Raw genomic sequence first — 57,237 nt, 5'->3', positions numbered from 1 at the left:
CTTTGCCCACACACCGACCGGTTTCGTACCGGCCCAGGACAAGCAATACCTGGTGGCCTTCGCCCAGTTGCCGGACGCCGCCAGCCTGGACCGCACCGAAAACGTGATCAAGCGCATGTCCGACATCGCCTTGAAACAGCCCGGCGTGGAAAGCGCCATCGCCTTCCCGGGCCTGTCGATCAATGGGTTCACCAACAGCCCGAACAGCGGCATCGTGTTCGTGACGTTGAAACCGTTCGGCGAGCGTAAAGACCCAAGCATGTCCGCCGGGGCGATTGCCGGGGCGCTGAACGGCAAGTACGCCGATATCCAGGAAGCCTACATGGCGATCTTCCCACCGCCGCCGGTACAGGGCCTGGGCACTATCGGCGGGTTCCGCCTGCAGGTCGAAGACCGTGGCAACCTGGGCTACGAGGAACTGTACAAAGAAGTACAGAACGTCATCGCCAAGAGCCACAACGTGCCGGAACTGTTTGGCCTGTTCACCAGCTACACGGTCAACGTGCCCCAGGTCGATGCTGCTATCGACCGGGAAAAAGCCAAGACCCACGGCGTGGCGATCAGCGACATCTTCGACACCCTGCAGATCTACCTGGGCTCGTTGTATGCCAACGACTTCAACCGCTTTGGCCGGACCTATCAGGTCAACGTGCAGGCTGAACAGCAGTTCCGCCTGGACCAGGATCAGATCGGCCAATTGAAAGTGCGCAACAACAAGGGCGAGATGATCCCGCTGGCGACCTTTATCAAGGTCAGCGACACCTCGGGGCCGGACCGCGTGATGCACTACAACGGCTTTATCACCGCCGAGATCAACGGCAACGCTGCACCCGGCTACAGCTCGGGCCAGGCAGAGGCAGCGATCGAAAAACTGCTCAAAGAGGAACTGCCCAACGGCATGACCTACGAGTGGACCGACCTGACGTACCAGCAAATCCTCTCGGGCAACACCGCGCTGTTCGTGTTCCCGCTCTGCGTACTGCTGGCGTTTCTGGTACTGGCCGCCCAGTACGAAAGCTGGAGCCTGCCACTGGCGGTGATCCTGATCGTACCGATGACCCTGCTGTCGGCTATTACCGGGGTGATTCTGTCCGGTGGCGACAACAACATCTTTACCCAGATCGGCTTGATCGTACTGGTGGGATTGGCCTGTAAGAACGCGATTCTGATCGTCGAGTTCGCCAAGGATAAACAGGAAGAAGGCCTCGACCCGCTGGCTGCGGTGCTGGAAGCCTGCCGCCTGCGTCTGCGGCCGATCCTGATGACCTCGTTCGCCTTCATCATGGGCGTGGTGCCCCTGGTGTTCTCCAGCGGCGCCGGTGCCGAGATGCGTCATGCCATGGGTGTGGCGGTGTTCTCCGGGATGATCGGGGTGACCTTCTTCGGCCTGTTGCTGACGCCGGTGTTCTACGTGTTGATCCGCCGTTATGTGGAGCGCAGCGAAGCACGCAAAGCGGCCAAGGCCTTGCAGCTGGAGACACAGCAATGAGTGTGAAAGTGTTCCTGCCGAGCCTGCTGGTACTGGCGCTCGCCGCCTGTGCCGTCGGCCCGGACTATAAAGCCCAGCAGTTGGAGGCGGCCAATATCACGGCCGCCACCGATGCCAAGCAGTACGACCACGCCAAGTTCGAAGGCATCTGGTGGCAACAGTTCGAGGACCCGATCCTTAACCAGTTGGTGACCCAATCGCTAAGCGGCAACCGGGATTTGCGAGTAGCGTTTGCCCGCCTGCGGGCTGCCCGGGCGATTCGCGATGACGCCAGCAATGACGCGATGCCGACCATCACCAGCCGTGCCAGCAGCGATTTGGCCAAGGGCCAGATCCCAGGCCAGACCACCCGCCGGGTCAATAGCGAACGCTATGACCTGGGCCTGGACATGGCTTGGGAACTGGACCTGTTTGGCCGCATTCAGCGCAACCTGGAAGCCAGTGACGCTGACCAGCAGGCCGCCGAAGCCGACCTCTATCAACTGCAGGTCAGCATGATTGCCGAACTGGTGGACGCCTACGGCCAACTGCGCGGGGCGCAACTGCGGGAAAAAATCGCCCTGGCCAACCTGAAGAACCAGCAGGATTCGCGCACCATCACCGAAAGCCTGCGTGACGCCGGCGTCGGTGATCAACTGGACGTGGTGCGTGCCGATGCGCGCCTGGCAGCGGTCGAAGCCAGCGTGCCGCAATTGCAGGCCGAGCAGGTGCGCGAGCGCAATCGCATCGCCACCCTCCTCGGCCAGCGCCCGGACAAACTCAGCGTGGACCTGAGCCCGGCCAACCTGCCGGCGATTGCCAAGGCCTTGCCGATTGGTGACCCGGGGCAGTTGCTGCAACGGCGCCCGGACATTCTCAGTGCCGAACGCAAACTGGCGGCCGCCACCGCGCGAATCGGCGTGGCCAAGGCCGACCTGTTTCCACGGGTCAGCCTCAGTGGTTTCCTCGGGTTTACCGCTGGCCGTGGCTCGCAGATCGGCTCATCCGCCGCCAATGCCTGGGCCCTGGGCCCGAGCATCACCTGGGCCGCCTTTGACCTGGGCAGCGTACGCGCCCGCTTGCGCGGTGCGGATGCCGAAGCCGATGGCGCCCTGGCCACCTACGAGCAGCAAGTGCTGCTGGCGTTGGAAGAGTCAGAGAACGCCTTCAGCGACTACGGCAAGCGCCAGCAGCGCCTGGTGTCGCTGATCCGCCAGAGCGAATCGAGCCGTGCCGCGGCCGACCTGGCGCAGATTCGCTACCGCGAAGGCACCGCCGACTTCCTCGTGCTGCTCGACGCCCAGCGTGAACGCCTGGCGGCCGAAGACGCCCAGACCCTGGCCGAAGTGGACCTGTATCGCGGCATCGTGGCGATCTACAAGGCATTGGGTGGCGGCTGGCAGCCGGAGACGGTGGTCGCCAGCGCAAAATGATTTAAAGAGCTCCTTTGGTTGGTCGCATCCAACCAATTTTTGCCCCGTGGTCCATTCGGTCACGGGGCTTTTTTTGCCTGCGTGAAACCGGTCAAACCCTTTGCTTAAAGACGGTCACAAAGATCAAAGGTAGGAGCTGCGCTGATCCAACTCAGCTGGATTCCGTGAGGATCAAGCTGCGGTAATGCCCGGGATTGGAGCCCGACCATTTGCGAAAGGCCTTGTAGAACGAGCTCACATCGGCAAAACCCAGGCGGCTGGCGATCTCGGCGAAGCTGATATCGGCCTCGGCCAGCCACACCACTGCCAGCTCCTTGCGCACGCTGTCCTTGAGCCCCTGGTACGTCTGCCCTTCTTCGGCCAAGCGCCGGCGCAGCGTCGAGGCGGACATACACAACTCATGGGCCAGACTGTCGGTTTCCGGCCACTGTTGGGCCGGGCGCTGGCGCAGGTCGTGTTTGATGCGCATCGCCAGGCTGTCCGGGTCGCGGTATTTGACCAGGATGTTGGCGGGCGCCTGGGCCAGGAAGCGCTTGAGTTCCTCGGGGCTGCGCTTGACCGGCAGGTCGAGGCAGTCTGCCGAAAAGATCATGCGCGTACGGGTGCGATCAAAACGCAGGTTGTCGGAAAACATCACCTGGTAATCATCACAAAACGCCGGCTGCGCACTGCGCAATTCGATGGCCAGGATCGGGATGCGTCGGCCGGCCAGCCAGCAGGCGACGCCGTGGACGATCATCCAGTAGCAAAAGTAGGTAAACGCGCGCCGTGGTTCCGGCTCAGGTTCCAGCAGCACGATTTCCGCCAGGCTTTGCTGACGCACCAGCTGCGCGGGAAGGTGTTCAAGCATCAACGACAGGAAGCCCAGGCCGGTTTCCAGGGCCTCGCCCAGGGTGGGCTGGGCCATGGAGGCACGACACAAAAACCCCAGGCTGCCCGACTTCAACTTGCGCGGGTCCATGCCAAAGAACTCATCATCCCGGCGCCGCGCCAGCAAGCGCCAGAGCCGCGCGTATGCCAGCGCCGGAACCCGGGCGGCGGGCTGCTCCAGCAACGCGGGGTTGATCCCGACCTTGCTCAGGGCCTCCCACGTCGCCGCACCGGGGGCGCAACTCTGCAACAGGGCTTCACGAACCAGGTGGATGGAGATTGTGTCTTTTTCCGACATGGGCCAGGGCTCAATCTTGTAGGTCGGCCATTGTAGGAGCGTGTTGGCTTGTAAGGAACACATACCCCACGCAGCAACGACATAGAGGGCTGTTCAGGCCGCGTTCAGAAAACGTCAAGATCCTCTGTTTAGTAATGAGTATCATTATGTTACAGCTTAGCACCCTAACTAATTACGTTGCGGTGCCCGATGCTCGTCCCCTTTCTCATCATGCTGCGCGAAGGCATTGAAGCCGCATTGATCGTTGGCATCATCGCCAGCTACCTGCAACAGACCGGCCGTGGCCAATGGATGCCAGCGGTATGGATCGGCGTATTTCTCGCAGCCGCCCTGGCCCTGCTGGTCGGCGGTGGCCTGGAGTTGGTCAGCGCCGAGTTCCCGCAAAAACAGCAAGAGCTGTTCGAAGGCATTGTCGGCCTGGTCGCCGTGGGGATTCTCAGCTCCATGGTGTTCTGGATGCGCAAGGTCGCACGCTCGATCAAGCACTCCCTGCACCAGTCCCTGGATCACGCGTTGGCCGGCTCGCGCAACCAGGTGCTTGCCCTGATCGCCATGGTGTTTTTCGCCGTGGCCCGTGAAGGCCTGGAGACGGTGTTCTTCTTGCTGGCGGTGTTCCAGCAGAGCGAAGGCCCGGCCGCGCCCATCGGCGCCCTGCTCGGCCTGGTGCTGGCGATCATCGTCGGGCTCCTGATCTACAGCGGCAGCATGCGCCTGAACCTCGGTGCGTTCTTTCGCTGGACCGGGCTGTTCATCCTGGTGGTAGCCGCCGGGATCCTCGCCAACTCGGTGCAGGCCCTGCATGAAGCCGGGGTGTGGAACCACCTGCAAGGCGTGCTGTTCGATTTCAGCGCAACCCTGCCGATGGATGGCCCGCTGGGTTCGGTGCTGGCCGGCATGTTCGGCTACCAGGACGCACCGACCGTCAGCACCCTGGGCGCCTACCTGATTTACCTGGTGCTGGCGCTGGCGATGTTCTTTATGCCCGCCGCGCCAGCCACCTCTTCTTCCGTCTCCAGCCAGTAAGGTCGTCCCTTGCCAAACCCAGCCCCTGCCTCACCACCCCGCGCGTTGCGTTGGGCGGTCACCGGTTCGGTGATCGTGATGATCGCCGCCGGCGGCCTGTTCTACTACGCCGCGCAATTGGCCGCCGCCAAGCGCCAGGTCAATCACAACGAAATCGCCGTGATCATCCACGCCCACGCCTGCGAACCCAACGCCCTGACCGTACCGGCGGGCCGTGCGAGTTTTCGCATCATCAACCGTTCGGATCGCGCGGTGGAGTGGGAAATCCTTGACGGCGTGCTGGTGGTCGAAGAGCGCGAAAACATTGCGCCGGGCTTGAGCCAGGTGATCAACGCCAACCTGCTGCCGGGCGACTACGCCATCACCTGCGGCCTGTTGAGCAACCCACGCGGCACCCTGCATGTAACCCCGACGGCCGAGTCTGACGCCCAGGCCAAAGCCAAGCCCTCGATGGTGGCCTTTATCGGCCCGCTGTCGGAATTTCGCGTGTACCTGAGCAGCCAGGGTGGCGCTTTGATCAAGGCCGTCAGCGCCCTTGAACAAGCGATTGCCGCCGGCGACCTGGCCCAGGCCCAGGCCCTGTACCTGCCGGCTCGCGAGGCTTACCAACGACTGGCCCCGGCGGCCCAGCGCCTGGCCGAGCTGGACAACGCGATCAATGCCCGCGCCGATTACTTCGAGAGCCGTGAACAAGACCCGGCCTTCAGCGGCTTCCATCGCCTGGAGTACGGCCTGTTCGAGCAGCACACTCTCGGCGACCTGACACCGATTGCCCAGCGCCTGCTGGCCGATGTCACCACCCTCAAGCAACAGTTGTTGGCGCAGTCGCTGCCGCCCGAGCAACTGGTAAGCATCCTGGTGCGCAACCTCAACAGCCTGGCCGACGTGCGCGCCGCCAGTGGCGAAGAGGAGCGCTACAGCCACCTCGACCTCAACGGTTTTGCCGCCAACCTGACGGTGACGCGCAAGGTGGTGGACCTGATGCGGCCGCTGTTGACCAAGTCCGCCGCCGACCTGCTGCCGGGAATTGATAGCGCGATCAACGCCTTCGCCGCGCAACTCGACGACTTGCAGGTCGATGGCCATTACCGCAGCTACAACCGCGTTACCGCCGCTCAGCGCCAGCTGATCGCCGACAAGGCCAAGGCTCTGGCCGCCGCACTCGATGGAATCGACCCAGCCCTTGGCCTCTCCGGCCTTAAGTGAAGACGACCAAACACATGAGTGATTCACCACAGTTCAACGCCCAACGCCGCCGTGTGTTGCTCGGGATGGCCGCCACCGGCGCCGCGATTGCCGGCAGCAGCCTCAGTTGCCCGGCAATGGCAGCCGGCGCAGCCCAGGTCACCACCGCGCCCAGCAGCGAAAAAACCCAGGACCACCAGGCCTTCCACGGCAAGCACCAGAGCGGCATCGTCACCCCGCGCCCGGCCTGCGGCATGCTGGTAGCGTTCGACGTCCTGGCCAGCGACCGCGAAGACCTGGAGCGCCTGTTTCGCACCCTCAACCAGCGCATCCGTTTTTTGATGACCGGCGGCAGCGTGCCGCAAGTCGACCCGAAACTGCCGCCCAGCGACTCCGGGATCCTCGGCCCGGTGGTCAGCCCGGATAACCTGACCATCACCGTATCGGTGGGTGAATCGCTGTTCGACGAGCGTTTCGGCCTGGCCGCCGCCAAACCCAAACGCCTGATCCGCATGGTCGGCTTCCCCAACGACGCCCTGGAACCGGCGCAGTGCCACGGTGATTTGAGCCTGCAGTTCAGCTCCAACACCCCCGACACCAATATCCACGCCCTGCGCGATATCGTGAAAAACCTGCCGGACCTGCTGCTGGTGCGCTGGAAACAGGAAGGCAGCGTACCGCCCCAGGCCCCTGCCCGTGCCGGGCAACCGGCGCAGAGCGCACGCAACTTCCTGGGCTTTCGCGATGGCTCGGCCAACCCCGACTCCAACGACACCAAAACCATGGACCAACTGGTCTGGGTCCAGCCCGGCAGTGATGAGCCCGCGTGGGCCGCCCATGGCAGCTACCAGGCGGTACGGATCATCCGCAATTTCGTCGAACGCTGGGACCGCACGCCCTTGCAGGAGCAGGAAAGCATCATCGGCCGGATCAAGACCAGCGGCGCGCCCATGGACGGTCACAGCGAAGCCCAGGTGCCCGACTACAGCAAGGATCCGGCCGGCAAACTGACCAAGCTCGATGCCCATATCCGCCTGGCCAACCCGCGCACGGCCGCGACCCAGGCCAACCTGATCCTGCGTCGGCCATTCAACTACTCCAACGGCGTCAACAAGAACGGCCAGCTGGACATGGGCCTGTTGTTTATCTGCTATCAGGCGGACCTGGAGAAAGGCTTTATCAGCGTACAAACCCGGCTCAATGGCGAGCCCCTGGAGGAATACCTCAAGCCAGTGGGCGGCGGGTATTTCTTCACCTTGCCGGGCGCCACCGGACCGCAGGATTTCATCGGCCGAACCTTGCTGCACAGCACTGCCAAGACCTAACCCCCCCCCACAGCGGAAACCGCCCCATGAACATGTCATCTCTTGCGTTGTTACTGAGCCTTTCTCCGCTCGCGGCCTTTGCCGCGCCGGCGCCCCTGGATCTGGTGGGCCCGGTGTCGGACTACAAGATCTATGTCACCGACAAGATCGAGGAACTGGTGACCCAGACCCAGGCCTTCACCGACGCGGTGAAAAAAGGTGACCTGGCCACCGCGAAAAAACTCTACGCGCCCACCCGCGTTTACTACGAATCCATCGAACCCATCGCCGAGCTGTTCAGCGACCTCGATGCATCGATCGACTCACGGGTCGACGACCACGAAAAAGGTGTGAAAGCCGAAGACTTCACCGGCTTCCACCGCATTGAATACAGCCTGTTTGCCGAAAACACTACCCAGGGCCTGGGCGCCCTTGCCGACGGCTTGAACACGGACGTCAAGGATCTGCAAACCCGCGTTGCCGGTCTGACCTTCCCGCCGGAAAAAGTCGTCGGCGGCGCTGCCGCGTTGCTCGAAGAAGTGGCCGCCACGAAGATTTCCGGTGAAGAAGACCGCTACAGCCACACCGACCTGTATGACTTCCAGGGCAATATCGACGGAGCGAAAAAAATCGTCGACCTGTTCCGTGGGCAGATCGAACAGCAGGACAAGGCGTTTTTGGCCAAGGTCGACAAGAACTTCGCCACGGTGAACACCATCCTGGCCAAATACAAAACTGCCGATGGCGGCTTTGAAACCTACGACAAGGTCAAGGAAAGCGACCGCAAGGCCCTGGTGGGCCCGGTCAACACCCTGGCCGAAGACCTGTCGACCCTGCGTGGCAAACTGGGTTTGAACTGACACCTCAACGCTAGCGGCTCTGAGCCTGACCCACCGACATCGCGGGCAAGCCTGCTCCCACAGGGGTCTCAGCGAGCAGAAAATGTTCGCCACACCACAAATCAAATGTGGGAGCTGGCTTGCCTGCGATGGCGGTGATTCAATCACCGCCCAGAGTGACTGAAGCACCGCCATCGCAAGCAAGCCCACTCCCACAGCTGTAGATCCCTATCATCCGGGTTAATCGCGCTGTGCGTTTAACCGTCTTACCTATAACGTTCCATAGATTCCCACTCACGGAAGATTTCCCATGCCTCATTCGGCCACCCGCCTTGATGCCGCTCCGCCCACTCCCTTCAACCTGCGCCCCCTGCTGCTGGCTAATATGGCCTGCACCATGGCGATGATGGCGTTTGTCTCGCTGATCGGCCCCATCGCGCGGGTGCTGGGGCTGGCGACCTGGCAGGCCGGCGCGGCGGTGACGGTGTCCGGTGTGATCTGGATGCTTTTGGCGCGGCCCTGGGGCCAGGCCAGTGATCGCCTGGGTCGGCGGCGCGTGCTGTTGCTGGGCACCGGGGGCTTCACCCTGGCCTATTGGGCCCTGTGCGGGTTTATCGACGCCTCCCTGCAACTGCTGCCCTCGGCGATGCTGGCATTTATCGGGCTGGTGCTGGGGCGCGGGTTGATCGGGGTGTTTTACGCGGCGATCCCAGTGGGGGGCTATGCGCTGATCGCGGACAATATCGAGCCGGCCCATCGCGCCAAGGCCATGGCCTCGCTGGGGGCGGCCAACGCCTGTGGCCTGGTGTTGGGCCCGGCGATTGCCGCGCTGCTGGCCCGCCACAGCCTGAGCCTGCCGTTTTATGTGATGGCGCTGCTGCCGATGCTCGGGTTTCTGGTGTTGCTGATGAAGCTGCCGCGCCAGGAATTGCACCTCAAACAACCGCCCAAGGCCGTCAACCTCTCGGACCCACGCTTGCGCCGGCCATTGGTGGTGGCCTTTGCGGCGATGCTCTGCGTGTCGATTGCCCAGATCACGGTGGGCTTTTTTGCCCTGGATCGCCTACAGATGAACCCCGCCGACGCCGCACAAACCGCCGGGATCGCCCTGACCATGGTCGGCCTGGCCTTGATCTGCTCGCAATTGCTGGTGCGCAAGCTGGAATGGCCACCCCTGCGGCTGATCCGCGTCGGCGCGCTTGTTTCGGCCCTGGGGTTTGCGGGGAGCATGTTCGCCGATACGGCGTGGATCCTCTGGCTGTGTTTCTTCGTCTCGGCGGCCGGCATGGGCTGGATCTTCCCATCGTTCGCCGCCCTGGCGGCCAACGCGGTGGACGCCTCGGAACAAGGCGCCACTGCCGGATCGGTGGGGGCGGCGCAAGGGTTGGGCGTGGTGGTCGGGCCGCTGGCCGGGACCCTGATCTATGCCGTTGAACCGCGGCTACCCTACCTGGTCGCCGCTGCCCTGCTGTTGCTTATTGCACTCTGGCCGGCACCGCGCCACTAGAGGATCCGGTAAAGCAAGCGCTCGACTCGGACGCGACTGACCCGGCGCAGGAACTTGCCGACGGCTTCGGGGTAATCCACCAGTGTCTGCAACTGCTGGTAGCCCTGGATCCGCGTGGCGTGCTGGAAAATGTCCTCCAGCTCGCGGCGCCGTGGCGCCAGCCACTGGCCCTGGGGATCGTCGATCAGCAAGGCGTTTTCCAGGTCCAGGCGGAAGGCCCGGGGGTTGAGGTTATTGCCGGTGAGCAAGGTATAGCGTTCGTCGACCCACATGCCCTTGAGGTGATAGGTGTTATCCCCGTCGCGCCACAGGTGCAGGTTGAGTTGGCCACTGTCGATCATGCGCTGGTGGCGCTTGGCAAAGCGGCGCAGGCTGATTTCGTAGAGATACGGCAGCGCGGCGATGATTTTGAAAGGCTCGCTGGGCGGGATGTAGAAGTCGTTGGCGGTCTTGTCGCCGACGATGATGTCGATCTTCACCCCACGGGCCAGGGCCCGGTTGATTTCCCGGGTCACCGGCAGTGGCAGGTTGAAATACGGGGTGCAGATGGTCAACTGCTGCTGGGCACTGGCGATCAGCTCGCAGATCACCCGGCTCAGCGGGTTGTTCTTGCCCACTCCCAACAACGGGCTGACCGACAACCCGCCAATCCCAGCCTGGCCGGCCGTGGTGTCATAGGTCGCGTGCTTGAGCCGGCTGCGCAGGTCGCCGATGTCATTGCGCAGGCTGCGGGTGGTGGGCAGGTTGGGCAGGTCCAGGCGGTGTACCGCCTTGGCCGCCACCAGGCCGTGTTCCACCAGGTGCTGCATGGAGTCGGCCAATGGCTTGTTGTGGATCAGGTGATAGCGGTCGAAGCGGTATTTATCGAACTTGTGCAGATACACATTGTTCAGGCTGGCGCCGCTGTACAGCACGCTGTCGTCGATCACGAAGCCCTTCAGATGCAGCACGCCAAACAGCTCGCGGGTCTGCACCGCCACCCCATACACCGGCACATGTGTCGGATGTGACTGAGTCATTGCCTGGTACCAGGCGCTGTTGCCCGGCTGCTTGCCCGCACCGATCAACCCGCGCTGGGCACGCAGCCAATCCACCATCACCACAATATCCAGTTCGGGCCGTGCGGCCTTGGCGGCGTGCAGCGCGTCAAACACCTCCTGGCCCGCTTCGTCCTGTTGCAGGTACAACGCGACGATGTAGATGCGGTGTTGGGCCTGGGCGATTTGCTCCAGCAGGCAGCGGCGAAACTCGGCAGCGCCGGACAGCACCTCAATCGCGTCGGTGGCCAGGGGGAAACCGCGCAACTTGGGCAACAGGGAACGTTTGAATAACGACGGCATAGGGCTCGCAATGATCGAATCCGAAGAGCCCGAGAGCTTACACCATGGGGGTCCTCAGGTCTGCCCACTGGCCACTGAAAATAATTGATTGACCAAGAAGAACGATCGTTCTACTGTTTGCAGCATGAACAATATGACCAGCAGTGAAACCCGCGACATTATTCTGGACGTCACCGAAAAGTTGATCTATCGGCACGGCATTGCGGCCACCGGTATGGATCTGTTGGTGAAAACCGCCGGCGTCTCCAGGAAAAGTATCTACCGCTACTTTGCCAATAAGGACGAACTGGTGATCGCCGCCCTGCAGCGGCGCGATGAGCGCTGGTTGCAGTGGCTGCGCAGCGAGGTCGAGCAATACGCCGGCAGCGGCGCCCGCTTGCTCGGCGTGTTCAGCGCTCTGAAGACCTGGTTCGGCTCTGCGGACTTTCGCGGCTGCGCCTTTATCAACACCAGCGGCGAAACCGGTAACCCGCAAGACCCGGTACGTTTACTGGCCAAGGCACACAAACAGAAACTGTTCGAGTATTTGCTTGAACTGTGCGAGGCACATGGCACCCCGGCCCCGGAGCAGCAGGCCGCGCAACTGCTGATCCTGGTCGATGGCGCCATTACCATCGCCCTGATCATGGGCGATGTCACCGCCGCTGATAATGCGCAATGCATGGCGCAGAACTTATTGGCACTTTGAAAGTTGTACGGGTTTAACAACTAACGATCCAAAGGAGCAGTCAAATGACCGCCAATGCACACGTGCGTCCGCCCTTACCGCCCTTTACCGAGCAATCGGCCATTGAAAAGATCCGTCTCGCCGAAGACGGCTGGAACTCCCGTGACCCGCAACGCGTGTCGCTGGCCTACACCCTGGACACCCAGTGGCGGAACCGCGCCGAATTCGCCCATAACCGCGAGCAGGCCAAGGACTTCCTGACGCGCAAATGGGCCAGGGAACTGGACTACCGCTTGATCAAGGAGTTGTGGGCGTTTACCGGCAACCGCATCGCGGTGCGTTATGCCTATGAATGGCACGACGATTCCGGCAACTGGTTCCGCTCCTACGGCAACGAGAATTGGGAGTTCGACCAGGACGGTCTGATGTCCAATCGGCATGCGTGCATCAATGACATGCCGATCAAGGAAAGCGAACGCAAGTTCCACTGGCCGCTGGGACGGCGCCCGGATGATCATCCGGGGCTGTCCGAACTGGGGCTGTAACCTTGTAGGAGCCGGGGGGCGTCCAGTCCTTGCCGGCTCCTGCAATGCCCGTCAATCCTGCTTCAACCCCACCTGATACAACACGCCATCCTCCTCATCCGTGAGTACATACAGGAAACCATCCGGGCCCTGGCGTACATCGCGGATGCGCGCCTTCAGTTCGCCCAACAGGCGCTCTTCGTGGACCACCTTGTCGCCCTCGAACTGTAGGCGAATCAGTTCCTGGCTGGCCAGAGCGCCGATAAACAGGTTGTGCTGCCAGGCTTTGAAGCGGTCAGCGTCGTAGAACGCCATGCCGCTGATGGCCGGTGATTTTTCCCACACATGATGGGGGCCGACCGTGCCTTCGGCTGTCTTGCCACGGGCCTCGGGAATCGGCAGCAAGGAATAGTTGATGCCGTGGGTCGCCAGGGGCCAGCCATAGTTCTTGCCACGTTCGATGATATTGATTTCATCGCCGCCACGCGGGCCGTGTTCGTTTTCCCAGAGGGTGCCAGTCCACGGGTTCAGCGCCGCGCCCTGTGGGTTGCGCTGGCCATAGGACCAAATCTCCGGCCGCGCTCCCGGCTGGCCGACAAACGGGTTGTCATCCGGCACGCGACCATCCGGGTAGATGCGCACCACCTTGCCTTGCAGCTTGTCCAGGTCCTGAGCCGTGGGCCGATCATTATTCTCGCCCAGGGTCACAAACAGGTAGCCGTCTCGGTCAAACACCAGGCGCGAGCCAAAGTGATTACCGGTAGAGAGCTTGGGCTCCTGGCGCAGGATCACCTGGAAGTCCTTGAGGTCGCTCAAGTCATCGCTCAAGCGACCACGGCCTACCGCCGTGCCGGCCGTACCGCCCTTGCCGCCACCTTCGGCGTAGGACAGGTAGACCAGGCGGTCTTCCTTGAAATCCGGTGACAACACCACATCCAGCAAACCGCCCTGCCCTTTGGCCCAGACCTGCGGCACACCACTCAACGGCGCCGATAATTTGCCATCACTGCTCACATAGCGCAGCGCGCCCGGCCGCTCGGTGACCAGGAAACCTTGCTTGTCGGGCAAAAACGCCACCGCCCAGGGATGGTCCAGGCCGTTGACAATCGGGGTCGCGGTGAGGCTGCCTTGCTCGCTGGGGAACTGTCGGGTCTCGGCGGCCAACGCGGGCAGCGCGCTTGCCAGGGCGGCAGCGCAGCAGGTCGCTAAAAGGGTTTTGCGTAGAAACATACGTGGGGTTCCTTGCGTTCAGGGCCGGCGATTGCCATTGGCATCTTGTGTCGGGGCTGAAGGTTGGGTGGCAGGGCGTGTGGGCGCTGCATCACGTTGCGGATAGCGATTGCCGATACCGCCGTTTTCCAGGGTCGGCGGCCGCGGTACCGGCGCGGTGTAGGTACCGCGGGCGGCGGGCGTATTGGGCTGGGTGCCCTGCATGCTATTGGGATTGGCCCGCTTGATTGGGCTGTTATACGGGTTGTTATTGCCGGGCAGGTTTTGCGCCTGCAACCCGCCACTCAAGGCAAGGCCCAGGGCCAGTACTGCAAGGCTGCGTGTACGGCTGTTCATGACAAAACCTCTATAGGGCGAGGAATACCTGCATTCGATAACACGCTACGCCCTGGGTTCGGATTTGGTAACTAAATACTTTCCAGGCAGGTGTAACACGGCTTTTCGAATGCCCCTGTGCCCACCGGCCGACAGCCGAAACTTTTGCCAGCGGCTGCAGGTCACCTGAAGACCATTCCCCATCAGGAAGCACGGCCATGCCACGGGCAATATGGAAAGGCGCAATCAGCTTCGGCTTGGTACACATCCCCGTGTCGCTGGTCTCGGCCACCTCGGCCCAGGGCGTGGATTTCGACTGGCTGGACAACCGCAGCATGGACCCCGTGGGCTATAAGCGCATCAACAAGACCACCGGCAAGGAGGACACCAAGGACAACATCGTTGGCCATTGCGCTGTTCATGACACAGCAACTGCCGGAGCGTTTTACCGCCACCAGCGGCCCCAAAAACCGCATCGGCAAGATCTTTATCGACTACCTGCGCAATGGCCGCGGTGCCAGCACCGTCGCCGCCTATTCGGTACGTGCCCGCCCGGGGCTGCCGGTTTCCGTGCCCATCAGCCGAGATGAACTCGACAGCCTGCGCAGCGCCCAGCAATGGAATGTGACGAATTTGCAGGCGCGCTTAAACAGCCTGAAAGCCGATCCCTGGGCGGGTTATGCCAACCGCCAGCGGCTCAGCAAGAAGATGTGGCAGAAGCTGGGGGCCCAGCCGCCTGAATAGAGCCCCCCCGGTGGCAAGGGGGCTGATGCTCAGATCAGGATAAAAATCACTGCCAAACCGGCAAAGATCGCCCACTTTTCCAGGTAATAGCGGGTGCGGTTACGCTTTTTCAGCTCCTTGCCCCGCAAGCGGATCTTGTACAGGCGGGTGAAGGCGCGGTTCAAGCCACCGGTCTTGTCCCCGGCATCATTGGGTGAGCCGGCGGCCGCCATGACGTTGCGGCTGAACCAGCGATTGAATGCAGCCGCCCAACGATATTTCATCGGCCGCTCGATATCGCAGAACAGAATGATGCGGTTTTGCGCCGTGGTGTTTTCGGCGTAGTGGATGTAGGTCTCATCGAACATCACCGCCTCGCCGTCACGCCAGTAATAATTCTCACCGTCCACGTTGATGTAGCAGCCTGGATCGTTAGGCGTATCCAGCCCCAGGTGGTAGCGATAGGAGCCAGCATAAGGATCGCGGTGGCGGACCAGCCTGGAACCTGGCGGCAGTTCGGCAAACATCGCCGCTTTGATCGAGCCGATACTTTGCACCAGCTCGGTAGTGCGCGGGCACAGCTTCATGGCCGAGGGGTGACTGTCGCCGTACCACTTGAGGTAGAAACGCTTCCAGCCCGATTTGAAAAACGAGTTGAAGCCCACGTCGTTGTATTGGTCGGAGCGCTTGATCTCGCCGGCGCGCATCAGGTTCTGGCCTTCCTCGCGGATCTCCTGCCAATGCTCCTGGAGCGGGCTCAGGTCGGGGAAGTCACTGGGGGCAAGGTACGGCCGGCCGGGCAGCTTGGAGAACAGGTAAAGGAAGCAATTGACCGGGGCGAGGAAGGTGGAGTGGTCGCTTAATTGACGGCCCAGCTTATGTCGCACCCGGCCACGCAGATGGACATACGCAATGGACGCAACGTACAGAGCAACAATAATGAGTTTCACGGGAATTCGTCACATATCAGAAGAGTACAGGCTGCTCCGCCAGGCCCTACTGGGCTGGGGATGGAAAATGCAGCACCTGAAATCACAATTCATTAACAGACCCACGACCGTCTTGGAGACAATTCGGATAGTGGCCAATGGCAGTTATTTTAGCCATAGTTTGTAACCAAAGGTTAACTAAGAATTGTGAAAAGGTGTCTTCCGACTGTATAGCCGCGCCACCTCGAACGGGCGGTGGCGGGAGTGCCGGGCTGCGACGCAGCCCGGGAAAGGTCCGGTGTGACTCAGCCCAATGGCGAGTCATCCTTGCGTTCACGCCGGGTAAAACGGTCATCGTCCAGGCCTGAATAGGCCACAGTCTGGCGCCGCGTCAGGACCAGATGGCGAACCAGCGCAACGAACATCCCCAGCAGCAAGCCGACGGCCAGGCTCAATGCAACCACCAGGACTTTTTTCGGTTTGATCGGGCTCAGTGGCTCTTGCGCGCGCCGGTCAATCGTTACCAGTTTCAACGCACTCATATCAATATTCAGGCCACGCAGGCGTGCCACTTCAGCACGCAAGGGCTCGACGTCCTGCAGGAAAATATCTTCATTGCCCCGCCGCTTCATGACTTCGACTTGGCGATTGACCTCCAGCAGTTGCAGCTCCTTGCCGATTTCCGCAACACGGCTATTGGTGAAGTCGTCATTGGTACGCTGCTGCAGAGCCGTGCGCTCGGCTTCCAGGGCATCGGTGCCGAGGAAGTACAGGGGAATCTGCTGGTTATTGACCTCGGTACGCATCACCTGACTGGAGCCACTACGCCCGGCATCGGCCATGGACGAAGGTGTGGTCGGGTTCTTGATGCCCATGGACTTGGCAATCGAGATCGCTTCATTCAACTCTGCCAGACGGTTGGAACGCTGCATTTTCATCTGCAGGCGCAGGGCACTGAGTTCATCTTCCAGCTGTGCGCGTTTGAGCTTGTCGCCCTCCAGCAGCTTGGCGATCTTCGATTCCTTGTCGGTTTCATAATTGGAGCGCGCCGCGTCAATCTTGCCTTTGAGCTCGGTGAGGCGGTTGTTGACGATCACCTTGAGGTCGGCGCCCACCTGCTCACGCTCTGCGGCAATGGCGTAATCAACAAAGCCGTTGAGAATCGCCACCCCGTCAATGTCCGCGGGGTATTGCAGTTCGAGACGAATATAGCTGCTCAGGGAGTCGGATTTTTTCGGGTCGGGCAGGATCAGCTTGATCGAGTTACGGTTGAACGCTTCGAAACTCTGTTCAAGACTGCGCCCTGGCTCCTGAAACGCCTGGAACAACGCGGGGTTGGCCTTGAAGAAGCTCAGTCGTGCGTCATACGAATCCAGTTGCGCGCCGACTTTGGCCAGTGCGTCCGCTGGTGGCAATTTGTAGACTTCGGAGCGATTGAGGGCATCCAGCTCATTGATAGCCGCCGGGCGAAGCACGCTGCTGACCTGATACTCACGGGGCGCCAGCAACGCATAGCCAACGCCAATCACGCCGGCAAACAGGGTACAACCGATGACCAGTTTCTTTTGTCGCCAGATTGAGTGGAACAGATCAAATAAATCAATTTCATCGGACACCACGGGGGCTTGCACCTGGGGAGCTCTGTTCAAAATGGGGACACCCTTCTAAAAGTGGACGCTGGCTGCCCACTACACGATAGATCTGAATAACCAACTGAAAATACAGGGACAACGCCCTGGATATAGCCAATACGACACGAGGCGACGGTTATCCGACCATTGTGTCACTAAAAAAATCCCTACCGCACTCAGATTGTTTTCATTCAGAAAAAATAATGTCATATACGGCATTGATCAGCGTAGACGACATATCGGAAACCACCGCGCTCACGATATGTCAGAATCGCTTTAAATATCTGCTGGCAAAGGAAAAAAACCGACCGCAGCACAACTTTGGGAAATTTCCTGCAAAATCTTTTAACGGAACTTGCTACGGAGCATTTCTTGCTGTTGGCGGGCCCGCCATTTATATGTCGCATCAAAAAGGATTTTTTACATGCCCTCGTCCCCTTCCCGCTCCACGCAGTGCCCGACCGAAAAGGATAAACAAGCCCTGCAAGGCACCTGGGAACAAATCGCCCTGGAAGACAGCGGCATCGCCAACCCACCGGATGAACACAGTGCGCCCGGCGCGCTGACCACAATCGAGGGGGATCAGTTTCGGGTCATGACCCAAGATGGCGAGGTATTACTGCAGGGCAGTTTTACCCTGGACGCCCGCACCACGCCCAAGAGCATCACCTGGATCGACGCCATCGGTGCCGACGCCGGAAAGCACCTGCCCGCCAGTTACACCCTGGATGATGAGCGCTTCGTGTTTATCGCGGCGGATGAAGGCATGCCCCGGCCGACGCGTTTCAGTACGACGCCAGGGCAGACAATGCGCACTTTCGTACGCCGGTCATGAACGGATGAGGGGCATTCGTTTTTGCGACAGGATTTTCACGAAGTATTCACGTTTGGCGCGCTAGGTTAGACCCAACTCCTCAGATGAATCCCTTGGCCCGCCGCCCCAGCGGGCCTTTTTTTGCCTTCAGGCCGGGCGCTTGACGGCGGTCAGGGTGTAGCACATCGGCAGTTGCGCCGGTTGGTTCTCGTACTGGTCGTAGAGCTCTTCGCGATTGGAGTGCGGGTACTCCTGCAGGTGGCTGATCTGCAAGCCTGCCGCGATGGCCGCGCTGACAACCTCGCCTAAGGTGTGCACGAACCAGTAAGACGCCGCGGCTGCGCTGTTACTCGGGCCTTCATAGACAATCGCCTCGTGCTGCACAAAAGGCTCGCGGCGAAAATATGAGGTGACCGGCAGCATCGGGTTCGGCGCTTCGGGGTCGAACACTTCCAGGATCGGATGAGTCTCGTAGATCACCAGCGTCCCGCCGTCTTTGAGGGTGCTGGCGACATGCCCCATGAATAGCCCGATATCCGGCATCCAACCCAACACCCCGATGGTGATCAGGGCGATATCAAAACGCCCCTGCAACCGCTCGGGCAAATGATGAATATCGGCTTCGATAAACTCGGGCGCATGGGGTGAGCGACTGGCCAGCTCCGCCGCCTGTGCCAGAAATGCATCGGACTGGTCGACCCCCACCACACTGCTGGCGCCCAGCCCATACAGCGACAGGCTTTCACGGCCGTTATTGCAACCCAGTTGCACGGCGTCCCGCCCCTTGACGCCCACCTGCATTAACAGGGTGGTCAGGGTGGGATCCAGGCAGGAAAAATCAGGCGCGCCGACATCCGCGAGCAGGCTTTGCCAGTGCTCGGTAGCTTTGTGGTGTTCGGCGGATTCGTTCCAGGCGGCCTTGTTGCTGGCGATTGCCTGTTGAGCAGACAGCGTGTCCATTGCGTCTCCAAACCATTGAACGTGCGCACCACGATGGCGATGAGCGCCGTCAAGAAAACAGAAGGGAGTTCGCCCCGCACCGACAGCCTCGCCATCCTTGAACCGGTAAAGAGCCATCACTGCAGGGCGAACGCTGGAAACTTAATCCACGGTCATTGGATGTTCAACTGTTAACAAACACAGATCGGACGGTCGATACAGTTTCGATACAACTCGAGGCTTTTTGTAAAAATTTCCGCAAAAAAAAGACAAACCAGGCACTTCCAGCGGCCCGACACGCCTGCCTGTCATATAACTCACGCCGCACATATGCGACAATGCGCGCCAAATTCCAACATACACCCCATATTTTCTGCTCGGCGACTGGGCTTCACGCCTTGATGTCGCTGTTGACGCATGCCCGTTGGCCCGGGCTCCGAATGGGTCCCGGCCCAAATAAGCGCACCCCAAGCTATTGATAGGTAAAGTAATTGATCTCCACAGCTAACATCACCATGCAGTTCGGCGCCAAGCCGCTGTTTGAGAACGTCTCGGTCAAGTTCGGCGCCGGTAACCGTTATGGTTTGATCGGTGCCAACGGTTGCGGCAAGTCGACCTTCATGAAAATCCTCGGTGGCGACCTCGACCCGTCCGGCGGCCAGGTCATGCTGGAGCCGAACGTGCGCCTGGGTAAGCTGCGCCAGGATCAGTTCGCCTACGAAGAATTCAATGTCATCGACACCGTGATCATGGGTCACGAAGAGCTGTGGAAGGTCAAAGCCGAGCGCGATCGCATCTACTCGCTGCCGGAAATGAGCGAAGAAGACGGCATGGCCGTGGCCGAGCTGGAAACCGAGTTCGCCGAAATGGACGGCTACACCGCCGAATCCCGTGCCGGTGAACTGCTGCTGGGCCTGGGTATCGGCATCGAGCAGCACTTCGGCCCGATGAGCGAAGTGTCTCCAGGCTGGAAGCTGCGCGTATTGCTGGCCCAGGCGCTGTTCTCGGATCCGGAAGTGCTGCTGCTCGACGAACCGACGAACCACCTGGACATCAACACCATTCGCTGGCTGGAAAACATCCTGACCCAGCGTAACAGCCTGATGATCATCATCTCTCACGACCGTCACTTCCTGAACAGCGTGTGCACCCACATGGCTGACCTGGACTACGGCGAGCTGCGCCTGTTCCCGGGCAACTACGACGAGTACATGACCGTGGCGACCCAGTCCCGCGAGCAGTTGCTGTCGGACAACGCCAAGAAGAAAGCGCAGATCTCCGAACTGCAATCGTTCGTCAGCCGCTTCTCGGCCAACGCCTCGAAAGCCAAGCAGGCCACTTCCCGCGCCAAGGCGATCGACAAGATCCAACTGGCCGAGGTCAAGCCTTCGAGCCGTGTGAGCCCGTTCATCCGTTTTGAACAGACCAAGAAACTGCACCGCCAGGCGGTCATCGTCGAGCGCATGGCCAAAGGCTTTGACGGCAAGACCCTGTTCAAGGACTTCAGCTTCCAGGTTGAAGCCGGCGAGCGCGTGGCGATCATCGGCCCGAACGGTATCGGCAAGACCACCCTGCTGCGCACCCTGGTCAACGAACTGACCCCGGACGCCGGTAGCGTGAAGTGGACCGATGCGGCCGAACTGGGCTACTACGCCCAGGACCACGCCCACGACTTCGAAGACGACGTCACCCTGTTCGACTGGATGGGCCAGTGGGCCCAGGGCGAACAAGTGATCCGCGGCACCCTGGGCCGCATGCTGTTCTCCAACGATGAGATCCTCAAGTCGGTCAAGGTCATCTCCGGTGGTGAGCAAGGTCGCATGCTGTTCGGCAAGCTGATCCTGCAAAAGCCCAACGTGCTGGTCATGGACGAACCGACCAACCACTTGGACATGGAATCCATCGAGGCGCTGAACCTGGCGCTGGAAAACTATCCGGGCACGCTGATCTTCGTCAGCCACGACCGTGAGTTCGTATCGTCCCTGGCCACCCGCATCATCGAGCTGAGCCCAAGCGGCGTGATCGACTTCAGCGGCACCTATGACGACTACCTGCGTAGCCAGGGCGTGGTGTTTTAAGGGCCGCCAATAGCGGTTAGCCACACGCTGCAAGTAAAAGCCCCGTCAGCAGTGACGGGGCTTTTTGCATTTCCAGGCTCGACCAACGGCGCGTCAGGGCCGATGATTGTTAGCCTGCTTCCTTTTCTTCCAAGCCCTTGCCATGATGCGTTCACCGCCCTGCCGCGAATGAGCCTCCATGCCAGCCGCCCCCAGCTCCCTGTCGATCACCCTGCAGATCGTCTCCATCGTCTTCTATACCTTTATCGCGTTTATCTGCATTGGCCTGCCGATTGCGGTGATCCCCGGCTACGTCCATGAACAACTGGGTTTCAGCGCCGTGGTGGCCGGCGTAACCATCGGTTCACAGTACCTGGCCACCCTCCTCAGCCGCCCCATGGCCGGGCGCATGTCGGACAACGTCGGCACCAAGCGCGCGATCGTGCTGGGCTTGAGCGGTATTCTGCTCAGCGGTGTCTTGACGTTTTTTGCCACGCTGCTGCACAGCCTGCCCAGCCTGAGTCTGGGGATTCTGCTGGTCGGTCGCGTGTTGCTGGGCGTGGCCCAGGGCCTGATCGGTGTCGGCACCATCAGTTGGTGCATGGGCCAGGTCGGCGCCGAACACACCGCGCGCTCGATCTCCTGGAACGGCATCGCCTCCTATGGCGCCATCGCCATTGGCGCGCCGCTGGGCGTGGTGATGGTTGCGCAATACGGTTACAACAGCCTCGGTCCCGCGCTGGCCGTGCTGGCAGCCCTGGGCCTGGTGCTGATCCGCAAAAAACCCTCGGTGCCGGTGGTGCGCGGCGAGCGCCTGCCGTTCTGGGCGGTGTTCGGGCGGATCGCGCCGTTTGGTGCCAGCCTGTGCCTGGCGTCCATTGGCTACGGCACCCTGACCACCTTCATTGCCCTGTTCTACCTCAATCGCGGCTGGACCGGCGCCGCCTGGTGCCTGACGGTGTTTGGCATCTGCTTTATCCTCTCGCGCCTGCTGTTTATCTCGAGCATCAGCCGTTTTGGCGGGTTTCGCGCGGCGATTGCCTGCATGACCCTGGAAACCCTCGGCCTGACCCTGCTATGGCTCGCGCCCTCGCCCGCCATTGCCTTGATCGGCGCCGGCCTCACCGGGTTTGGCTTGTCGTTGGTGTACCCGGCACTGGGCGTCGAAGCCATCAAACAGGTGCCCAACAGCAGCCGGGGTGCCGGGCTGAGTGCCTATGCGGTGTTTTTTGACCTGGCGCTGGCGATTGCCGGACCGCTGATGGGTGCGGTGGCGTTGAACCTGGGCTACTCGTGGATTTTCTTTTGCGCGGCACTACTGTCCGTCACGGGCCTGGGCCTGACCTGGCTGCTGATGCGCCGGGCCTACTGATCCGCAGTCTGCATCCCGGCCCGCGAGTGCTGGCCGAGGGTGCGCCCGAAAAAACGCCCGGCCTCGGAGATCAGGTCGCGGTGAATACCCTCGCGGTCCACCCCATCGGCATCGGTACAAAGCGCCGGCATCAGCGCCAGTTGCTCGTCATCGCAAGGGGCCATGAAAATAAAGTGCCCAGCCCCGGCCAACAGTTTGAAATCCGGCGGCTGTGGCAGCTTGCGCGCCAGGGCGGCGGCGTTTTTATCCACGGCTACCAGCTTGTCGCCATCGCCGCTGTACAGCAGCACCGGCACATGCACGTCGCCCAGGGTCTGACGACCGAACATCAGGCTAAGCGGCGCCATCAGCATCAACGCGTGGATCCGTGGGTCGGCCTGGGGTTGCAGGTCATCGCGGTCGACCACCAGCTCACCCTTAGAGGTACAGGCGTCGCGGTCTTCAGGACGCTCCTGGCAATAGCGGCGCAAACGCTCGAAATCCGGCTTGGCCCCGGCCAGGATCAGCGCCGTCTCGCCGCCCGCCGAATAGCCGATCACCCCTACCTGGCCCACGTTGACGAACGGCGACAGCATCGGGTCGCCCAGGGTCGCGGTAATCGCCGCAGAAATCTGGATCGGCCGGCCATACAGGTTACTCAAGGTACCCAGGCGGCTGTGGTCCTTATAGTTGTCGCCCGGGTGCAGCACGGCGACCACCACAAACCCCTTGCGCGCCAGCGACGTCGCCAGGTCGTGCAAAGCCAGGGGCGTGCCGGTGTTGCCATGGGACAGCATCAGCAACGGGAAGCGGCCGATGGCGACCTTGGCGTCCTCGGCGGCGGCGACGCGATACGCCCCCACCTGACTGAGATGTTCATCACCCGTGGACGGATAAAACGCGATGGCTTTCATCGGCTGCGAATCCAGCGGGTCAAGAAAGCTCATGCGGTGATAGCCCACGCTCCAATGGGGGTGCGGGGCGACAGCGGCGTGCACTGAAACGAGGCCGCCGAGCAGGGAAACCAGCAAGACTGCACAAAGACGCATCATGGGGATGTCCACCTGTGCTGGGTGACGCCTGCAGGCCGATGCAGCCTCGGGCGGTATGACCCGGTGTTGCATAAGCTGCGCCATATTCGCCGGTTCAAAACAAAAAACTCCGTATTCCGCCGGCATTGAAGCTAGCAGAATACAGAGTTTAGACAGCCCGAATCAGATTGAAAGGCGCTCGTGCTTACGCCGCGACGAACAACTGCTCGCTGATCAGCGCATTGGCATCGTTCAATGCCTTGCTGCGTGCTTCGTCACCATAGGCCAGGCCGTGGGCACGTACGAACTCGATATCAGTGATACCGAAGAAGCCCAGCAGCACTTTCAAGTAGTCCTCGTGCCCGACGCCGGTCGGTTGGCCAACGTGCAGGCCACCGGCGGTGGAGACCACGATGACTTTCTTGTTGCCGCACAGGCCTTGCGGGCCGGCTTCGGTGTAGCGGAACGTCTGGCCAGCGACGGCAATGCGGTCGATCCAGGCCTTGAGCTGGGTGGGAATGGTGAAGTTGTACATCGGCGCGGCGATAACCACCGCGTCGGCAGCCAGGAACTCGGCCAGGGTCGAGGCGCTCAGGTCAGCTTCGTGCTTCTGTACGGCATCACGCAACTCGGCGGCGGTGCCCAACGCGCCCAGGGTAATCCCGGAAAAATGGGTGATACCTTCGCTGGCCAGGTCACGGTAGGTCACTTCGACACCCGGCTCAGCCGCCTGCCAGGCCTTGACCACTTCGCCGCTCAACTGGCGGGATACCGAGTTGTCACCGAGGATGCTGGAATCAATATGCAAGAGTTTCATGTGGGATCTCCAAGTGAGGATCGCCACCGGCGATCTGATGGGGAGAATCCTACAGATCAATCCAATAGCCGATTAGCCGGTTAAAATGCGATAGTTCGTCCCACTGACAGGACAATAGGCCCAACATGCAAGACCTCAATGACCTCTACTATTTCGCCAAGGTGGTGGAAGCCGGTGGCTTCGCGGCGGCTGGCCGGCTGCTGGGCATCCCCAAGTCGCGGCTGTCGCGGCGCATTGCCGAACTGGAAGAACGCCTCGGCGCCCGCCTCTTACAGCGCACCACCCGGCAACTGACCCTGACGGCCGTCGGCGAACGCTACCTGGGGCACTGCCAGGCGATGCTGCTGGAAGCGGAAATGGCCGACGAAGCCGTGGTCAACATGTCCAGCGAACCCCGGGGCCGGCTGCGGGTCAGTTGCCCGGTGGGCCTGGCCCACGAAATCCTGCCGACGGTGGTGGCGCAATTCCTCGCGGCCCACCCGCTGGTGCAACTGGAGATGATGCTGATCAATCGCCGCGTCGACCTGGTGGCCGAGGGTGTAGACGTAGCCTTGCGTGTGCGCGAATTGGGGGACGAAGACCCACTGCTGGTGACCCGCCGCCTGCGTCAGGCGCAGACGGCCATGGTCGCCAGCCCCGAGTTTGTGCGCGACCGCCAGATCAACAGCCCGGCCGACCTCAAACACCTGCCGGTATTGGGCGCCCTGGAAGCCGACCGTATGGTCCACCTGCGCATGCTCGACCCTGCCGGCAATGCCACCGACCTGGCGATGGAGGCCCGCCTGGGCATCGACGACTTCCTGGTGCGCAAGGCCAGCGCCCTTGCCGGCCTGGGCTTCACCGTGCTGCCCATGATGTATTGCGAGCAGGAGCTGGAAAGTGGCCAACTGGTGCAACTGCTGCCCGAGTGGTCGCTGCCCGGTGGCTGGCTGCAAGCGGTGTACCCGCATCGACGCGGCGTATCCCCAGCGGTGCGCGCCTGGATCGACTTTCTGGCCCATGCCTTCAACAGTTGCGGAGATCGACTGCTATGAGTACCCGGAGCATGACCGAAGACGACGTAGCCCAGTTCTGCCTGGGCTTGCCCGGTGCACGGGAGGATTACAAGTGGGGCGGTGTGCGGGTGTTCTCGATTGCCGGCAACAAGATGTTTGCCCTGCAGAACCTGCGCGGCGACTCCCTGGCGTTCAAGGTCGACAAGGAACTGTTCCTTGGCCACGTCGACCGCCCCGGCATCCACCCGGCGCCGTACCTGGCGCGGGCGCAGTGGATCATCATGCAGCTGCCCTACCCACTGGGCGGCGAAGAACTGCGCGGCTTGCTGCAGCGCTCCCACCAGTTGGTGGTGAGCAAACTGCCCAAACGCACGCAAATCGGCCTGAGGCTGGACGAGTAAGCCAGTCCAGGTCGTCTTGTACACAACTTGATCATCGAGATATGCACATACCCCGGTGGGCGCAGCTTCGCTCTCAAGCCCCACGCGGCTAGAAGACTGCCAGCAGCGTGCCGCCCAGAAACAACTGATCAATCCAGAACACCTGGTGCAGCAACACAATCAGCCAGAACACCACTTGATAAGACATCTTGCGCGTCTTGTGCCGGAACACCTGCTGCGCAACCAAGGCACCCGGCCAACCACCGGCCAGCTCCATGGCATGCAGGATCTTCTCCGGGGTGCGCCAGCTATCGCTCTGGGCCTTGCGCTTGTCGCTCCAGTACAGGCAAAACGTCACCACGCTGACCAGGCCATAGGCCGCCAACGGGATCAGCGACACCCCGCGATACGCCAGCAGTGCCGCGCCAAACAACGGCACGGCACACAACAGTGCAAACACCACAGCCTTCAAGCGCAGATGCTGGATTGTCATCACGCCTTGGCCGCCGCCCAGTCAATCCAGCCGAACTGCCAGGTGGCCAGGATCAGCAAACCGAACGCAATGCGGTACCAGGCAAACACTGCATAGCTGTGGCTGGCGATGAACTTGAGCAAGCCACGCACTGCAATCATCGCGAAGATGAACGAGACCACAAAACCGACGGCAAACACCGGCAGATCCGCAGGCTGGAACAGGTCACGGTACTTATAGCCCGAGTACACCGCCGCCCCGACCATGGTCGGCATCGCCAGGAAGAAGGAAAACTCGGTGGCAGCCTTGCGCGACAGGCCAAACAACAGGCCACCGATAATGGTCGAGCCGGAACGCGACGTCCCTGGAATCATCGCCAGGCACTGGGCAAAGCCCACTTTCAAGGCGTCTTTCCAGGTGATGTCATCGACGGTTTCGGCATGGATGACATGCTCGCGACGCTCGGCCCACAACATGATCACCCCGCCGATCACCAGCGCAGTGGCCACCGTGATCGGGTTGAACAGGTATTCGTGGATCAGGTCGGCAAAAATCACCCCCAGCACCACCGCCGGCAGGAAGGCGATCAGCAGGTTGACGGTAAAGCGCTGGGCGTTGCGCTGGGTCGGCAGGCCGGTCACCACGTCGAGGATCTTGCGCCGGAATTCCCAGACCACCGCCAGGATGGCGCCCAGCTGAATGATGATGTTGAACGCCATGGCGCGCTCGCCACCGAAGTTGAGCAAGTCGGCGACGATAATCTGGTGCCCGGTACTGGAGATCGGCAAGAACTCCGTCAGCCCTTCGACAATGCCAAGTATCGATGCCTGAAAGGCGGTCCAAAGATCCATTATTCCCCCAAAGGTCATGCGACGGCATGCCTCGTTGATATTTTCTAGGTGTTCACTAACGATGAGCACGCGGCAAGGCCGCGCGCAGGATCAAGGCTGACCTGCCAAAATTCTGTGAAAAATCAGGCAGTACTCAGGTTTTTTGATTCCGGGCCGAAAGCCTATCAGACAAGCCCGGATTTCGCTTCGCGTTATCACTGGCCGATCAACGCAGCACCGAAAATTATAAGAACGCGGAGTGACAAGACTATGAACAGTTTGCGCAATATGTCGATCAGCCGGCGCCTCTGGATGATCCTGATAGTCGCCGTGTTGATGTTGATGACCCTGGGTTTGCTGATGCTCAAGCAGATCCACGACGACCTCTACCAGGCCAAGAGCCAGAAAACCCAGCATGTGGTGCAGACTGCCAGCGGAATTCTGAATTTTTATCACGGCCTTGAAACCACCGGGGTGCTGACCCGCGAGGCCGCGCAGAAACAAGCCTTGAGTGTGGTGCGCGGTCTGCGCTACGACCAGAACGACTATTTCTGGATCAATGACCTGACGCCGGTGATGATCATGCACCCGGCCAACCCCAAGCTAGACGGCCAGAACCTTTCGGCCATCCGCGATCCGGACGGCTTTGCGATCTTCAATGAGTTCGTCACCCTGGCCAAGGCCAAGGGCGTCGGCATGGTCGATTACCGCTGGCCGAAACCCGGCGCGGCTGAGCCCGTGGCCAAGACCTCCTATATCCAGTTGTTCGAGCCCTGGGGCTGGATTATTGGCTCCGGCGTCTACGTGGACGACGTACAGGCACAATTTCGCGGCCAGGTCTGGAAAGCCTCGCTGATCGGCCTGGGTATTGCGCTGATCATGGCCCTGCTGGTGGTGCTGATTGCCCGCAGCATCGTGCGCCCGCTGCAGGAAGCGGTACAGGCCATGGCCAACATCGCCAGTGGCGAAAGCGACCTGACCCGCAGCCTCGACACCCACGGCCAGGACGAAGTCACGCAACTGTCCCGGCACTTCAACACCTTCACCGCCAAACTGCGCCAGGTGGTCAGCCAGTTGCAGGTGTGCGCCAATGCCCTGGCCCAGTCGTCCGCCGAGCTGGGCAGCAATGCCAGCCAGGCCCATGACCGCAGCCAGCAACAATCCCAGCAAATGGAACTGGTGGCCACTGCCATCAATGAAGTGACCTACGGCGTCCAGGACGTGGCGAAGAATGCCGAGCACGCCGCCAGCGAAATGCGTGACGCGCAGACCCAGGCCGAACAGGGCCAAGTCAATATCGACGGCAGCCTGCAACAGATCGACGCGCTGTCCGGCACCATCAGCCAGGCGGTGGAAGTGATCCGCACCCTGTCCACCGAAAGCACGCAGATTGGCGGGGTGCTGGAGGTGATTCGCTCGATTGCCGAGCAGACCAACCTGCTGGCTCTCAACGCCGCCATCGAAGCGGCCCGCGCCGGCGAACAAGGCCGTGGTTTTGCCGTGGTCGCCGACGAAGTGCGCCTGCTGGCCCAGCGCACGCAAAAATCCACTGCCGAAATCCAGAACATGATCGAGCGCCTGCAAGGGCATTCCGAAGCAGCGGTCAAGGTCATCAGCGACAGCCACCAGGCCTCGCAACTGACCATCGAACAAGCCGGCCAGGCGGGCGCCAGCCTGAATGCCATCGGCCAGGCCCTGCGCAACCTCAATGGCCTGAACGCCTCGATTGCCAGCGCGACCCTGCAACAGGCCCACGTGGTGGAAGACATCAACCAGAACGTGACCCAGGCCGCCGGCCTGTCCCACAGCACTGCGCTGGCGGCCCAGCAATCGAGCGAGGCCAGCGTGCATCTGAAGGACTTGAGCGAAGAACTCAACGGCCTCCTGCGCCAGTTCAAGGTCTAGCCCTCCTCCCGACAGCAGCCCGCTCGCCACAGCGAGCGGGTTTGCCACAGCAATCCCTCTTCCCATAATTAGCCCCCGGCCTGGACAGGATTTTGCCCGGCCGGTTGGGTACAATCGCCCTCCTCTTCGACTCTTCCAAGGAATCCCATGTCCGGGCTTGAACTGTTTGCCGCCGCGCTGGGGGTGATTGCCGTCTGGTTGACGGTCAAGCAGAACCCGTGGTGCTGGCCGATCGGCCTGGTCATGGTGCTGCTGTACACCTGGGTGTTCTTCGAGGTGAAGCTGTATTCCGACATGCTGCTGCAAGTGGTGTATGCCGGCCTGCAGGTCTACGGTTGGTGGCAATGGACCCGTGCCGGCGAGGTCAAGCAAGGGCGCCAGGTCAGCAGTCTTGGCAGCCAGGCTATCCTCCTGAGCCTGACGGTTGGCGCAGTCGGCAGCCTGTTGCTGGGCGCCGCCATGGCGCACTGGACCGATGCTGCACAACCCTGGCTGGACGCCGCCCTGACCGGCTTCAGCCTGGTGGCGCAAATGTGGATGGCGCAAAAACGCGTGCAATGCTGGGCACTATGGATTGTGGTCGATGTGATTTTTGTCGGCCTGTTTGTCTACAAGGGGCTGTACCTGACGGCCGCGCTCTATGCCCTGTTCACAGTGATTGCCGTACAAGGCTGGCGCGAATGGCGCGCCGATCCGGCGTTGCGCACATGAAGGTGCTGGTGATGGCAGGCCCCGAGTCCAGCGGTAAAAGCTGGCTGGCCGAGCAGTTGCAGGCGCATTTCGGTGCGGTGCTGGTGGGCGAGTATGTGCGCTATTTCATCGACCACTACCAGCGTGATACGACCCTCGCCGACATCCCGGACATCGCCCGTGGCCAACTGGCCTGGGAAGATGCCGGCCGTGCCCGGCAGCCGCAACTGCTGATACTCGATACTCACCTGCTGACCAACAAGCTGTGGAGCCTGACGCTGTTTGGCGATGCCCCCGCGTGGCTCGACGAGGCACTGCTGGCCCGCCATTACGACCTGCACCTGTTGCTGTCGCCCGAAGGCATTGGCTGGACCGCCGACGGTCAACGCTGCCAGCCGGACCTGGCCGACCGCCGGGCCTTCTTCCAGGCCAGCCGCGACTGGCTGGAGCAGCATCAGCAACCTTACAAGGTGATTGGCGGGGATTGGCAGGCACGCCATGACCAGGCGTTTGCCGCCGTGGCGCACCTGCTCGGCCAATAAAGCCCCTACTCGTGGATCAGCTGCCGTTGATACTGTGGGTCAGCCTTGATCTGCTGTTCGGTAAACGGCAACGGGCTGAGCTTTTTCGCGGAAAACGCCTGGGTCTGGTCCTTGAAGTAAGGCGACGCCGGATCGCTGGACAGTGAGAACGCCAACACGCCTTCCGCTTTCGGCCCCTGGTCGTCGAAGGTGACGATCTGCAAGTAACTGCTGCCGCTGACCACCTCACGCTTGCCATCGGCCCTCGGCACGCTTTGCATGGCGTTGTAGATCCCCAGTTCCTGCGGGCCACCGTGCATCGGGGTGCTGCCCGAGACCTGGATATCGCCCCAACGAGTGCCTTCTTTCAACCCCGACTCACTCACCTGCGCCATTGACGCCAGCATTGCCTCACGCAACGCCTTGGCCACCTCCGGCCGCTCGATGAGCAACCCACCCGGGGTGGTTTGTGGGTGGTCCGGGTCAAACGCAACGCGCCACACCTGCGGCACTTGCTGCAGGTGCTCCATGACCTGGAAGAAATGCACCAGGCCCAGGCCGCTGTCGAGGTTGGCCTTCTGGTCCCAGTCCTTGAGGCGGGTACACAGGGTTTTCAGGGCGGCATCCGTCTGTTGCGCGCAGAACCTGAGCAGATCCGGCATCACCTGCCCAGCCAGGTACACCTGGTTATCCAGCACCATGTGTTGCAAATCGGCGACGGTGATCGGCTGTGTGTCCAGGTCCTGCAAGCGCTGCAAGGCAAAACGCGAACGTGCGCCCAGGGCAATGTGATCCTGGCTGACCACCGGCGAAAAGCCGGCCAGCGGGGCCTTGGGGTTAGCCATCCAGGCCGAGTCGTTGGAGTGCTGCACGTAGTCCCGGCGCGCCAGCTGCGGCAGTTGATCAGCGGCGAAGATCCCCGGCTGGGCGGCGCGCGGATCGATATCCCAGGCGCAGGCACTGTGGGCACCGTCAAGCATGATCATCTGCAGACCGGCACGCGGGTCGCTGCATTGTTCGAGTTTTTTTGCACTGACGTTCGGCACCACCGACAGGTTCATATACAGGCTCTGCCCCTGATCGTCCGCCGCCAGGGTGTTGACCCAGGGAATCCCTTGCAGGCGGTGTACCGAGGCTTGCAAGTCCTTGAGGCTGCGGGCCTGGTTCATCGCGTACCACTGCTGCAGCACGCGGTCATTGCCCAGGTTGGCGTCGCGCAGGCTGAAAGCGTATTGCCCGTTCCAGTCGAGCTTGCCCGGCCATTGCACCACGGGCCCGAACTGCGAACTGTAGACCGTTTGGGTGTGGGCCTCGGCGCCCTTGACCTGTACCGTTACCTGGGTTTTCTGCAGGGGGATCGACTTGCCGTCGAGCAAATAGCGGGTCGGGTCCTTCGGGTCCAGGGTCAGGCGATACAGGGTGAAATGCTTGGATGTGTCCACCGTATGGGTCCAGGCCACATGCTGGTTGAAGCCGATATTGACCACCGGCAGGCCCGGCAAGGCGGCGCCCATTACGTCCAGCTGACCAGGAATGGTCAGGTGCATCTGATAAAAACGCATGCCGCCGATCCACGGGAAATGCGGGTTGGCCAGTAACATGCCGCGCCCGTTGAACGAGCGCTCGCTGCCCACCGCCACCGCGTTGCTGCCGCGATCCAGGGCAAAGCGTTGCTGCTTCAAGGTGGCGACCTCAAACGCTCGCACATCGCTCTGCACCGCCACGCCTGGCTGGGGTGGTGTCGCCCCCGCCAAGGCCTCGGCGAATTGCTCCACGCCACCTTCCACCAGCAACCGCCGGGTCAGCTTGATCAGGTCATCGGTCGTGATCGGCCGCACCCAGGCGCCCTGGCACTGCATCGGTCGGTCCTTGGCCCCGCGCTCTTGCAGGTAGCGGTTGTAACCCGCCGCATAGCCGGCAAGACGCTGCTGCATCTGCGGGGTCTGCGCCTTCCAGAAAGCCGTCACTGCTTCGGGCGTATTGAGCCAGGTAAAGAACACATCGCTGGTCAAGTTGTTGCGCTCTTCCAGGGTCGCCTGCTCGGCACCGAAGTAACGAGCGCGCTGGCCATTGACCGTGACCACTTCGTTGGCCAGCAGGCACAGGTTGTCCTGCGCGTAGGCATAGCCGATGCCATAGCCCAGGCCGCGCTCATCGTTGGCGCGGATATGCGGGATACCAAACCCGGTGCGGCGGATATCGGCGCTCAGCGTACCCGCCTGCACGTCGCTCACCTGGCGGGCCGTCGCACACAGGCTCACCCCCAGCAACACACCCGCCACGCAAACCCTGGACAACCCGTTGGAAATAATCACGCAGACCCCATCATCAAACCAAATTGAACGCCCAAGGCGGGGCCGACTCGCCAACACCAGCCCATGGATAAAGACGTAGAAATCCGCAGAAATTTAGGCCGCGCGCGCCTTATTTACCGGCGCCAGGAAGGTGACAGACGTAAGACCGAGAAAATTTATCCGGCTTGGACTTCATGATTTGCGTGGCTCATACGTCTTATTAACTAGAGAGCACCATCGTTTTCCTGATCAGGCTCTGATAAGGAGTTTTTGCATGCACAACCCGCAACTGCCCACGGACGGACATTTTATGGCACACGACGCCGCTTTCGGCGCAAGTAACCAAGCCTTCGGCAAGGCCCCCGAGCATCAAGGCAACCAACGCATCCGGCATCTGCTCAAGTGTTTTGGGTTGCGTACCAGCCTGATCCGGCTGAAAGTCATCGACGCCCTGCTCACCGCCGCCGACAACGGCCGCTCGCTGGGTGTACGGGGTGTGCACAGCCACTTGCTGGAACTGGGCATCCCGCTGTCGTTTCTCAGTGTGCGCGAGGTGCTCAAGCGCCTGTGCAGCGAGGGCGTGATCACCCTCAACAGCGACAAAAGCTACAGCCTCCATGAAGAGGCTGCCAAGGTCCTGGCGACCAGCGCCTGACTTACAGGTTGGGCTTGACCTTGCGGCGCATGATGCCGTTGATCACCACCACAATCACCGCCACGGCAATGGCGATGTACTGGAACGTCTTCTCACTGATGGCGCCGATGTTCTGCAAATAGGACAGGCCAAACATCGTGCCGAGGACGACCAGGGAAATCAGAATCGAGTAAATCAAGCGTTGCTTCTGGGTCATGACGGGTTCCTGAAACCTGAAAATTGTATCTGGGGCGTATCAGGGCCTCATGTTACAGGCGATAAAGCGCTTTGGCATGACCCTATTTGCCTTGCCAGCGCAACGGTTGTGGCGAGCGGGCTTGCCCGCGCGGGGCTGCGTAGCAGCCCAATACACCCAGCGCATTGCTTCAGTTGAACACGCGGGGCCGGATTTTAGGGCTGCTACGCCACCCAACGCGGGCAAGCCTGCTCGCCACGGGGCAGTTGGTCAGGGGCTTATTGGTCCTTGAACTGCGGCGCACGCTTGGCCACGAACGCGGCCATGCCTTCCTTCTGATCCTGGGTCGCGAAGGCGGCGTGGAACACCCGGCGCTCAAAGCGCACGCCTTCCGACAGGCTGACTTCAAAGGCGCGGTTCACGCTTTCCTTGACCATCATGCTGATCGGCACCGATTTACTGGCGATCAGCGCCGCAACCTGGAGCGCCTCGTCCAGCAGTTCGTCCGCCGGCACAATCCGCGCCACGATGCCGCAACGCTCGGCCTCCACGGCGTCGATAAAACGCCCGGTCAGGCACATCTCCATGGCCTTGGCCTTGCCCACCGCACGGGTCAGGCGCTGGGTGCCGCCCATGCCCGGCAGGACGCCGAGGTTGACTTCCGGCTGGCCGAACTTGGCCGTATCACCGGCCAGGATAAAGTCGCACATCAACGCCAGTTCACAGCCGCCACCTAGGGCAAAACCATTGACCGCCGCGATGATCGGCTTGCGGCGGTTGGCCACACGGTCGCTGTCGCTAAACAGATCATCAAGGTAGATCTGCGGGTAGGTCAGCTCGGCCATTTCCTTGATATCGGCGCCAGCGGCAAAGGCTTTCTTCGAGCCGGTCAACACGATGCAACCGATGTCGGGATTGGCTTCCAGGCTGTCCAGGGCCTGGTTCACTTCGCTGACCAATTGCGCGTTCAAGGCATTCAGCGCCTGGGGGCGATTGAGGGTAATCAGCCCGACACGGCCTTGAACGTCGAGCAAAATGGTTTCATAACTCATTGATCCGTTCCTCTTCAAAGATTGCGCGAAATGACCATGCGCTGAATATCACTGGTGCCTTCATAAATCTGGCAGACCCGCACATCACGGTAGATCCGCTCCAACGGGAAGTCGCTCAGGTAACCGTATCCACCCAGGGTTTGCAAGGCGGCAGAACAGACTTTCTCGGCCATTTCCGAGGCAAACAGCTTGGCCATGGACGCCTCCACCAGCGCAGGCTTGCCGCTGTCGCGCAGGGCCGCCGCGTAGTGCACCATCTGCCGGGCCACAGCGATCTGGGTGGCCATGTCCGCCAGGCGAAACGCTACAGCCTGGTGCTCGATCAGCGGTTTGCCGAAGCTTTCCCGCTCACGGGCGTAATCCCGGGCAGCTTCGAACGCCGCACGGGCCATGCCCACCGATTGCGAGGCAATACCCACGCGACCGCCCTCCAGGTTGACCAGGGCGATTTTGTAGCCTTCGCCCTCCTCGCCCAGGCGGTTGGCGACCGGCACCTTCACATCCTCAAACAGAATCTGACAGGTGTCGGACGCATGCTGGCCCAGCTTGTCCTCGACCCGCGCGACGGTGTAGCCCGGCGAGTCGGTGGGCACGATAAACGCGCTGATCCCACGCTTGCCGGCCGCAGGATCGGTCACGGCAAATACAATCACCACCCCGGCGTTCTGCCCGGAGGTGATGAACTGCTTGCAGCCATTGAGCACGTAATGATCGCCTTCAAGACGCGCGCGGGTTTTCAGGCTGCTGGCATCGGACCCGGCCTGGGGCTCGGTCAAGGCAAACGCACCGAGCATTGCGCCGCTGGCCAGGGGTTTGAGGAATTGTTCTTTCTGCTGGTCATTGCCGAACTTGAGGATGGGCACGCAGCCCACCGAGTTGTGCACGCTCATGATGGTCGAGCAGGCGCCATCACCGGCAGCGACCTCTTCCAGGGCCATGGCATAGGCCAGGTAGCCGGTGTCGCAGCCGCCCCACTGTTCCGGCACGAGCATGCCGAAAAAACCCAGCTCGGCCATCTCAGCGATAGCCTCCCTGGGGAAGCGATGCTCGCGGTCCCACTCGGCAGCGAACGGTTTGAGCCGCTCCTGGGCGAATTGCCGGGCCGCGTCGCTGATTTGCAGTTGTTCGTCATTGGGCAACATAAAAATTCCTTAATCCAGGCATTCGACGGCGATGGCCGTGGCTTCACCGCCGCCGATGCAGATGGCTGCAACGCCGCGCTTGAGGCCCCGCTGGCGCAGCGCTGAAAGCAGGGTCACGAGGATCCGCGCGCCGGATGCGCCAATCGGATGCCCCAGGGCACACGCCCCACCGTGGACGTTGACCTTGTCGTGGGGGATTTCCAGCTTGCTCATGGTCACCAGGCTGACCACGGCAAAGGCTTCGTTGATCTCGAACAGGTCGACATCGCCCAGGTCCCAGCCGGTCTTGCTCATCAGCTTGCGAATCGCCCCCACCGGCGCCACCGGGAACAGCCCCGGCTCATCGGCAAAGGCCGCATGACCGTGGATCACTGCCAGGGGCTTGAGCCCACGCTTCTGCGCTTCGGACTGGCGCATCATCAGCAAGGCCGCCGCGCCGTCGGAGATCGAGCTGGAGTTGGCCGCCGTCACCGTGCCGCCTTCGCGGAACGCCGGCTTCAAGGTGGCGATCTTATCCAGGCGCGCCTTGGGCGGCTGCTCGTCGTCGGTGATGGTCTTTTGCTCCTTGCCCACGGTGACCTGCACCGGGACGATCTCGGCGCTGAAACGCCCGGCACTGATCGCCTGCTGGGCGCGGGTCAGCGAGGCAATGGCAAACGCATCCTGGGTTTCGCGAGTAAAGCCATTGGCCTCGGCGCAATCCTCGGCAAAGGTGCCCATCAGGCGGCCCTTGTCATAGGCGTCTTCGAGGCCGTCGAGGAACATATGGTCAAGCACCCGGCCATGGCCCATGCGGTAGCCGCTACGGGCCCGATCCAGCAGGTACGGGGCATTGGACATGCTTTCCATGCCGCCGGCGATCACCACCTGCACGCTGCCGGCCAGCAGCGAGTCATGGGCGAGAATCGCCGCCTCCATGCCCGAACCGCACATTTTGTTGAGGGTGGTGCAACGTGTCGATTTATCCAGGCCGGCACCCAGCGCGGCCTGGCGTGCCGGGGCCTGGCCGAGACCGGCGGGCAGCACGCAACCGAACAGCACTTCATCCACGGCGTCGTGGGCGATACCGGCGCGCTCGACAGCCGCACGAATCGCGGCGGCGCCCAGTTGCGGCGCGGTCAGGCCCTTGAGGTCGCCCTGGAAGCCGCCCATGGGCGTGCGTACGGCACTGACAATAACAATCGGATCGTGGAGCTGAGTCATGACAAATCCTCCTTACTTGGCCGCCATGCGCAAGGCCCCGTCAAGACGGATCACCTCGCCATTGAGCATGCTGTTTTCAATGATATGCCGGGCCAGCGCGGCGTATTCGGCCGGTTTGCCCAAGCGTGGCGGGAACGGCACGCCGGCCGCCAGGGAGTCACGAACCTCCGGGGTCATGCCGGCCATCATCGGTGTTTCAAAGATGCCCGGGGCGATGGTCATCACGCGGATGCCGAAGCGCGCCAGTTCACGGGCGGCCGGCAGGGTCAGGCTGGCAATCGCGCCCTTGGACGCCGCGTAGGCGGCCTGGCCGATCTGCCCGTCGAAGGCCGCCACCGAAGCGGTGTTGATGATCACCCCGCGCTCACCGTCGACATCCGCCGTGGTTTCGGCAATCGCCGCTGCGGCCAGGCGCAGCAGGTTGAAGCTGCCGACCAGGTTGACGTTGATCACCTGGGCAAAGCTGGCCAGGGCATGGGGCCCATTCTTGCCGAGGATTTTCTCGCCGCGCACCACCCCCGCGCAGTTGACCAGGCCATGCAGGGCGCCAAACGCCGCCACCGTGGCCTGTACCGCAGCTTCAGCGGCCGCTTCCTGGCTGATATCCGCGACCACACTGCGCGCCTGCGCGCCCAGTTTTGCAGCCTGGGCCGCCACGGCGTCGGCATTCAGGTCCACCAGCATCACCTTGGCGCCTGCGGCCACCAGCATTTCGGCGGTAGCCGCGCCGAGGCCCGAAGCGCCGCCGCTGACCATAAATACCTTGTTTTCAATCTGCATCGTTGTTTCCTTAAAAAGGGATCAAGCCGTAGTCGCTGCCTGGACCTTGGCGATTTCCTGGTTACGCAAAATAAACCGCTGCAGCTTGCCGCTCGGGGTCTTGGGCAAGTCGCTGACAAATTCGATTTCCCGTGGGTAGGCGTGGGCCGCCAGGCGCTTGCGCACATGCAGGCGCAGTTCCTCGGCCAACGCGGCGTCGGCGCGGTACTGGCTGTTGATCACCACAAAAGCCTTGACCAGTTCGGTGCGCTCGGCGTCCGGCTTGCCGACCACCGCGGCTTCGATCACCGCCGGGTGCTCGACCAAGGCGCTTTCCACATCAAACGGTCCTACCCGGTAGCCAGACGTCGTGATCACATCGTCGCTGCGCCCGACAAAACTGATGCTGCCATCGGGGTTCAATTCCACGGTGTCGCCGCTCAAGTAGTACTTGCCGACGAAGGCCTTGGTCTTGACCCCTTCATAGCCGGCGAACCAGCACATCGGTGACTGCTCGCGGTCGATCGCCAGGATGCCGGGCTGGCCGGCGGGCAGTTCCTGGTGGTTGTCGTCCAGTACCACGATGCGGTGCCCCGGCGAGGCAAAGCCGGCGGAGCCGACATGCACCGGGTGTTCCAGGCCGTGGTGGTTGCACAGGACCATGCCCAGTTCGGTCTGACCGTAGTGGTCGTGGATGGTCACCCCCAGGTTATCGGCGAACCAGCGGATCACTTCCGGGTTCAGCGGCTCGCCGGCGCTGCTGACAATGCGCAACCGGCCCTTGATCGAGCGCGCGAACTGTTCGCCACCGGCGATCAGCAGGCGGTAGGCCGTGGGCGAACCGGTCAGGTTGGTGATCCCGTATTTGTTGATGACCCGGCAGGTGCTTTCCAGGGTGAACGGGCCATCGTAGAAGGTGATCGGATGGCCCATGGACAACGGCCCGGTCACACCGAAGTAGATGCCATAGGCCCAGCCCGGGTCGGCGACGTTCCAGAACGCATCTTCGGGGCGCAGGTCCACGGCGTCGCGGGTATAACTCTGGAACGCAACCAGGGCCTTGAGCGGCACGGCCAGGGCTTTCGACGGGCCAGTGGTGCCAGAGGTGAACATCAGCAGGAATGGATCATCGGCGCCCAGCAGTACCGGTTCGCACACATTCGAATAGTTGGGCAACTCGGCCCAGAAGCTGAAATCGCCGCGCACAATGCCTTCGCCCTTGGCGCCGGCCACGGTGACGATGGTCGGGCAGTCAGCGACTTCGGCAAGCTTGCTGCGGTTGACCGCGTCGGTCACCACCAGCGCCGCGCCGGAGCTGTTCAGGCGATGCTCGATGGCCTTGGGGCCAAAGGCCGTGAACAGCGGTTGATAGACCGCGCCGATGCGCCAGGTGGCGAGCACCGTCACCAGCAATTCGGCAGTGCGTGGCAACAGGCCGGCGACCTTGTCGCCACGCTTGACGCCCTGGGCCAGGAGGAAGTTGGCCAAACGCGCCGCCTGATCCTGCAATTCGCTGAAGGTCACGGTGGCGCTGCGGCCATCCTTGCCCTCCCAAAACAACGCAATGCGCCCCGGCAACGCGTGCCGGTCGCAGCATTCGACGCAGGCGTTGAGCGCCTGCAGGTGGCCGGCCAGTGCGGCCTCGACGGTTTGCTGGTAGTTGAACTGGGTGGTAGCAGCCAAATAATCGCGCATCGTGGCAAATCCCTGTGTCTTTTGTTGTTTTGGGGGGCGTGCTTTTGCGGGGTTGAATCGGGGGGAAATAGTGGCGCCAGAGCGGCGCAGGGACAATGGTCAAAGCTTTCAATGTGGCTGACTGGTTTGGCCAATGGCGCCTTGGACCAAACCGTTGCGTCATAGAGGCCAACAATCAGCCGGTCAACGCAAGCGATTGGACGCCCCGACCGCCGGCTTCTAATCTGAGGGCCTGCGCCACGAAGAAGCCCCTCGATGATTGTTCGCCCCAAACCCAACCTATTCGGCATCCTGTTCTCCCTCAAGGGTTCGATTGCCAAGCGTATTGCCCTGCGCAGCCTGCTGGTGACCCTGCTGGCCTCGGTGATCGTGCTGGTGGAAACCCTGCACCCGGCCTACTTCTCCAAGGTCAACGCCACGCCGTTCACCCTGCTCGGGCTATCGCTGTCGATTTTCATGAGTTTTCGCAACAACGCCTGCTACGACCGCTGGTGGGAAGGCCGCAAGCAACTGGGGCAGATGGTCATTGAAATCCGCTCGCTGATCCGCGAAACCCAGGTTTTTACCCAGCCAGGCGAACGCGAGGCCCTGTTGCGCGGCCTGTGTGGTTTTGCCCATGGCCTGGTGGCGCGCCTGCGCCTGGAAGACGAGGCCCGTGCCATCCAGCCGTGGGTCAATGTCGAGCCCGGCCACCCGAACCTGCCGGACCGGATCCTGCAAACCCTCGGCGCCCACTGCTCGGATGCCGCGCAACAGGGGCGGATCAGCGACTGGCGCTACACCCAGCTGGAAACCCGCCTGGTGGGGCTCAGCCAAGTCCAGGCGGCGTGCGAACGGATCAAGAGCACACCGCTGCCCTTCCCCTACACCTTGCTGCTGCACCGCACCATCTATCTGTTCTGCATCCTGCTGCCCTTTGCCATGGCCGAGCCCCTGGGTTGGCTGACGCCGATTTTTACTGCCATCGTCAGCTACACCTTCTTTGGCCTGGATGAAATCGGCGATGACCTGGAGGACCCCTTCGGCTTCGACGAGAACGACCTGCCGTGCAATGCCATCGTGCGCACCCTGGAACGGGAGATCCTCGCCGCCCTGGGCGAAACTGCCCTGCCAGCGCCCCTGGAGCCCGTGGACTATGTGCTGACGTGACGCGGGTTTGACACTCGCCGGTGTCTGACCGAAGCTGAGCGCTTTGCACTAGCTGCCCAGCTTTCGGACGCCTGCATGTCAAAGTCACGCCGTTACGCGATCATCGGCCTGAGCGCCCTGTTATTGGTGGTACTGGTTTTTTGGTATTTCTCCCGCAGCCCGAGCGTGTCCGTGCCGCCGGCTGTTGCCCACGGTTACTCCAAAGCCCTGAAAAAAGCGCATAACGGCGAGCCCGGCGCCGCGCGCGTGCTCTATCAGCAACTGGCGCGACCAGACCTGTCCGACGTGCGCCGCGCCGCCCTGCACAACGAATTGCATAACTACCCAAGCCCCCAGGCCTTGAAGCTGGCGGACAAGGACTTGAGCCACCCATCCCCCCTGGTGCGCCAGGCAGCCATTGCCAGCATTGTCGGCCTGGTGCCCAGCGGCCAGCGCACCCTGTTGCTGGGCCCGTTGCTCGAGGATGACCAGCAAAGCGTGCGATTTGCCGCCGCCAACGCCCTGCTGGGCCTGTCGCCCGACACCCTGGGCCTGTATTTCGGCCCCTTGCAGCTCGTGCTGGATGAGTATGTAAAGTACCTCAAGGCCCAGCCCGAAAGCCCTGATGGCTGGATCCAGCTGGCGCGCCTGTACATCCACAGCGCCCTGTTGCCCGAGGCCCAACATGCCCTGGAGCAGGCGCTGCGCCTGGACCCGGACAACCTGCCGGCGGTGGTTTCACGCATCGAGTTGCTGGATAAACAGGGCAAGGTCGATGACTCGCGCCAGATCCTCGCCACCCAACTGCAAGCCCACCCCGAGTCAGCCTATCTGCAACACGCCCTGGGCATGTGGCTGCTGCACCATGGCGAACAGGAATACGCACTGCTGGGCCTGTCCAAGGCGGTGGAGCTGGAGCCCGACAATCAGGATTACCGCTACGACCTGGCCACCACCTTGCATGACCAGGAGGAACTGGAAGCCGCCCAGCGCCAGTTGGAAGAAATCGTCCAGCGCCATCCCGCCAACCGCAAGGCGCGGGTGCTGTTGATCAACTACTGGAAGGAAAGCGGCCAGTTGCAAAACGTGCAGGTACTGCTGGCCCAACTGGAGCAGCAAAACCCGGACGATCCCGCGCTGCAGCAGGGCCTTTGAAGCGCTGCAGGCATTGAAAACTGTGGATTGGCCTGCACAAAAACGAGAAAACGTTGAACCGCCCCACAGCCCCACGGTCAAGTGAATATGGCGCGCCTTAGCCGGCACGCCGCTCAACTTATACGTGACCCGAGGGCACTTCTTGTCTACATCCAAAGAGCTGTTCACAGCAAAGGCGGCCACCGGCATCGAAGGTCTTGATGACATTCTTTCCGGGGGGCTATCGCGTAGCCATCTGTTCCTGCTCGAAGGTGAGCCCGGCACCGGCAAGACCACCGTGGCCCTGCATTTTCTCCAGGCCGGGGCCAAGGCCGGGGAACGATCGCTGTATATCACCCTGTCGGAAACCGAGCGCGAGCTGCGCCAGGGTGCCCAGTCCCACGGTTGGGAGCTGGATGAACATATCCATATCTTTGAACTGACCCCACCCGAAAGCCTGCTCAATGCCGAGCATCAGCAAAGCCTGCTGTACTCCTCCGACCTGGAGCTGGGCGAGGCCACCCGGCAGATCTTCGAGGTGGTGGAACGGGTCAAGCCGACCCGCGTGGTGATCGACAGCCTCTCGGAAATCCGCCTGCTGGCGCAAAGCTCGTTGCGCTATCGCCGGCAGATCCTGGCGATCAAGCACTACTTCGTGCGCTACGACGCCACCGTGCTGCTGCTGGATGACCTGACCACCGAATCCCTGGATAAAACCGTGCACAGCGTGGCCCACGGGGTGGTCCGCCTGGAAGAACTGACCCCCAACTACGGCGCGGAACGACGCCGGGTGCGGGTGGTGAAGTACCGGGGCCAGAAGTATCGCGGCGGCTTCCACGATTTCACCATTATGCAAGACGGTGTGCATGTGTTCCCGCGCCTGGTGGCCGCCGAGCACCGCAGTGGCTACAACCGCCAGACCCTGACCAGCGGCATTCGCGAGCTGGATGCGCTGCTGGGCGGCGGTATCGAGACCGGCTCCAGCACCCTGATCCTCGGCCCTGCCGGTACCGGCAAGTCGCTGATCTCGATGATCTTCGCCGCTGCCGCAGTGGCCCGTGGCGAAAAAGCCGCCCTGTTTATTTTCGATGAAGAGCTGGGCCTGTTGTTCGACCGCATGAACAACATAGGCATCGACCTGGCTGCCCTACAAGCCACCGGCAATCTGCTGATCGAGCAGGTAGACGCCGCCGAGCTGTCGCCCGGCGAATTTTCCCACCGGGTGCGGCGCTGCGTGGATGAGCGCCAGATCAAGACCGTGGTTATCGACAGCATCAACGGTTATCAGGCGGCCATGCCCGAGGAAAACGCCCTGGTGCTGCACATGCACGAGCTGTTGCTGTACCTCAACCGCCGGGGCGCAGCGACCTTCATGACCGTGGCCCAGCACGGGTTGGTCGGCGACATGCAAGCGCCGGTGGATATCACCTATCTGGCCGACACCGTGATCCTGCTGCGCTACTTCGAGGCCCTGGGCAAAGTGCGACGGGCCATTTCCATCATCAAGAAACGCACCGGCAGCCATGAATCGACCATTCGCGAATACCGCATCGGCAGCCAGGGCATGACTATCGGCGAGCCCATTGAAGCCTTCCAGGGCGTGCTGCGCGGCGTCCCCACCTACATGGGTGCCGGCAACCCGCTGCTCAAGGATGAGCGCTTGTGAGTAGCCTGCCGGCCATTTCCGAGCGCGCGATCATTCTCGCGCCCTTGGGACGGGACAGCACGCTGGCGCTGATGATGCTCAACGAAGCAGGTTTCAGCGGCATTGCAGCCCCCAACCTGTTATCGCTCTGCGATGAACTGGAACAAGGCGCGGGCCTGCTGATCATCGCCGCCGAAGCGTTGCACGGAGTCGGGCTGGAGCCGCTGCTGGAGTATCTGCAACAGCAGCCAGCCTGGTCGGACCTGCCCATCGTACTGCTGACCCACCATGGTGGCACCGAACAGAACGCCTCATCGCACTTGAGTGCCAGGCTGGGCAACATCACCTTGCTGGAGCGGCCGTTTCACCCGGTGACCCTGATCAGTCTGGTGACCACCGCCCTGCGCGGGCGGCGACGACAGTACGAAGCCCGCGACCGCCTGATCGACCTGAGCCAGAGCGAACTGCGCCTGCAAAGCACCCTGGAAACCCTTGAACAACAAGTCGAAGAACGCACTGCGCAATTGCGCAGCAACGAAGAAGCCTTGCGCCAGTCACAAAAAATGGAAGCCGTCGGTCAATTGACCGGCGGCATCGCCCACGACTTCAATAACATGCTCACCGGGATTATCGGCAGCCTGGAGCTGCTGCGCCGGCGCCTGGCCCGGGGCCGCCTGGATGACCTCGACAGCCTGATCGACCTGGGTGTGACCTCGGCCAACCGCGCCGCCGGCCTGACCCACCGCCTGCTGGCGTTTTCCCGCCGCCAGTCGCTGGATTCCAAGCCGGTGGAGATCAACCAACTGGTGACCTCCATGGGCGAACTGCTGCAACGCAGCCTCAATGAAAGCATCGTGCTCGACATGCAGTTGAGCGGGCAGCTGTGGACCGCCGAAGCCGACCCCAATCAACTGGAAAGCGCCCTGCTCAACCTGGCCCTGAATGCCCGGGACGCAATGCCTGATGGTGGCCGGCTGGTGGTGGAAACCCGTAATCGCCACCTCGACAACGTGTTTACTGCCGCCTACGGCACTTTAACCCCCGGCGACTACGTGGAGCTGAGTGTCAGTGACACCGGCTGCGGCATGCCGGAAAACGTGATCAGCCGCGCCTTCGACCCCTTCTTCACCACCAAGCCCATCGGCCAGGGCACCGGCCTGGGTTTGTCGATGATCTACGGCTTCGCCCGCCAGTCCCATGGCCATGTGACCCTCCACAGCGAAGTCGGCAAAGGCACCACGGTGAGCCTGTTCCTGCCGCGCTTTGTCGGTGAAGTCACCGCCGATGCCCCCCTCGACTCGACCCTGCCGCCATTCGCCAACGCCGGTGAAACCGTGCTGATCGTCGAGGATGACCCGGCGGTACGGGTGCTGGTGAGCCAGGTGCTGAGTGAGCTGGGCTATGCCTTTGTCGAAGCCGCGGATGCTGACAGTGCGCTACCGATTATCGAATCCGGCCAGCGCATTGATCTATTGATCAGTGATGTAGGGTTGCCGGGGATGAACGGTCGCCAGTTGGCAGAGATCGGCAGGCAGATTCGCCCGGACTTGAAGGTGTTATTCATTACCGGGTATGCCGAGCATGCGGCGGTGCGCGGGGGGTTCCTGGATCCGGGCATGCAGTTGATCACCAAGCCCTTTACCTTCGACCTGCTGACGGCGAAGGTGCGGGAGATGATTGCGACGTGACACGGATGAGCACAGCCGGAGCCAGGCTCCCGCATCGCACAGCGATCAGGCAGCAGGTGCGCGTAGCACGCGGGCCTTGGTGAAGACGACTGCATGCTGATTATCGGCAAGCCAGTGCTGGTTTTTTACTTCACGCCAACAACCGTTGGATATGCTCCTGCAGCGTATCCAGGTCAAACGGCTTGGCCAGGATCGGTGCATTGCGCGTAATCGGGCTATTGCAGTCGAGGATCTCCTGCGGATAACCACTGATAAAGATCACCTTCAGCTCCGGCCGCAGCTTGATCGCGGGCTCGGCAATCTGCACCCCGGAAATTCCGCCAGGCAGGCGATAGTCAGTCACCATCAAGTCCAGGTGGGGCTTGGAAGCGAGGATTTCAAAGGCCTGCTCGCCGTTGATGGCCTTCAGTACCCGGTACCCCAGGCCCGAAAGGTACTCGCCCAATACGAACATGATCGACTCGTCGTCCTCGACGATCAGTACAACATCTTGCGCATCTTCACTCATGGGAAGCCTTTGTCCGGTCAATTGCTGCTGATACGACCCTTGGGTCACGCAGAGGTTGCGTCTGGCTGACGATTGATTTCACGCCGCGCCCGCCAAAGGCAGGCACACACGGAACAATGCGCCCTCGCCTATCCGGCTCTCGACTTCAATCGTGCCGCCGTGGGCCGCAACGATCTGCTCAGAGATAAATAGCCCCAGGCCCAGCCCTGCCACCGCATGGTTAGCGGACACCCGCTCGAACTGCTGGAAAATCCGCTTCTGATTGTCTTCGCTGATGCCGATGCCGTGATCCCGTACTTCCACCCTGGCCTCGTCATGTTCGGCGTACACCCGCACCGTCACCGGGCTCTTGGCGCCGTAGCGCAGGGCATTGGTCAGCAAGTTGGAGACCACCTGCTCAATACGAAACTCATCCCACTTGCCCTCCACCGGCTGCGGCGCATCCAGTTGCACCGACGACTCGGCCGCTGCCACTTGTGGCGCAAAGTTCTCCAGCAGGTTGCGCACCAACTGCGCCAGGTCGAAATGCCCCGGGCGGATCGACAGTTTACCGGTGCGGATCCGCGAGACGTCGAGCATGTCTTCGATCAAGCGGATCAGGCTCTGGATCTGCCGCTCATCGCGGTCGACCATGGCGTGCATCTTGTCCAGGGTAAAGGCGGCGGCGTTGTCCCGAGCCAGGTGCATCTTGCGCAGCTGGGTTTCCAGGATCAGGCCGTTGAGGGGCGTGCGCACCTCGTGGGCGACGATCGACATGAAGTCATCGCGCATGCGCACCGCCTGCTCCAGTTCCGCCTGGGTCGCCTGCAGGCGGTTGAGCAACAGCTCCTGCTCGCGGCGACTGTGCTCCAGGGCTTCGACCTGCAGCTTCATGGCCTTGCTCTGGCGATACAGGTCGACGAATACATTGACCTTGCTCTTGACCGCATGGATGTCCAGCGGCTTGTGCAGGAAGTCCACCGCACCGCTCTCATAGCCTTTGAAGGCGTAGTTGAGCTCACGACCGGCGGCGCTGACAAACACGATGGGAATGTTCTTGGTCTTTTCGGTGCCGCGCATCATTTCGGCCAGTTCGAAGCCATTCATGCCGGGCATCTGCACGTCGAGAATGGCCATGGCGAACTCGTGCTCCAACAGCAGCGACAAAGCTTCGTCGGCACTCAATGCCTTGTAGACATGACGGTCCTCGCGCTTGATCAGCGCTTCAAGGGCCAGCAGGTTTTCCGGCAGATCGTCGACGATCAGCAGTTTGGCCTGGATAGTACTTAGCATGAGGAGGGTTCCAGGGAAGCCAGCAAATCGCCAATGCGGCTCAAGGTGAGAATATGGTCAGGGGTATGCAGCGCCAGGGCCGCCATGGGCATTACGGCCACCCGGGCCTCCGCAGGGTCCTGGATGACGGTGGTACCGCCGAGCTGCTTGACCTGGGCCAAGCCGCGCGCGCCATCCTGGTTGGCGCCGGTCAGCAGGATCGCCAGCAGGTTCGGGCCATAGGCGTCGGCGGCCGACTCGAACAGATAATCAATGGCCGGGCGGGAGTGATGCACGCGCTCTTCCTGGCTCAAGGACAGGCTGTGGTCATGCTCCACCGACAGGTGGTAGCCGGGGGTGGCAAAATACAGGGTGCCAGGCTGGATCGTTTCCTTGTCCCGGGCTTCTACTACCGGTATTGCCAGACGCCGATCAAAGACTTCTGCCAACTGGCTGCGACGTTCATCCGGCAAGTGCAGCACGGCGATGATCGGTAGGTTGAACCCGGGCGCCAAGGCCCCGAAAACACTCAGCAACGCCTCGACCCCGCCGGCGGAAGCGCCAACGACAATGGCTTGGACACCCGACACCAAGGCCGGGCTGGCAGCTGCTTCATTCATGATTTGCGGTAGATCCGTTCTTGCTTGACCAGGGGTTCGAACTGTTTGCTGTAGGCGGAGAAGTCCAGGGTTTCCTTACTGCCCAGCACCAGGAAGCCACGATGACACAGTGACTCATGAAACAATCCAAAGGCCCTATCCTGCAACTTTTTATTGAAATAAATCAGTACGTTACGACATGAAATTAATTGCGTTTCTGAGAATACGCTATCCGTCGCCAGGCTGTGGTCGGCGAACGTTACGTTCTCGCGCAGAGTCTTGTCGAAGATTGCGTAATCGTAGGCCGCCGTGTAGTAATCGGCAAACGACCGCTGCCCGCCCGCCTGCTGGTAGTTGTGGGTATAGGCTCGCACACTCTCCAGGGAGAAGATCCCCTGCTTGGCCTTTTCCAGGGAGCTGGGGTTGATATCAGTGGCATAGATGATCGTGCGTTCGAGCAGCCCCTCCTCACGCAGCAGGATGGCCATGGAGTACACCTCCTCCCCCGTGCTGCAACCGGCGATCCAGATCTTGATCGACGGATAGGTCTTGAGCAGTGGCACCACTTCCTGGCGAATTGCCAGGAAGTGCGACGGATCACGAAACATCTCGCTGACCGGAATGGTCAGGAACTGCAGCAACTGCATAAAGGCCGTGGGATCGTGCAACACCCGCTCCTGCAAGGCCGAAATGGTCTTGCAGTCGAACTGGCGCAAGGCATGGGCCACACGGCGCTTGACCGAAGCCCCTGAGTAGTCGCGAAAGTCATAGCTGTACTTGAGGTAAATCGCCTCGATTAGCAAGCGCAGTTCAATATCAGTACTTCGATCCACTTAGTGTATTTCCACTTAAATGCGTTCCATCTTGGGCAACCACACCCGGATCAGCGAGAACAGGCGGTCCAGGTCAATGGGCTTGGCCAGGTAATCGTTGGAGCCCGCCGCGAGGCAGCGTTCCTGGTCGTCTTTCATCGCCTTGGCCGTCACCGCGATGATCGGCAGCTTGCGCCAGCGTGGATCCTGGCGGATCAGGGCGGTGGCTTCGTAGCCGTCCATCTCCGGCATCATCACGTCCATCAACACCAGGTCGATGTCCTCGACCTCATTGAGTCTCTCGATGGCCTCACGGCCGTTACGGCCAATGACCACAATCGCGCCCTTGTGCTCCAGGGCGCTGGTGAGGGCGAAGATGTTGCGTACATCGTCGTCCACCAGCAGCACCTTGCGCCCCTCGAAGACCTTGTCGCGACTGCGGGCGGTCTTGAGCATCTTCTGCCGCTCCTGGGACAGCTGGGATTCGACTTTGTGCAAAAAGAGTGTCACTTCATCCAGCAACCGTTCAGGTGAACGTGCGCCCTTGATGATGATCGAGCGCGAATACTTGCGCAGTTCCGCCTCTTCGTCCCGGGTCAGGTTGCGCCCGGTGTAGACGATCACCGGCGGGAACGAACAGATATCCTCGGTGGCCATGCGCTTGAGCAACTCGTTACCGAGCATGTCCGGCAGCTTGAGGTCGATGATCATGCAGTCGTAGACCGTGCTGCGCAGCAGGTCCAATGCTTCCTGGGCGAAGCCGACGGCGGTGATTTCAATATCCTCATCGCCGATCAGGCGGGCGATGCTCTCGCGCTGCAAGTCGTCGTCTTCCACCAGCAGGATGCGTTTGACCTTCTGCGTCAGCTTGGCCTCCAGGCGTGCAAACACGTCCTTGAGCTCTTCGCGGGTGGTGGGCTTGACGGCATAGCCGATGGCGCCCATATGCATGGCGGCCTCCACGCGATCCTCCACGGAAATCACATGCACCGGGATGTGGCGGGTCTCGGCGTGCTCCTTGAGGCGTTGCAGCACGGTGAGCCCGGAGTGGTCCGGCAGGCGCATGTCCAGCAGGATCGCGTCGGGCAGGTACTGCTCGGCGAGGTTGTAGCCCTCGTCCGCACCATGGGCCACCAGGCAGTGGTAGCCCAGTTCATGGGCCAGGTCGAAGAGGATCCGCGCAAAGTTCGGCTCATCTTCCACCACCAGGATGCAACGGGTGGCGAACGGTGCCAGCTCGCGGTCGTCGGCAAAACGCGGTATCAATGCTTCGTCAGCCATCGGCAGCGGCGAAATTTTCACTGGCGCCACGGGTGCCGGGGCAACCGTCACGGCCCGCGGCTGCTCGATAGCCGGCGCGTCTTCGTCGCGCTCCACATACTGCTCCGGCAGCACCAGGGTGAAGATACTGCCCTGGCCCGGCTCACTGGTGACATTGATATAGCCGCCAAGCAAGGTGGCCAGGTCACGGGAAATCGACAGCCCCAGGCCCGTACCGCCATAACGACGGTTGGTGGTGCCATCAGCCTGGCGGAACGCCTCGAAGATGCTTTCCTGCTGGTCCAGGGCGATGCCGATCCCGGAGTCGCGCACGGTAAAGGCAATACCCTCCCCCGGCTGGCGGGAAATGGTCAGGCTGACCTGGCCCTTCTCGGTGAACTTGACCGCATTGGACAGCAGGTTCTTGAGGATCTGTTCCAGGCGCTGGCGGTCGGTGAACAGCATCAGTGGCGCACCGGCCTGGACCTCCACCTGGAAACCCAGCTTGCGGTCGCTGGCCAACGGCTCGAACATCCCGCGCAAGCCCTCGGCCAGGCGCGCCACGCTGGTGTTCTCGGGGCGCATATCGAGCTTGCCGGCCTCGACCTTGGCGATATCCAGAATGTCGTTGATCAGGTTGAGCAGGTCGTTACCCGCCGAGTAGATCGACTCGGCAAACTTGACCTGTTCGGTACTGAGGTTTTCCTCGGAATTCTCCGCCAGCAACTTGGCCAGGATCAGCGAGCTGTTGAGCGGCGTACGCAGCTCATGGGACATATTGGCCAGGAATTCGGACTTGTACTTGCTCGAGCGCTGCAACTCATCGGCGCGCTCCTCCAGCTCGACCTGCACGCGATTGAGCTCGACGTTCTTGCGGTCCATGGCGTCGCGCTGGTCGGCGAGGATCTGGGCCTGATCGGCCAACTGTTCGTTGGTCTGTTCCAGCTCGGCCTGCTGGGTTTCCAGATGGACCTGGGATTCCTTGAGGATGCGCGACTGCTCTTCCAGCTCCTCGTTGGCGGTCTTGAGCTCTTCCTGCTGAACTTGCAGCTCTTCATTAAGCTGCTGGGTCTCGGCCAGCACTTCCTGCAGGCGCTGGCGATAGCGCGCCGCCTCGATGGACGTGCCGATATTGCCGGCGATCAGTTCCAGCAACTCCACATCGCGCTCGTCCAGTGCGCGCAGAAAGCCCAGCTCGATCACCCCGTTGACCCGATCATCATCGCTGGTCGGCACCACCAGCACGCTGCGCGGTGCACCATCGCCCAGGCCGGAACTGACCTTGAAGTAGTCCACCGGCACATCATCCAGGCGAATCAAGCGATGCTGCTGGGCAGCCTGGCCGACGATGCCCTCGTCGCGGTAGATCGCCTGCTCCTGCTGCTCCTGCTCACGGGAGAAGCCATACGTCGCCACGCGCTTGAGGCCACCATGCTCCTCACGCACATACAGCGCGGCCACCACCGAGCCCATGTATTGGGCACAGAACTGCAGGATATTGCGCCCCAGCAGGTTCAGGGTCAGTTGGCCAAGCACCTGTTCGGCCAGCTCGGTCTGGCCGTTGCGCAGCCAGGCCTGCTGTTCCAGGCGCTTGGCAATCTTCATCTGCGAGGCCAGGTTGGCACTGTAACTGTCTGAAAGAGCTAATAGATTCTTCCTTCCGACATAGGCCAGGAAGCCGCTCAAGCCCAACACGAACAGCAAGTAAATCGCCACGCTGAATACCGTGGTGCGGGTCACGTCCTCATTACGCTCGAGCCGGAACTGCTGCTCCATGGCAATCGCTGCGTCGTATTCCTTGCGGATCTCGTCGGTCAGACGCTTACCCCGCCCGGCCTTCACCGCGCCACGGTAGTCGCCGTTTTGCCGTTGCATGTCGATCATCGTCTGGGCGTAGTTGTTCCACTCCAGCTGCAATGACTCCAGGCGCTTGAGACGATCCACTTGCTGGGGGTTATCCGCAACCAACGACTGCAAATTGCGCAGATCGGAAATGATCCGCGGCTTGGCCACCTCGTAGGGGTCGAGGAAATGCTCGTCGCCGGTAATCAGGAACCCGCGCATGCCGGTTTCCTGATCCACCGTCAGTTTTGCGGTCTCATTAAGGTTATTGATCACCCGGTCCGTGTGCTCCACCCACTGGATCACCGACAACAGATAGGTGATCAGGCACACGAAAAACACCGCGCTGAGCACGCCCACACCCAACGGCAAAGCCACGTTGCGGCTCAGGAGTTTGCGGAAGCTGTTTTCATCGACTGACGAAGCGGGAGTCATGGGCGTGCCTTGGCCAAGTGCGGAAAAACCGGAAGTTTGCCCCAAAATCGACCACAAGGGCTATGTTTCTGCCGTATTTCAACGACACAGCCAGGACATCAAGCCTGATTATCGGCACAATGCCCGCCCTGTTTCGGGAACTTGCCGGGATCGACGCAACTCACTAGAGGATGGTCTTTCAACTGCTCAAGACCTGTACCTCCACTATCTGGGAACCCTCACTATGTCCGCAGCCTCCACCATCCTTGTCGTCGAAGACGACGCCATCGTGCGCATGTTGATCGTCGATGTCCTCGAAGAATTGGAGTTCAAGGTGCTTGAGGCTGCAGACGCCGAAGCGGCGCTGGCGTTCTTGGAAGACAGCGCCCATGTGATCGACCTGATGATGACCGACTGGGGCCTGCCGGGCATGAATGGCAAGGAACTGGCGGTAAAAACCCGCACATTGCGCCCAGCCCTGCCCATCCTGCTTGCCAGTGGCTATGCCGAAAACATCGAGTTGCCTGGCGGTGTGCAGATGATTGCCAAGCCGTTCTCCATTGAGCAACTGCGCGACAAAGTCAAAGGCATGCTGGTGGGCGGCTGATCGCACCCAGGTGTCCGTAGGCAGCCTTGTTGTGGCGAGGGGGCTTGCTCCCGCTGGGGCGCGAAGCGACCCTGAAACGAGACTGGGGCCAGCCCGCTCACCACAAGCCACTGTTCGCGCTCGCTATTTGGCCTTGAACTTCGAGTAGGACTGGTGCAAATCAGCCGCCCAGCCGTCTATCACCCCCTTCACGTCAGCCGCTTTCATGACCTGGCTATCGTTGTCCAGCGGCTTGCCAGTGCCTTTGCGCACAACCTGGGCAAGCACCCGCCCACTGTCACCATCGAGAAACTGCGCCTCGGTGCCCAAGGTGGTTTCCTGGTCGCGAATCCCTGTGCCGGTACTCACCGCTGCTGCCACCAGGGCCACCGGAATGAATTCATAGGGCTTGAGGCCTTCAGTCTTGCGACTGACCGCCGTGATCGCCGCCCGTACCACGATCACCCCGGGGCCCGGAGCGCTGGCCAGTGGCAATGACTTGACCAGCTCACGCTTTAGCGCCTGGTTGTAGTACTCGTTGATGCTGCGCAAGGTGTCTTCGGGGATTTGCGCCGTGGCTTGGGGCTTGGGGAAAAACTGGGTCGGTTCGATATACACCGAGGTGTAGCGCTTCAGATTCAGCTTGGGATCGACCCAGCGCATCACCTCTACGCCCGATGGCGACTTGGCTTCCTTCAACTGGCTGTAGTCCGAAAGAAACCCCGAATACTCGTCCGGCTGTGGGACTTTACTCGCGCAACCGGCCACCCCGAGTGAGGCAATACACAACGCACTGATCATCAGCCCTAGCTTCATGGCGCAACTCCTTGGCGTTTATCGCCGAAACGTGAAGTTACAGGTATAGCCAATTCCTCAGAAATAACCTGCCTCCAGCCCCCCAGTGCGGGTTATTTCGCAGCTTCGATTTGCCCCGCAGTTGGGCGCTCCTGGTTAACGTCAACGCCGCCGAAACAGCGGCCGCGGCTCAATCACCGAGCGGCCATAGCTCACACTCATGCCCGCCAGGCCCTTGAGCGCGTCAGCGGCCGACTTGTCCTCGCGCACGGCGAACCCATCGAAGCCACACTGGCGCATATGGCTGAGCTGGTCGCGCAGCACGTCCCCCACCGCCCGCAACTCACCCTGCCAGCCCAGGCGGGTGCGCAGCAGGTAGGCCTGGCTGTAGGCTCGGCCATCGCGAAAGCTGGGGAAGTCCAGGGCAATCAGCGGCAGCACATCCAGCCACGGCTGCAGGTGTTCCACTTCATCATCCGGGCCGAGCCACACCGCGTCCTGTGGCGGGTCTGGCGCAATGCGCCGGCTCAGCCACAGGGCCAGCGGCAGAATCAGCGCCCCCTCGGGCAGCGGTACTTGTGCATCGCGCACCAGGGTCCAGGGGTCATCGTGCTTGATGCGCGCCACGCCCTGTTCCAGGCTCAACAGATTGTTCATGCCGGTTGCACCACGCTGCCATACACCCGCTCCTTGAACGGCTCCAGGCCGATGCGTTGCACGGTGTCGATAAAGGGCTCGTCACTCTCCCGGTAGCGGACGTAGGTGGCGATCAGGCGGGAGATCACATCAGGGATTTGTGCCGCACTGAACGATGGGCCAATCACCTTGCCCAGCGCGCTGGCCTTGCCCTGGGCACCGCCCAGGGTGATCTGGTACCACTCGCTGCCATTTTTATCGACCCCCAGGATGCCGATATTGCCGATATGGTGATGCCCACAGGCATTGATGCAGCCGGAGATATTCAGGCTGATATCGCCCAGGTCATGCAGGTAGTCGAGGTTGTCGAAGCGCTGCTGGATCGCCTGGGCGATGGGGATCGACTTGGCGTTGGCCAGGGCACAGAAATCGCCGCCCGGGCAGACGATGATATCGGTCAGCAAGCCGACATTGGCGCTGCCCAGGCCCTGCTCGCAGGCCAGGGTCCACAAGGCATGCAACTGCGCCTTGGGCACATCCGGCAGCACGATGTTCTGTTCATGGGCGATGCGGATTTCACCGAAGCCGAACTGTTCGGCCCACTGCGCCACGGCGTCCATCTGCGCGGCGCTCACGTCGCCCGGCGGCGCGGCAATCCCCGGCTTGGTGGACAGCACCACACTGCTATAGCCGGGTACTTTGTGGGGCTGCACATTGCGTGTCACCCAGCGCGCGAACGCCGGGCTGTCGGCCATGTGCGTGCCAAAGTCCAGGTCGGTATCGGGCAGGGCCTGATAGTCCGGTGGTACAAAGGCCGAGGCCACGCGCTGGTACTCATCCTCGGTCAATTGCGCCGGGCCATCGCGCAGGTGCTGCCACTCCTCCTCCACTTCCCGGGAAAACGCCTCGATACCCAGGGCCTTGACCAGGATCTTGATCCGCGCCTTGTATTTGTTATCGCGCCGGCCATGGCGGTTGTACACGCGCAGGACCGCTTCGACATACGACAGCAGATGCTGCCAGGGCAAGCCATCGCGAATCTGCAAGCCGAGGATCGGCGTGCGCCCGAGGCCACCGCCCACCAGCACGCGCAACAGCATCTGGCCGTCGGCGTCCTGATATAGATAAAGGCCGATGTCATGCATCATGATCGCCGCCCGGTCCTGGCGCGCCGAGCAGATGGCGATCTTGAACTTGCGCGGCAAAAACAGGAATTCGGGGTTGATGGTCGACCATTGCCGCAGGATCTCTGCGAGCGGGCGCGGGTCCAGCAGTTCGTCGGCGGCCACCCCGGCAAAGGCTTCGGTGGTGATGTTGCGCACGCAGTTGCCCGAGGTCTGGATCGCATGCATGTCGACTTCGGCCAGGCGCTGGAGGATGTCGGGGACCTGCTGCAACTCGATCCAGTTGAACTGCATGTTCTGGCGCGTGGTGAAGTGGCCGTAGCCGCGATCGTAATCCCGGGCAATGCTCGCCAGGGTGCGCAACTGCTGCGCACCGAGGGTGCCGTAGGGAATCGCCACCCGCAGCATATAGGCATGCTTTTGCAGGTACAGGCCGTTTTGCAGGCGCAGCGGCAGGAATTCCTCTTCGCTCAAGTCGCCAGCGACAAACCGTTCGACCTGATCACGAAACTGCGCCACACGCTCGAAGACCAGGGCCCGGTCGTACTCATCGTACCGATACATCTCGCTACCTCATCATGGCTGACCGTGCTCGACGGCAGCGGTTTCTATGGGGGCGACTATGCACCTACAGCTCAAGACGTCACAGATTCAGCTAAAAACTAAAAAACCATATCAGCCACGGAATAACCCATGTTTTAAGGGATATATTTTGATCCGTATTAATGTAGTTTTTCTGAGCCTGTTTTGTTTTTCATGGATTTCCTACAGTGCCCGGGACTTGAAACCGTGGAAGACTGACCATGAGCACAGCATCAACCGGGCAGGCCTATAACTATAAGGTTGTCCGTCAATTCGTCATCGCCACCGTGGTTTGGGGCGTTATCGGCATGGCCATGGGCGTGTGGATCGCCTCGCAACTGGTATGGCCGGACATGAACCTGGACCTGCCCTGGACCACGTTTGGCCGGTTAAGGCCGCTGCACACCAGCCTGGTGATTTTCGGCTTTGCCGGCAGCGCGCAATTTGCCGCCAGCTACTACGCGGTCCAACGTACCTGCCAGGTGCGCCTGTACAGCGACTGGCTCGCCGCCTTTACGTTCTGGGGTTGGCAATCGGTGATCGTGATCATGCTGATCACCCTGCCCCTGGGCTACACCACCACCAAGGAATACGCCGAGATCGAATTCTCCGGCGCAGTGTGGATGACTGTGGTGTGGGTGGCCTACGCCATCGTGTTCTTCACCACCGTGGTGCAACGCAAGACCCAGCACATCTACGTCGGCAACTGGTTTTTCGGCGCGTTTATCGTGGTGATCGCCATGCTGCACGTAGTCAACCACCTTTCCATCCCGGTGGACTGGTTCAAGTCCTACCCGGTGTATTCCGGCGCCACCGACGCCATGGTGCAGTGGTGGTACGGGCATAACGCGGTAGGGTTCTTCCTGACCACCGGGTTCCTGGGGATGATGTATTACTTCGTGCCCAAGCAAGTCGGGCGGCCGGTGTATTCCTATCGCCTGTCCATCGTGCACTTCTGGGCGCTGATCACCCTGTACATCTGGGCCGGCCCCCACCACCTGCACTACACCGCGCTGCCAGACTGGGCGCAGTCGTTGGGCATGGCCATGTCACTGATCCTGCTGGCGCCCAGCTGGGGCGGGATGATCAACGGCATGATGACCCTGTCGGGTGCCTGGCATAAATTGCGCACCGACCCGATCCTGCGGTTTCTGGTGTTGTCGTTGGCGTTCTACGGCATGTCGACCTTTGAGGGGCCGATGATGGCGATCAAGACGGTCAACGCCCTGTCCCACTACACCGACTGGACCATCGGCCACGTCCACGCGGGTGCCCTGGGCTGGGTGGCGATGATCACCTTTGGCTCGCTGTACCACATGATCCCGAAAATCTTCGGCCGCGAGCAGATGTACAGCGTGCCACTGATCAACCTGCACTTCTGGCTGGCAAGCATCGGCACCGTGCTGTACATCGCCTCGATGTGGGTCAATGGCATCACCCAGGGCCTGATGTGGCGGGCGGTCAACGACGACGGCACCCTCACCTACTCGTTCGTCGAGGCCTTGCAGGCCAGCCACCCGGGGTTTGTGGTGCGGTTTGCCGGTGGGGTGTTCTTCCTGGGCGGCATGCTGCTGATGGCCTACAACACCTGGCGTACCGTACGGGTGGCTGACTTGAAGGTGGCGCACAGTGATGCGCAGATCGCCTGATGTGGGAGGTTATTTTCAACCTGGCGGCGGTGATCTGCCTGTATGGCGCCGTGGAGTACTGCCTGCGCGGGCAATCGGGAACCGAGCTGGATGAGGCGAGCCTGATACCGTTTGCCGACGACCCGGAAGTGGCGCGGCGGGTGGAGCTGGCGACGGGCAAGCAGGTCAAGGCGGTGGCGCCTGAAGAGGCCAGGCCGGGCTGGGGTAATGTAGAGCTCTAAAGCTCGGTGTTGGGCTTTTTGTGGGAGCGGGCTTGTGTGGGAGCGGGCTTGCCCGCGATGGCCATAGGTGTCTACACAACTCGCTCTTTTTTGGTTATTGGGAATGAGTACATATCCGTTGCTGCGGTTACGGCTACTTAGGGTTCCGCCCTTACGGCGGCTCACTTTGGAAGAGCCCCAAAGTAAGCAAAGGGCTCTTGCCCCACCACTCGGTACCTCGCCTAGGCTCGGCATGCCCGCAGTCAGGCATTGCTCCGTGGGCCCGCCGCGATCGGCCATCCATGGCCGTGTCGCGGCTAC

Annotated in this window: 51 protein-coding genes and 2 pseudogenes (1 of these 53 only partly in view); 27 read left to right on the top strand and 26 right to left on the bottom strand. The window is 61.6% G+C overall.

What is annotated here, in order from left to right:
- Positions 1-1,489, top strand: the 3' portion of a protein-coding gene (locus HBR93_RS21290) for an efflux RND transporter permease subunit (protein ID WP_057440116.1). Its footprint begins 1,691 nt before the window's first position; only the last 1,489 of its 3,180 coding nucleotides appear in the window; the start codon falls outside the window, past its left edge; its stop codon occupies positions 1,487-1,489.
- Positions 1,486-2,901, top strand: coding sequence for a TolC family protein (locus HBR93_RS21285; protein ID WP_169961026.1), 1,416 nt, complete (start codon positions 1,486-1,488; stop codon positions 2,899-2,901). The genes HBR93_RS21290 and HBR93_RS21285 overlap by 4 nt, the downstream gene beginning before the upstream one ends.
- Positions 2,902-3,052: 151 nt before the next feature.
- Here the strand turns inward: HBR93_RS21285 and HBR93_RS21280 are convergent, their stop codons facing one another.
- Positions 3,053-4,069, bottom strand: coding sequence for an AraC family transcriptional regulator (locus HBR93_RS21280; protein WP_169961025.1), 1,017 nt, complete (start codon positions 4,067-4,069; stop codon positions 3,053-3,055).
- A gap of 189 nt (positions 4,070-4,258) precedes the next feature.
- On the opposite strand from HBR93_RS21280, the gene efeU reads away from it, so the two are divergent.
- From efeU to HBR93_RS21255, 5 genes are all read left to right on the top strand, one after another.
- Positions 4,259-5,092: an iron uptake transporter permease EfeU gene (efeU, locus tag HBR93_RS21275; RefSeq protein WP_169961024.1), complete on the top strand. Its 834-nt coding sequence runs from the start codon at positions 4,259-4,261 to the stop codon at positions 5,090-5,092.
- A gap of 78 nt (positions 5,093-5,170) precedes the next feature.
- On the top strand, positions 5,171-6,298 hold the full coding sequence (gene efeO / locus HBR93_RS21270) for an iron uptake system protein EfeO (RefSeq protein WP_233092052.1): 1,128 nt from the start codon (positions 5,171-5,173) through the stop codon (positions 6,296-6,298).
- A 14-nt stretch (positions 6,299-6,312) separates the two neighbouring features.
- A complete protein-coding gene (gene efeB, locus HBR93_RS21265; protein ID WP_057959776.1) occupies positions 6,313-7,602 on the top strand; it encodes an iron uptake transporter deferrochelatase/peroxidase subunit in 1,290 nt (429 codons plus the stop codon).
- Positions 7,603-7,628: 26 nt separating this feature from the next.
- Positions 7,629-8,441, top strand: a complete 813-nt coding sequence (efeO, locus tag HBR93_RS21260; RefSeq protein WP_169961022.1) for an iron uptake system protein EfeO — start codon at positions 7,629-7,631, stop codon at positions 8,439-8,441.
- A gap of 289 nt (positions 8,442-8,730) precedes the next feature.
- Positions 8,731-9,927 (top strand): MFS transporter, encoded by a 1,197-nt coding sequence (locus tag HBR93_RS21255; protein WP_169961021.1) that lies wholly within the window; start codon positions 8,731-8,733, stop codon positions 9,925-9,927.
- On the opposite strand, the gene pssA is transcribed toward HBR93_RS21255, so the two are convergent.
- Complete coding sequence (gene pssA, locus HBR93_RS21250) at positions 9,924-11,267, bottom strand: CDP-diacylglycerol--serine O-phosphatidyltransferase (RefSeq protein ID WP_169961020.1); 1,344 nt, start codon at positions 11,265-11,267, stop codon at positions 9,924-9,926. The genes HBR93_RS21255 and pssA overlap by 4 nt on opposite strands.
- Before the next feature lie 124 nt (positions 11,268-11,391).
- Here pssA and HBR93_RS21245 point away from each other — a divergent pair, with 124 nt between their 5' ends.
- The gene (locus HBR93_RS21245) at positions 11,392-11,955 is read left to right on the top strand and encodes a TetR/AcrR family transcriptional regulator (protein ID WP_057440110.1); all 564 of its coding nucleotides are present in this window, start codon (positions 11,392-11,394) and stop codon (positions 11,953-11,955) included.
- 44 nt (positions 11,956-11,999) lie between these two features.
- Positions 12,000-12,479, top strand: coding sequence for a nuclear transport factor 2 family protein (locus tag HBR93_RS21240; RefSeq protein ID WP_057440109.1), 480 nt, complete (start codon positions 12,000-12,002; stop codon positions 12,477-12,479).
- A gap of 51 nt (positions 12,480-12,530) precedes the next feature.
- On the opposite strand, the gene HBR93_RS21235 is transcribed toward HBR93_RS21240, so the two are convergent.
- Both HBR93_RS21235 and HBR93_RS21230 read right to left on the bottom strand, forming a co-directional pair.
- Positions 12,531-13,688, bottom strand: a complete 1,158-nt coding sequence (locus tag HBR93_RS21235; RefSeq protein ID WP_169961019.1) for a PQQ-dependent sugar dehydrogenase — start codon at positions 13,686-13,688, stop codon at positions 12,531-12,533.
- Positions 13,689-13,706: 18 nt separating this feature from the next.
- Positions 13,707-14,024: a hypothetical protein gene (locus HBR93_RS21230; RefSeq protein WP_169961018.1), complete on the bottom strand. Its 318-nt coding sequence runs from the start codon at positions 14,022-14,024 to the stop codon at positions 13,707-13,709.
- A 197-nt stretch (positions 14,025-14,221) separates the two neighbouring features.
- Here HBR93_RS21230 and HBR93_RS21225 point away from each other — a divergent pair.
- Together HBR93_RS21225 and ligD are read left to right on the top strand one after the other, a co-directional pair.
- Positions 14,222-14,407, top strand: a pseudogene (locus tag HBR93_RS21225) (Ku protein); the annotation flags it as partial.
- A gap of 1 nt (position 14,408) precedes the next feature.
- Positions 14,409-14,747 (top strand): annotated as a pseudogene (gene ligD, locus HBR93_RS21220) (ATP-dependent DNA ligase); the annotation flags it as partial.
- 29 nt (positions 14,748-14,776) lie between these two features.
- On the opposite strand, the gene lpxO reads toward ligD, so the two are convergent.
- Entirely contained in the window at positions 14,777-15,676 is a 900-nt protein-coding gene (gene lpxO, locus HBR93_RS21215) for a lipid A hydroxylase LpxO (RefSeq protein ID WP_057440106.1), read from the bottom strand.
- Between the two features lie 284 nt (positions 15,677-15,960).
- The gene (locus HBR93_RS21210; RefSeq protein ID WP_169961017.1) at positions 15,961-17,304 is read right to left on the bottom strand and encodes a Wzz/FepE/Etk N-terminal domain-containing protein; all 1,344 of its coding nucleotides are present in this window, start codon (positions 17,302-17,304) and stop codon (positions 15,961-15,963) included.
- Between the two features lie 406 nt (positions 17,305-17,710).
- On the opposite strand from HBR93_RS21210, the gene HBR93_RS21205 reads away from it, so the two are divergent.
- Entirely contained in the window at positions 17,711-18,121 is a 411-nt protein-coding gene (locus HBR93_RS21205) for a TIGR03067 domain-containing protein (protein WP_169961016.1), read from the top strand.
- Positions 18,122-18,247: 126 nt separating this feature from the next.
- Here the strand turns inward: HBR93_RS21205 and HBR93_RS21200 are convergent, their stop codons facing one another.
- Complete coding sequence (locus tag HBR93_RS21200; protein WP_057440103.1) at positions 18,248-19,060, bottom strand: class I SAM-dependent methyltransferase; 813 nt, start codon at positions 19,058-19,060, stop codon at positions 18,248-18,250.
- A gap of 470 nt (positions 19,061-19,530) precedes the next feature.
- Between HBR93_RS21200 and HBR93_RS21195 the strand changes: the two genes are divergently transcribed.
- The gene (locus HBR93_RS21195) at positions 19,531-21,117 is read left to right on the top strand and encodes an ABC-F family ATPase (protein ID WP_071610063.1); all 1,587 of its coding nucleotides are present in this window, start codon (positions 19,531-19,533) and stop codon (positions 21,115-21,117) included.
- Positions 21,118-21,295: 178 nt separating this feature from the next.
- Positions 21,296-22,468 (top strand): MFS transporter, encoded by a 1,173-nt coding sequence (locus tag HBR93_RS21190; protein WP_115128153.1) that lies wholly within the window; start codon positions 21,296-21,298, stop codon positions 22,466-22,468.
- Here the strand turns inward: HBR93_RS21190 and HBR93_RS21185 are convergent.
- A complete protein-coding gene (locus HBR93_RS21185; RefSeq protein WP_115128152.1) occupies positions 22,462-23,499 on the bottom strand; it encodes a dienelactone hydrolase in 1,038 nt (345 codons plus the stop codon). The two genes, HBR93_RS21190 and HBR93_RS21185, sit on opposite strands and share 7 nt — an antisense overlap.
- A gap of 184 nt (positions 23,500-23,683) precedes the next feature.
- A complete protein-coding gene (locus HBR93_RS21180; RefSeq protein ID WP_169961015.1) occupies positions 23,684-24,295 on the bottom strand; it encodes an FMN-dependent NADH-azoreductase in 612 nt (203 codons plus the stop codon).
- Positions 24,296-24,420: 125 nt separating this feature from the next.
- On the opposite strand from HBR93_RS21180, the gene HBR93_RS21175 reads away from it, so the two are divergent.
- Both HBR93_RS21175 and HBR93_RS21170 read left to right on the top strand, forming a co-directional pair.
- On the top strand, positions 24,421-25,329 hold the full coding sequence (locus tag HBR93_RS21175) for a LysR substrate-binding domain-containing protein (RefSeq protein ID WP_057440099.1): 909 nt from the start codon (positions 24,421-24,423) through the stop codon (positions 25,327-25,329).
- Between the two features lie 11 nt (positions 25,330-25,340).
- Positions 25,341-25,691 carry an MmcQ/YjbR family DNA-binding protein gene (locus HBR93_RS21170; protein ID WP_057440098.1) on the top strand — a complete coding sequence of 117 codons (351 nt, stop codon included), beginning with the start codon at positions 25,341-25,343 and terminating at the stop codon, positions 25,689-25,691.
- An 88-nt stretch (positions 25,692-25,779) separates the two neighbouring features.
- Here HBR93_RS21170 and HBR93_RS21165 read toward each other — a convergent pair whose 3' ends face one another.
- On the bottom strand, positions 25,780-26,163 hold the full coding sequence (locus HBR93_RS21165) for a DUF1294 domain-containing protein (protein WP_169961014.1): 384 nt from the start codon (positions 26,161-26,163) through the stop codon (positions 25,780-25,782).
- Positions 26,163-26,993: an undecaprenyl-diphosphate phosphatase gene (locus HBR93_RS21160; RefSeq protein ID WP_169961013.1), complete on the bottom strand. Its 831-nt coding sequence runs from the start codon at positions 26,991-26,993 to the stop codon at positions 26,163-26,165. Before HBR93_RS21160 ends, HBR93_RS21165 begins: the two co-directional genes overlap by 1 nt.
- 249 nt (positions 26,994-27,242) lie before the next feature.
- Between HBR93_RS21160 and HBR93_RS21155 the strand changes: the two genes are divergently transcribed.
- The 3 genes from HBR93_RS21155 to HBR93_RS21145 all read left to right on the top strand — a co-directional run bounded on the left by HBR93_RS21155 (position 27,243) and on the right by HBR93_RS21145 (position 30,109).
- Positions 27,243-28,877: a methyl-accepting chemotaxis protein gene (locus tag HBR93_RS21155; protein ID WP_115128149.1), complete on the top strand. Its 1,635-nt coding sequence runs from the start codon at positions 27,243-27,245 to the stop codon at positions 28,875-28,877.
- A 147-nt stretch (positions 28,878-29,024) separates the two neighbouring features.
- Entirely contained in the window at positions 29,025-29,588 is a 564-nt protein-coding gene (pnuC, locus tag HBR93_RS21150; protein ID WP_057440095.1) for a nicotinamide riboside transporter PnuC, read from the top strand.
- The gene (locus HBR93_RS21145) at positions 29,585-30,109 is read left to right on the top strand and encodes an AAA family ATPase (protein WP_115128148.1); all 525 of its coding nucleotides are present in this window, start codon (positions 29,585-29,587) and stop codon (positions 30,107-30,109) included. Before pnuC ends, HBR93_RS21145 begins: the two co-directional genes overlap by 4 nt.
- A 5-nt stretch (positions 30,110-30,114) precedes the next feature.
- On the opposite strand, the gene HBR93_RS21140 is transcribed toward HBR93_RS21145, so the two are convergent.
- Positions 30,115-32,403 carry an acylase gene (locus HBR93_RS21140; protein ID WP_169961012.1) on the bottom strand — a complete coding sequence of 763 codons (2,289 nt, stop codon included), beginning with the start codon at positions 32,401-32,403 and terminating at the stop codon, positions 30,115-30,117.
- 253 nt (positions 32,404-32,656) lie between these two features.
- Here HBR93_RS21140 and HBR93_RS21135 point away from each other — a divergent pair, with 253 nt between their 5' ends.
- A complete protein-coding gene (locus tag HBR93_RS21135) occupies positions 32,657-33,037 on the top strand; it encodes a hypothetical protein (RefSeq protein ID WP_057440093.1) in 381 nt (126 codons plus the stop codon).
- A 1-nt stretch (position 33,038) separates the two neighbouring features.
- Here the strand turns inward: HBR93_RS21135 and HBR93_RS21130 are convergent, their stop codons facing one another.
- The 6 genes from HBR93_RS21130 to HBR93_RS21105 form a co-directional block, all read right to left on the bottom strand.
- Entirely contained in the window at positions 33,039-33,233 is a 195-nt protein-coding gene (locus HBR93_RS21130; protein WP_057440092.1) for a hypothetical protein, read from the bottom strand.
- Positions 33,234-33,490: 257 nt separating this feature from the next.
- Positions 33,491-34,264 (bottom strand): enoyl-CoA hydratase, encoded by a 774-nt coding sequence (locus HBR93_RS21125; protein ID WP_057440091.1) that lies wholly within the window; start codon positions 34,262-34,264, stop codon positions 33,491-33,493.
- 14 nt (positions 34,265-34,278) lie between these two features.
- Complete coding sequence (locus HBR93_RS21120; RefSeq protein ID WP_169961011.1) at positions 34,279-35,406, bottom strand: acyl-CoA dehydrogenase; 1,128 nt, start codon at positions 35,404-35,406, stop codon at positions 34,279-34,281.
- 9 nt (positions 35,407-35,415) lie between these two features.
- Complete coding sequence (locus tag HBR93_RS21115; protein WP_057440089.1) at positions 35,416-36,609, bottom strand: acetyl-CoA C-acyltransferase; 1,194 nt, start codon at positions 36,607-36,609, stop codon at positions 35,416-35,418.
- 12 nt (positions 36,610-36,621) lie between these two features.
- A complete protein-coding gene (locus HBR93_RS21110) occupies positions 36,622-37,389 on the bottom strand; it encodes an SDR family NAD(P)-dependent oxidoreductase (protein WP_169961010.1) in 768 nt (255 codons plus the stop codon).
- Positions 37,390-37,410: 21 nt separating this feature from the next.
- Positions 37,411-39,063: an AMP-binding protein gene (locus tag HBR93_RS21105; protein ID WP_057440087.1), complete on the bottom strand. Its 1,653-nt coding sequence runs from the start codon at positions 39,061-39,063 to the stop codon at positions 37,411-37,413.
- A gap of 255 nt (positions 39,064-39,318) precedes the next feature.
- On the opposite strand from HBR93_RS21105, the gene HBR93_RS21100 reads away from it, so the two are divergent.
- From HBR93_RS21100 to HBR93_RS21085, 4 genes are all read left to right on the top strand, one after another.
- Positions 39,319-40,212 carry a bestrophin family protein gene (locus tag HBR93_RS21100; protein WP_169961009.1) on the top strand — a complete coding sequence of 298 codons (894 nt, stop codon included), beginning with the start codon at positions 39,319-39,321 and terminating at the stop codon, positions 40,210-40,212.
- Between the two features lie 75 nt (positions 40,213-40,287).
- Positions 40,288-41,346 (top strand): HEAT repeat domain-containing protein, encoded by a 1,059-nt coding sequence (locus tag HBR93_RS21095; RefSeq protein WP_169961008.1) that lies wholly within the window; start codon positions 40,288-40,290, stop codon positions 41,344-41,346.
- Between the two features lie 142 nt (positions 41,347-41,488).
- A complete protein-coding gene (locus HBR93_RS21090) occupies positions 41,489-42,991 on the top strand; it encodes an ATPase domain-containing protein (RefSeq protein WP_057440121.1) in 1,503 nt (500 codons plus the stop codon).
- Positions 42,988-44,658: an ATP-binding protein gene (locus HBR93_RS21085; RefSeq protein ID WP_169961007.1), complete on the top strand. Its 1,671-nt coding sequence runs from the start codon at positions 42,988-42,990 to the stop codon at positions 44,656-44,658. Before HBR93_RS21090 ends, HBR93_RS21085 begins: the two co-directional genes overlap by 4 nt.
- 130 nt (positions 44,659-44,788) lie before the next feature.
- On the opposite strand, the gene HBR93_RS21080 is transcribed toward HBR93_RS21085, so the two are convergent.
- The 5 genes from HBR93_RS21080 to HBR93_RS21060 all read right to left on the bottom strand — a co-directional run bounded on the left by HBR93_RS21080 (position 44,789) and on the right by HBR93_RS21060 (position 51,365).
- On the bottom strand, positions 44,789-45,166 hold the full coding sequence (locus HBR93_RS21080) for a response regulator (protein ID WP_057440084.1): 378 nt from the start codon (positions 45,164-45,166) through the stop codon (positions 44,789-44,791).
- A 78-nt stretch (positions 45,167-45,244) separates the two neighbouring features.
- Positions 45,245-46,438 (bottom strand): hybrid sensor histidine kinase/response regulator, encoded by a 1,194-nt coding sequence (locus HBR93_RS21075; protein ID WP_057440083.1) that lies wholly within the window; start codon positions 46,436-46,438, stop codon positions 45,245-45,247.
- A complete protein-coding gene (locus HBR93_RS21070) occupies positions 46,432-47,037 on the bottom strand; it encodes a chemotaxis protein CheB (protein WP_169961006.1) in 606 nt (201 codons plus the stop codon). Before HBR93_RS21070 ends, HBR93_RS21075 begins: the two co-directional genes overlap by 7 nt.
- A complete protein-coding gene (locus HBR93_RS21065) occupies positions 47,034-47,849 on the bottom strand; it encodes a protein-glutamate O-methyltransferase CheR (protein ID WP_057440081.1) in 816 nt (271 codons plus the stop codon). Before HBR93_RS21065 ends, HBR93_RS21070 begins: the two co-directional genes overlap by 4 nt.
- A 15-nt stretch (positions 47,850-47,864) precedes the next feature.
- The gene (locus HBR93_RS21060) at positions 47,865-51,365 is read right to left on the bottom strand and encodes a response regulator (RefSeq protein WP_169961005.1); all 3,501 of its coding nucleotides are present in this window, start codon (positions 51,363-51,365) and stop codon (positions 47,865-47,867) included.
- Positions 51,366-51,588: 223 nt separating this feature from the next.
- Here HBR93_RS21060 and HBR93_RS21055 point away from each other — a divergent pair, with 223 nt between their 5' ends.
- Entirely contained in the window at positions 51,589-51,951 is a 363-nt protein-coding gene (locus HBR93_RS21055; protein ID WP_057440079.1) for a response regulator, read from the top strand.
- Positions 51,952-52,074: 123 nt separating this feature from the next.
- On the opposite strand, the gene HBR93_RS21050 is transcribed toward HBR93_RS21055, so the two are convergent.
- From HBR93_RS21050 to HBR93_RS21040, 3 genes are all read right to left on the bottom strand, one after another.
- Positions 52,075-52,746: a DUF3313 domain-containing protein gene (locus HBR93_RS21050; RefSeq protein ID WP_115128137.1), complete on the bottom strand. Its 672-nt coding sequence runs from the start codon at positions 52,744-52,746 to the stop codon at positions 52,075-52,077.
- 141 nt (positions 52,747-52,887) lie between these two features.
- Positions 52,888-53,382, bottom strand: a complete 495-nt coding sequence (locus HBR93_RS21045) for a DUF934 domain-containing protein (protein WP_057440077.1) — start codon at positions 53,380-53,382, stop codon at positions 52,888-52,890.
- Positions 53,379-55,049 carry a nitrite/sulfite reductase gene (locus HBR93_RS21040; protein ID WP_169961004.1) on the bottom strand — a complete coding sequence of 557 codons (1,671 nt, stop codon included), beginning with the start codon at positions 55,047-55,049 and terminating at the stop codon, positions 53,379-53,381. The genes HBR93_RS21045 and HBR93_RS21040 overlap by 4 nt, the downstream gene beginning before the upstream one ends.
- Positions 55,050-55,288: 239 nt before the next feature.
- Here HBR93_RS21040 and ccoN point away from each other — a divergent pair, with 239 nt between their 5' ends.
- The gene (gene ccoN / locus HBR93_RS21035) at positions 55,289-56,716 is read left to right on the top strand and encodes a cytochrome-c oxidase, cbb3-type subunit I (RefSeq protein ID WP_169961003.1); all 1,428 of its coding nucleotides are present in this window, start codon (positions 55,289-55,291) and stop codon (positions 56,714-56,716) included.
- On the top strand, positions 56,716-56,937 hold the full coding sequence (locus HBR93_RS21030) for a cbb3-type cytochrome c oxidase subunit 3 (protein WP_120732912.1): 222 nt from the start codon (positions 56,716-56,718) through the stop codon (positions 56,935-56,937). The genes ccoN and HBR93_RS21030 overlap by 1 nt, the downstream gene beginning before the upstream one ends.
- Positions 56,938-57,237: the final 300 nt, after the last annotated feature.

This window comes from Pseudomonas sp. WS 5411 (genome assembly GCF_012985595.1).
Classification (GTDB): domain Bacteria; phylum Pseudomonadota; class Gammaproteobacteria; order Pseudomonadales; family Pseudomonadaceae; genus Aquipseudomonas; species Aquipseudomonas shahriarae.
Note: the sequence above shows the minus strand (reverse complement) of the source record. Positions and strands in the feature narration are given on the sequence as shown.

Excerpts from the sequence above, each read along its gene's own strand:
- HBR93_RS21115 (WP_057440089.1), bottom strand. The coding sequence starts at position 36,609 with ATGACTCAGCTCCACGATCCGATTGTTATTGTCAGTGCCGTACGCACG.
- HBR93_RS21125 (WP_057440091.1), bottom strand. The coding sequence starts at position 34,264 with ATGAGTTATGAAACCATTTTGCTCGACGTTCAAGGCCGTGTCGGGCTG.
- HBR93_RS21240 (WP_057440109.1), top strand. The coding sequence starts at position 12,000 with ATGACCGCCAATGCACACGTGCGTCCGCCCTTACCGCCCTTTACCGAG.
- HBR93_RS21050 (WP_115128137.1), bottom strand. The coding sequence starts at position 52,746 with ATGAAGCTAGGGCTGATGATCAGTGCGTTGTGTATTGCCTCACTCGGG.
- HBR93_RS21160 (WP_169961013.1), bottom strand. The coding sequence starts at position 26,993 with ATGGATCTTTGGACCGCCTTTCAGGCATCGATACTTGGCATTGTCGAA.
- HBR93_RS21235 (WP_169961019.1), bottom strand. The coding sequence starts at position 13,688 with ATGTTTCTACGCAAAACCCTTTTAGCGACCTGCTGCGCTGCCGCCCTG.
- HBR93_RS21200 (WP_057440103.1), bottom strand. The coding sequence starts at position 19,060 with ATGGACACGCTGTCTGCTCAACAGGCAATCGCCAGCAACAAGGCCGCC.
- efeO (WP_233092052.1), top strand. The coding sequence starts at position 5,171 with ATGATCGCCGCCGGCGGCCTGTTCTACTACGCCGCGCAATTGGCCGCC.
- efeO (WP_169961022.1), top strand. The coding sequence starts at position 7,629 with ATGAACATGTCATCTCTTGCGTTGTTACTGAGCCTTTCTCCGCTCGCG.
- HBR93_RS21030 (WP_120732912.1), top strand. The coding sequence starts at position 56,716 with ATGTGGGAGGTTATTTTCAACCTGGCGGCGGTGATCTGCCTGTATGGC.
- HBR93_RS21145 (WP_115128148.1), top strand. The coding sequence starts at position 29,585 with ATGAAGGTGCTGGTGATGGCAGGCCCCGAGTCCAGCGGTAAAAGCTGG.
- HBR93_RS21190 (WP_115128153.1), top strand. The coding sequence starts at position 21,296 with ATGCCAGCCGCCCCCAGCTCCCTGTCGATCACCCTGCAGATCGTCTCC.
- HBR93_RS21135 (WP_057440093.1), top strand. The coding sequence starts at position 32,657 with ATGCACAACCCGCAACTGCCCACGGACGGACATTTTATGGCACACGAC.
- HBR93_RS21205 (WP_169961016.1), top strand. The coding sequence starts at position 17,711 with ATGCCCTCGTCCCCTTCCCGCTCCACGCAGTGCCCGACCGAAAAGGAT.
- HBR93_RS21055 (WP_057440079.1), top strand. The coding sequence starts at position 51,589 with ATGTCCGCAGCCTCCACCATCCTTGTCGTCGAAGACGACGCCATCGTG.
- HBR93_RS21045 (WP_057440077.1), bottom strand. The coding sequence starts at position 53,382 with ATGAACAATCTGTTGAGCCTGGAACAGGGCGTGGCGCGCATCAAGCAC.
- HBR93_RS21175 (WP_057440099.1), top strand. The coding sequence starts at position 24,421 with ATGCAAGACCTCAATGACCTCTACTATTTCGCCAAGGTGGTGGAAGCC.
- HBR93_RS21170 (WP_057440098.1), top strand. The coding sequence starts at position 25,341 with ATGACCGAAGACGACGTAGCCCAGTTCTGCCTGGGCTTGCCCGGTGCA.
- HBR93_RS21245 (WP_057440110.1), top strand. The coding sequence starts at position 11,392 with ATGAACAATATGACCAGCAGTGAAACCCGCGACATTATTCTGGACGTC.
- efeU (WP_169961024.1), top strand. The coding sequence starts at position 4,259 with ATGCTCGTCCCCTTTCTCATCATGCTGCGCGAAGGCATTGAAGCCGCA.
- HBR93_RS21040 (WP_169961004.1), bottom strand. The coding sequence starts at position 55,049 with ATGTATCGGTACGATGAGTACGACCGGGCCCTGGTCTTCGAGCGTGTG.
- HBR93_RS21095 (WP_169961008.1), top strand. The coding sequence starts at position 40,288 with ATGTCAAAGTCACGCCGTTACGCGATCATCGGCCTGAGCGCCCTGTTA.
- HBR93_RS21165 (WP_169961014.1), bottom strand. The coding sequence starts at position 26,163 with ATGACAATCCAGCATCTGCGCTTGAAGGCTGTGGTGTTTGCACTGTTG.
- HBR93_RS21285 (WP_169961026.1), top strand. The coding sequence starts at position 1,486 with ATGAGTGTGAAAGTGTTCCTGCCGAGCCTGCTGGTACTGGCGCTCGCC.
- HBR93_RS21255 (WP_169961021.1), top strand. The coding sequence starts at position 8,731 with ATGCCTCATTCGGCCACCCGCCTTGATGCCGCTCCGCCCACTCCCTTC.
- HBR93_RS21070 (WP_169961006.1), bottom strand. The coding sequence starts at position 47,037 with ATGAATGAAGCAGCTGCCAGCCCGGCCTTGGTGTCGGGTGTCCAAGCC.
- HBR93_RS21130 (WP_057440092.1), bottom strand. The coding sequence starts at position 33,233 with ATGACCCAGAAGCAACGCTTGATTTACTCGATTCTGATTTCCCTGGTC.
- pnuC (WP_057440095.1), top strand. The coding sequence starts at position 29,025 with ATGTCCGGGCTTGAACTGTTTGCCGCCGCGCTGGGGGTGATTGCCGTC.
- HBR93_RS21180 (WP_169961015.1), bottom strand. The coding sequence starts at position 24,295 with ATGAAACTCTTGCATATTGATTCCAGCATCCTCGGTGACAACTCGGTA.
- HBR93_RS21155 (WP_115128149.1), top strand. The coding sequence starts at position 27,243 with ATGAACAGTTTGCGCAATATGTCGATCAGCCGGCGCCTCTGGATGATC.
- ccoN (WP_169961003.1), top strand. The coding sequence starts at position 55,289 with ATGAGCACAGCATCAACCGGGCAGGCCTATAACTATAAGGTTGTCCGT.
- pssA (WP_169961020.1), bottom strand. The coding sequence starts at position 11,267 with ATGCCGTCGTTATTCAAACGTTCCCTGTTGCCCAAGTTGCGCGGTTTC.
- HBR93_RS21185 (WP_115128152.1), bottom strand. The coding sequence starts at position 23,499 with ATGATGCGTCTTTGTGCAGTCTTGCTGGTTTCCCTGCTCGGCGGCCTC.
- HBR93_RS21105 (WP_057440087.1), bottom strand. The coding sequence starts at position 39,063 with ATGCGCGATTATTTGGCTGCTACCACCCAGTTCAACTACCAGCAAACC.
- HBR93_RS21080 (WP_057440084.1), bottom strand. The coding sequence starts at position 45,166 with ATGAGTGAAGATGCGCAAGATGTTGTACTGATCGTCGAGGACGACGAG.
- HBR93_RS21280 (WP_169961025.1), bottom strand. The coding sequence starts at position 4,069 with ATGTCGGAAAAAGACACAATCTCCATCCACCTGGTTCGTGAAGCCCTG.
- HBR93_RS21075 (WP_057440083.1), bottom strand. The coding sequence starts at position 46,438 with ATGCTAAGTACTATCCAGGCCAAACTGCTGATCGTCGACGATCTGCCG.
- HBR93_RS21120 (WP_169961011.1), bottom strand. The coding sequence starts at position 35,406 with ATGTTGCCCAATGACGAACAACTGCAAATCAGCGACGCGGCCCGGCAA.
- HBR93_RS21230 (WP_169961018.1), bottom strand. The coding sequence starts at position 14,024 with ATGAACAGCCGTACACGCAGCCTTGCAGTACTGGCCCTGGGCCTTGCC.
- HBR93_RS21100 (WP_169961009.1), top strand. The coding sequence starts at position 39,319 with ATGATTGTTCGCCCCAAACCCAACCTATTCGGCATCCTGTTCTCCCTC.
- HBR93_RS21060 (WP_169961005.1), bottom strand. The coding sequence starts at position 51,365 with ATGACTCCCGCTTCGTCAGTCGATGAAAACAGCTTCCGCAAACTCCTG.
- HBR93_RS21110 (WP_169961010.1), bottom strand. The coding sequence starts at position 37,389 with ATGCAGATTGAAAACAAGGTATTTATGGTCAGCGGCGGCGCTTCGGGC.
- efeB (WP_057959776.1), top strand. The coding sequence starts at position 6,313 with ATGAGTGATTCACCACAGTTCAACGCCCAACGCCGCCGTGTGTTGCTC.